This is a genomic window from Coprococcus intestinalis (genome assembly GCF_023656595.1).
GTDB lineage: Bacteria > Bacillota > Clostridia > Lachnospirales > Lachnospiraceae > Coprococcus_A > Coprococcus_A intestinihominis.
In genome coordinates this window covers 1-57,671 of sequence record NZ_JAMOKJ010000005.1, presented here as the reverse complement: position 1 = coordinate 57,671, position 57,671 = coordinate 1, and the positions used below count along the sequence as shown (strand labels likewise).

At 44.4% G+C, this 57,671-nt stretch carries 50 protein-coding genes, 2 tRNA genes and 1 pseudogene; 40 read left to right on the top strand and 13 right to left on the bottom strand.

What is annotated here, in order from left to right:
- The first annotated feature begins 276 nt into the window (after nucleotides 1-276).
- From gltB to NBH03_RS05525, 16 genes are all read left to right on the top strand, one after another.
- Nucleotides 277-4,815 (top strand): glutamate synthase large subunit, encoded by a 4,539-nt coding sequence (gltB, locus tag NBH03_RS05600; RefSeq protein ID WP_250798001.1) that lies wholly within the window; start codon nucleotides 277-279, stop codon nucleotides 4,813-4,815.
- Between the two features lie 12 nt (nucleotides 4,816-4,827).
- Nucleotides 4,828-6,315 (top strand): glutamate synthase subunit beta, encoded by a 1,488-nt coding sequence (locus tag NBH03_RS05595; RefSeq protein WP_250797995.1) that lies wholly within the window; start codon nucleotides 4,828-4,830, stop codon nucleotides 6,313-6,315.
- Between the two features lie 471 nt (nucleotides 6,316-6,786).
- Nucleotides 6,787-7,335: a GNAT family N-acetyltransferase gene (locus NBH03_RS05590; protein WP_227081727.1), complete on the top strand. Its 549-nt coding sequence runs from the start codon at nucleotides 6,787-6,789 to the stop codon at nucleotides 7,333-7,335.
- A 204-nt stretch (nucleotides 7,336-7,539) separates the two neighbouring features.
- A complete protein-coding gene (locus NBH03_RS05585) occupies nucleotides 7,540-9,531 on the top strand; it encodes a sodium-translocating pyrophosphatase (protein ID WP_250797991.1) in 1,992 nt (663 codons plus the stop codon).
- A 205-nt stretch (nucleotides 9,532-9,736) separates the two neighbouring features.
- Entirely contained in the window at nucleotides 9,737-10,258 is a 522-nt protein-coding gene (locus NBH03_RS05580) for a nitroreductase (protein ID WP_117527114.1), read from the top strand.
- 22 nt (nucleotides 10,259-10,280) lie between these two features.
- The gene (pepT, locus tag NBH03_RS05575) at nucleotides 10,281-11,513 is read left to right on the top strand and encodes a peptidase T (RefSeq protein ID WP_215690165.1); all 1,233 of its coding nucleotides are present in this window, start codon (nucleotides 10,281-10,283) and stop codon (nucleotides 11,511-11,513) included.
- A 25-nt stretch (nucleotides 11,514-11,538) separates the two neighbouring features.
- Nucleotides 11,539-11,757 (top strand): hypothetical protein, encoded by a 219-nt coding sequence (locus NBH03_RS05570; protein ID WP_015515332.1) that lies wholly within the window; start codon nucleotides 11,539-11,541, stop codon nucleotides 11,755-11,757.
- Nucleotides 11,758-11,959: 202 nt separating this feature from the next.
- A complete protein-coding gene (locus tag NBH03_RS05565) occupies nucleotides 11,960-12,160 on the top strand; it encodes a cold-shock protein (RefSeq protein WP_015515333.1) in 201 nt (66 codons plus the stop codon).
- A gap of 284 nt (nucleotides 12,161-12,444) precedes the next feature.
- Nucleotides 12,445-13,941 carry a methyltransferase domain-containing protein gene (locus tag NBH03_RS05560; RefSeq protein ID WP_250797989.1) on the top strand — a complete coding sequence of 499 codons (1,497 nt, stop codon included), beginning with the start codon at nucleotides 12,445-12,447 and terminating at the stop codon, nucleotides 13,939-13,941.
- 4 nt (nucleotides 13,942-13,945) lie between these two features.
- Nucleotides 13,946-14,737, top strand: coding sequence for a MerR family transcriptional regulator (locus NBH03_RS05555; protein ID WP_250797984.1), 792 nt, complete (start codon nucleotides 13,946-13,948; stop codon nucleotides 14,735-14,737).
- 62 nt (nucleotides 14,738-14,799) lie between these two features.
- Nucleotides 14,800-16,044, top strand: coding sequence for a glutamyl-tRNA reductase (gene hemA, locus NBH03_RS05550; RefSeq protein WP_250797983.1), 1,245 nt, complete (start codon nucleotides 14,800-14,802; stop codon nucleotides 16,042-16,044).
- Nucleotides 16,037-16,702, top strand: coding sequence for a precorrin-2 dehydrogenase/sirohydrochlorin ferrochelatase family protein (locus NBH03_RS05545; RefSeq protein WP_250797981.1), 666 nt, complete (start codon nucleotides 16,037-16,039; stop codon nucleotides 16,700-16,702). The genes hemA and NBH03_RS05545 overlap by 8 nt, the downstream gene beginning before the upstream one ends.
- On the top strand, nucleotides 16,635-19,058 hold the full coding sequence (gene cobA, locus NBH03_RS05540; protein ID WP_250797976.1) for a uroporphyrinogen-III C-methyltransferase: 2,424 nt from the start codon (nucleotides 16,635-16,637) through the stop codon (nucleotides 19,056-19,058). The genes NBH03_RS05545 and cobA overlap by 68 nt, the downstream gene beginning before the upstream one ends.
- Nucleotides 19,059-19,152: 94 nt before the next feature.
- Nucleotides 19,153-20,139, top strand: a complete 987-nt coding sequence (gene hemB, locus NBH03_RS05535; protein WP_250797972.1) for a porphobilinogen synthase — start codon at nucleotides 19,153-19,155, stop codon at nucleotides 20,137-20,139.
- Complete coding sequence (gene hemL, locus NBH03_RS05530) at nucleotides 20,139-21,428, top strand: glutamate-1-semialdehyde 2,1-aminomutase (protein WP_250797970.1); 1,290 nt, start codon at nucleotides 20,139-20,141, stop codon at nucleotides 21,426-21,428. The genes hemB and hemL overlap by 1 nt, the downstream gene beginning before the upstream one ends.
- A 77-nt stretch (nucleotides 21,429-21,505) precedes the next feature.
- Nucleotides 21,506-22,231 carry a lysophospholipid acyltransferase family protein gene (locus NBH03_RS05525; protein ID WP_227081734.1) on the top strand — a complete coding sequence of 242 codons (726 nt, stop codon included), beginning with the start codon at nucleotides 21,506-21,508 and terminating at the stop codon, nucleotides 22,229-22,231.
- A gap of 120 nt (nucleotides 22,232-22,351) precedes the next feature.
- Here NBH03_RS05525 and NBH03_RS05520 read toward each other — a convergent pair whose 3' ends face one another.
- The gene (locus NBH03_RS05520; RefSeq protein ID WP_250797965.1) at nucleotides 22,352-23,716 is read right to left on the bottom strand and encodes a short-chain fatty acid transporter; all 1,365 of its coding nucleotides are present in this window, start codon (nucleotides 23,714-23,716) and stop codon (nucleotides 22,352-22,354) included.
- A 145-nt stretch (nucleotides 23,717-23,861) separates the two neighbouring features.
- Between NBH03_RS05520 and NBH03_RS05515 the strand changes: the two genes are divergently transcribed.
- Nucleotides 23,862-24,719 (top strand): helix-turn-helix transcriptional regulator, encoded by an 858-nt coding sequence (locus tag NBH03_RS05515; protein ID WP_250797961.1) that lies wholly within the window; start codon nucleotides 23,862-23,864, stop codon nucleotides 24,717-24,719.
- Nucleotides 24,720-24,885: 166 nt separating this feature from the next.
- Entirely contained in the window at nucleotides 24,886-25,176 is a 291-nt protein-coding gene (locus NBH03_RS05510) for a YerC/YecD family TrpR-related protein (protein ID WP_015515344.1), read from the top strand.
- Between the two features lie 35 nt (nucleotides 25,177-25,211).
- On the opposite strand, the gene NBH03_RS05505 is transcribed toward NBH03_RS05510, so the two are convergent.
- Nucleotides 25,212-25,799, bottom strand: coding sequence for a DUF1836 domain-containing protein (locus NBH03_RS05505; RefSeq protein WP_250797955.1), 588 nt, complete (start codon nucleotides 25,797-25,799; stop codon nucleotides 25,212-25,214).
- 206 nt (nucleotides 25,800-26,005) lie between these two features.
- Between NBH03_RS05505 and NBH03_RS05500 the strand changes: the two genes are divergently transcribed.
- From NBH03_RS05500 to NBH03_RS05485, 4 genes are all read left to right on the top strand, one after another.
- Complete coding sequence (locus NBH03_RS05500; protein ID WP_015515346.1) at nucleotides 26,006-26,356, top strand: cupin domain-containing protein; 351 nt, start codon at nucleotides 26,006-26,008, stop codon at nucleotides 26,354-26,356.
- Complete coding sequence (locus tag NBH03_RS05495; protein WP_147322295.1) at nucleotides 26,292-26,960, top strand: hypothetical protein; 669 nt, start codon at nucleotides 26,292-26,294, stop codon at nucleotides 26,958-26,960. The genes NBH03_RS05500 and NBH03_RS05495 overlap by 65 nt, the downstream gene beginning before the upstream one ends.
- Before the next feature lie 259 nt (nucleotides 26,961-27,219).
- Nucleotides 27,220-27,819, top strand: coding sequence for a YczE/YyaS/YitT family protein (locus NBH03_RS05490; protein WP_250797953.1), 600 nt, complete (start codon nucleotides 27,220-27,222; stop codon nucleotides 27,817-27,819).
- 16 nt (nucleotides 27,820-27,835) lie between these two features.
- Nucleotides 27,836-28,534 (top strand): hypothetical protein, encoded by a 699-nt coding sequence (locus NBH03_RS05485; protein ID WP_250797951.1) that lies wholly within the window; start codon nucleotides 27,836-27,838, stop codon nucleotides 28,532-28,534.
- 108 nt (nucleotides 28,535-28,642) lie between these two features.
- On the opposite strand, the gene NBH03_RS05480 is transcribed toward NBH03_RS05485, so the two are convergent.
- Complete coding sequence (locus NBH03_RS05480) at nucleotides 28,643-29,644, bottom strand: ABC transporter substrate-binding protein (RefSeq protein WP_250797948.1); 1,002 nt, start codon at nucleotides 29,642-29,644, stop codon at nucleotides 28,643-28,645.
- Between the two features lie 179 nt (nucleotides 29,645-29,823).
- On the opposite strand from NBH03_RS05480, the pseudogene NBH03_RS05475 reads away from it, so the two are divergent.
- Nucleotides 29,824-30,255 (top strand): annotated as a pseudogene (locus tag NBH03_RS05475) (FKBP-type peptidyl-prolyl cis-trans isomerase); the annotation flags it as partial.
- 150 nt (nucleotides 30,256-30,405) lie between these two features.
- Here the strand turns inward: NBH03_RS05475 and NBH03_RS05470 are convergent.
- Genes NBH03_RS05470 through NBH03_RS05460 form a run of 3 tightly spaced genes read right to left on the bottom strand, consistent with a single transcriptional unit; the run spans nucleotide 30,406 to nucleotide 33,265 of the window.
- Nucleotides 30,406-31,101, bottom strand: coding sequence for a YoaK family protein (locus NBH03_RS05470; RefSeq protein ID WP_250797944.1), 696 nt, complete (start codon nucleotides 31,099-31,101; stop codon nucleotides 30,406-30,408).
- Nucleotides 31,102-31,152: 51 nt separating this feature from the next.
- On the bottom strand, nucleotides 31,153-32,517 hold the full coding sequence (locus NBH03_RS05465) for a threonine/serine exporter family protein (protein ID WP_215690146.1): 1,365 nt from the start codon (nucleotides 32,515-32,517) through the stop codon (nucleotides 31,153-31,155).
- Nucleotides 32,504-33,265 carry a DUF4866 domain-containing protein gene (locus tag NBH03_RS05460; protein ID WP_250797939.1) on the bottom strand — a complete coding sequence of 254 codons (762 nt, stop codon included), beginning with the start codon at nucleotides 33,263-33,265 and terminating at the stop codon, nucleotides 32,504-32,506. The genes NBH03_RS05465 and NBH03_RS05460 overlap by 14 nt, the downstream gene beginning before the upstream one ends.
- Nucleotides 33,266-33,387: 122 nt before the next feature.
- On the opposite strand from NBH03_RS05460, the gene NBH03_RS05455 reads away from it, so the two are divergent.
- Nucleotides 33,388-34,275, top strand: coding sequence for a LysR family transcriptional regulator (locus NBH03_RS05455; RefSeq protein WP_227081742.1), 888 nt, complete (start codon nucleotides 33,388-33,390; stop codon nucleotides 34,273-34,275).
- A 142-nt stretch (nucleotides 34,276-34,417) separates the two neighbouring features.
- On the top strand, nucleotides 34,418-34,948 hold the full coding sequence (lepB, locus tag NBH03_RS05450) for a signal peptidase I (RefSeq protein ID WP_015515356.1): 531 nt from the start codon (nucleotides 34,418-34,420) through the stop codon (nucleotides 34,946-34,948).
- Between the two features lie 118 nt (nucleotides 34,949-35,066).
- Here lepB and NBH03_RS05445 read toward each other — a convergent pair whose 3' ends face one another.
- A complete protein-coding gene (locus NBH03_RS05445) occupies nucleotides 35,067-35,774 on the bottom strand; it encodes a S1 RNA-binding domain-containing protein (protein WP_015515357.1) in 708 nt (235 codons plus the stop codon).
- An 84-nt stretch (nucleotides 35,775-35,858) separates the two neighbouring features.
- Complete coding sequence (locus tag NBH03_RS05440; protein WP_215690137.1) at nucleotides 35,859-36,173, bottom strand: hypothetical protein; 315 nt, start codon at nucleotides 36,171-36,173, stop codon at nucleotides 35,859-35,861.
- A gap of 225 nt (nucleotides 36,174-36,398) precedes the next feature.
- Between NBH03_RS05440 and asd the strand changes: the two genes are divergently transcribed.
- From asd to NBH03_RS05420, 4 genes are all read left to right on the top strand, one after another.
- The gene (gene asd / locus NBH03_RS05435) at nucleotides 36,399-37,484 is read left to right on the top strand and encodes an aspartate-semialdehyde dehydrogenase (protein WP_250797937.1); all 1,086 of its coding nucleotides are present in this window, start codon (nucleotides 36,399-36,401) and stop codon (nucleotides 37,482-37,484) included.
- 339 nt (nucleotides 37,485-37,823) lie between these two features.
- Nucleotides 37,824-39,569: a L,D-transpeptidase gene (locus NBH03_RS05430; protein WP_250797934.1), complete on the top strand. Its 1,746-nt coding sequence runs from the start codon at nucleotides 37,824-37,826 to the stop codon at nucleotides 39,567-39,569.
- A 73-nt stretch (nucleotides 39,570-39,642) separates the two neighbouring features.
- Nucleotides 39,643-40,701 carry a 16S rRNA (cytosine(1402)-N(4))-methyltransferase RsmH gene (gene rsmH, locus NBH03_RS05425; RefSeq protein ID WP_015515361.1) on the top strand — a complete coding sequence of 353 codons (1,059 nt, stop codon included), beginning with the start codon at nucleotides 39,643-39,645 and terminating at the stop codon, nucleotides 40,699-40,701.
- Nucleotides 40,702-40,778: 77 nt separating this feature from the next.
- Nucleotides 40,779-41,666, top strand: a complete 888-nt coding sequence (locus NBH03_RS05420; protein ID WP_117527272.1) for an aldose 1-epimerase family protein — start codon at nucleotides 40,779-40,781, stop codon at nucleotides 41,664-41,666.
- A gap of 114 nt (nucleotides 41,667-41,780) precedes the next feature.
- Here NBH03_RS05420 and NBH03_RS05415 read toward each other — a convergent pair.
- A tRNA-Ser gene (locus NBH03_RS05415) sits at nucleotides 41,781-41,868 on the bottom strand.
- A 156-nt stretch (nucleotides 41,869-42,024) separates the two neighbouring features.
- On the opposite strand from NBH03_RS05415, the gene NBH03_RS05410 reads away from it, so the two are divergent.
- Nucleotides 42,025-44,877, top strand: coding sequence for a translation factor GTPase family protein (locus NBH03_RS05410; protein WP_250797932.1), 2,853 nt, complete (start codon nucleotides 42,025-42,027; stop codon nucleotides 44,875-44,877).
- Here NBH03_RS05410 and NBH03_RS05405 read toward each other — a convergent pair.
- Nucleotides 44,826-46,199, bottom strand: coding sequence for an MATE family efflux transporter (locus NBH03_RS05405; protein ID WP_250797928.1), 1,374 nt, complete (start codon nucleotides 46,197-46,199; stop codon nucleotides 44,826-44,828). The two genes, NBH03_RS05410 and NBH03_RS05405, sit on opposite strands and share 52 nt — an antisense overlap.
- Nucleotides 46,200-46,596: 397 nt before the next feature.
- Here NBH03_RS05405 and NBH03_RS05400 point away from each other — a divergent pair, with 397 nt between their 5' ends.
- The 8 genes from NBH03_RS05400 to rplT all read left to right on the top strand — a co-directional run bounded on the left by NBH03_RS05400 (nucleotide 46,597) and on the right by rplT (nucleotide 54,318).
- Complete coding sequence (locus tag NBH03_RS05400) at nucleotides 46,597-47,628, top strand: D-alanine--D-alanine ligase family protein (protein WP_250797926.1); 1,032 nt, start codon at nucleotides 46,597-46,599, stop codon at nucleotides 47,626-47,628.
- 23 nt (nucleotides 47,629-47,651) lie between these two features.
- The gene (locus tag NBH03_RS05395) at nucleotides 47,652-49,022 is read left to right on the top strand and encodes a UDP-N-acetylmuramoyl-tripeptide--D-alanyl-D-alanine ligase (protein ID WP_117527276.1); all 1,371 of its coding nucleotides are present in this window, start codon (nucleotides 47,652-47,654) and stop codon (nucleotides 49,020-49,022) included.
- 163 nt (nucleotides 49,023-49,185) lie between these two features.
- Entirely contained in the window at nucleotides 49,186-50,172 is a 987-nt protein-coding gene (gene pta, locus NBH03_RS05390; protein ID WP_250798149.1) for a phosphate acetyltransferase, read from the top strand.
- A 360-nt stretch (nucleotides 50,173-50,532) separates the two neighbouring features.
- On the top strand, nucleotides 50,533-51,249 hold the full coding sequence (locus tag NBH03_RS05385) for a GTP pyrophosphokinase (RefSeq protein ID WP_015515368.1): 717 nt from the start codon (nucleotides 50,533-50,535) through the stop codon (nucleotides 51,247-51,249).
- Between the two features lie 15 nt (nucleotides 51,250-51,264).
- Entirely contained in the window at nucleotides 51,265-52,905 is a 1,641-nt protein-coding gene (locus NBH03_RS05380; RefSeq protein ID WP_250797924.1) for a DUF5057 domain-containing protein, read from the top strand.
- 310 nt (nucleotides 52,906-53,215) lie between these two features.
- Nucleotides 53,216-53,713, top strand: coding sequence for a translation initiation factor IF-3 (gene infC, locus NBH03_RS05375; protein ID WP_015515380.1), 498 nt, complete (start codon nucleotides 53,216-53,218; stop codon nucleotides 53,711-53,713).
- Nucleotides 53,714-53,742: 29 nt separating this feature from the next.
- On the top strand, nucleotides 53,743-53,940 hold the full coding sequence (rpmI, locus tag NBH03_RS05370) for a 50S ribosomal protein L35 (protein ID WP_015515381.1): 198 nt from the start codon (nucleotides 53,743-53,745) through the stop codon (nucleotides 53,938-53,940).
- A gap of 21 nt (nucleotides 53,941-53,961) precedes the next feature.
- A complete protein-coding gene (gene rplT / locus NBH03_RS05365) occupies nucleotides 53,962-54,318 on the top strand; it encodes a 50S ribosomal protein L20 (protein WP_015515382.1) in 357 nt (118 codons plus the stop codon).
- Nucleotides 54,319-54,543: 225 nt separating this feature from the next.
- On the opposite strand, the gene NBH03_RS05360 is transcribed toward rplT, so the two are convergent.
- Nucleotides 54,544-55,515, bottom strand: coding sequence for a 3-hydroxyacyl-CoA dehydrogenase family protein (locus NBH03_RS05360; RefSeq protein WP_117538600.1), 972 nt, complete (start codon nucleotides 55,513-55,515; stop codon nucleotides 54,544-54,546).
- Between the two features lie 386 nt (nucleotides 55,516-55,901).
- Between NBH03_RS05360 and NBH03_RS05355 the strand changes: the two genes are divergently transcribed.
- Entirely contained in the window at nucleotides 55,902-56,174 is a 273-nt protein-coding gene (locus NBH03_RS05355; RefSeq protein ID WP_117538599.1) for a hypothetical protein, read from the top strand.
- Nucleotides 56,175-56,286: 112 nt separating this feature from the next.
- Here NBH03_RS05355 and NBH03_RS05350 read toward each other — a convergent pair whose 3' ends face one another.
- Both NBH03_RS05350 and NBH03_RS05345 read right to left on the bottom strand, forming a co-directional pair.
- The gene (locus NBH03_RS05350) at nucleotides 56,287-56,781 is read right to left on the bottom strand and encodes a Gx transporter family protein (protein WP_250797923.1); all 495 of its coding nucleotides are present in this window, start codon (nucleotides 56,779-56,781) and stop codon (nucleotides 56,287-56,289) included.
- A gap of 13 nt (nucleotides 56,782-56,794) precedes the next feature.
- Nucleotides 56,795-57,163, bottom strand: a complete 369-nt coding sequence (locus NBH03_RS05345) for a NusG domain II-containing protein (protein WP_215691044.1) — start codon at nucleotides 57,161-57,163, stop codon at nucleotides 56,795-56,797.
- A 241-nt stretch (nucleotides 57,164-57,404) separates the two neighbouring features.
- Between NBH03_RS05345 and NBH03_RS05340 the strand changes: the two genes are divergently transcribed.
- Nucleotides 57,405-57,489 (top strand) — tRNA-Leu (locus NBH03_RS05340).
- Nucleotides 57,490-57,671: the final 182 nt, after the last annotated feature.

Below are 57,671 nucleotides of genomic sequence, written 5' to 3'. Positions count from 1 at the left end.
GAGACTTGGACATTGAATGATTTTGCGGAGAATCAAGAAACACTTTTTCATATGATGCGGGTATTTTTAAGCGGTATGAATGCATCACCACAAACTCTCAATTAAATAAAAATTACTTGAGAGTTTGCTGAAAAAGCTTGATATTGCCTATAAAATATGCTATCTTTTTTCATAGCAAAGGACAAAGGCGTCTACTACAGGCGTGGTTTGTCCTTTTTTTGTTACCATATTTTGGAAATGATAATTTTATACATAGAAGAAAGGTAGTGAGTGATAATGGAACAGCAGAAGAAACCGGCTTTATATGATCCGTCTTTTGAACATGATGCATGTGGTATCGGTGCAGTTGTGAATATTAAGGGTATCAAGACACATAAGACTGTTGAGAATGCACTGACCATCGTAGAAACACTGGAACATCGTGCAGGTAAGGATGCCGAGGGTAAGACCGGTGATGGTGTTGGTATTATGCTTCAGATTTCTCACAGATTTTTTAAGAAAGTGACTGAGGAACTGGGTTTTGATATTGGTGAAGAACGGGAATACGGTGTTGGTATGTTTTTCTTTCCACATGATGAGCTGAGAAAGAATCAGGCCAAGAAGATGTTTGAGATCATTGTGGCCAAGGAAGGTCTTGAATTTCTCGGATGGCGTACAGTACCGACGAATCCATCCGTACTGGGACAGAAAGCACTGGACAAGATGCCATACATTATGCAGGGCTTTGTGAAGAAACCTGCAGATGTGGCCAAGGGCATTGATTTTGACCGTAAGCTGTACATTGCAAGACGTGTTTTTGAACAGAGTAATGATAATACTTATGTTTGTTCTTTATCCAGCCGTACTATTGTCTATAAAGGTATGTTCCTGGTAGGCGAGCTGAGAAAGTTCTTTGATGATCTTCAGGATGAGGATTATGAATCAGCCATTGCAACGGTACATTCACGTTTCAGTACGAATACGAATCCAAGCTGGATGCGTGCGCATCCAAACCGTTTGATCGTTCATAACGGCGAGATCAATACAATCCGCGGCAATGCAGATACCATGTTGGCCCGTGAGGAAACGATGTCTTCCGGTGCACTGAAGGGTGAGATGCATAAGGTACTGCCGGTGATCAATTCTTCAGGTTCTGATTCCGCGATGCTGGACAATACATTGGAATTTCTGATGATGAGCGGTATGCCGCTGCCGAAGGCTGTCATGATCACAATCCCTGAACCATGGGAGAATGACAAGAGCATGAGCCAGACAAAGAGAGATTTCTATCAGTACTATGCAACGATGCTGGAGCCATGGGATGGCCCTGCTTCTATTGTCTTTTCAGATGGTGATCTTCTTGGTGCGGTGCTTGACCGAAACGGTCTGCGTCCGTCCAGATATTATGTGACAGATGATGATTACATGATTCTGTCTTCAGAAGTTGGTGCACTGCCTGTACCGGAAGAACATATTGTTTTAAAGGATCGTCTGCGTCCGGGAAAGATGCTGCTGGTAGATACTGTTCAGGGCCGTTTGATCTCTGATGATGAGTTGAAGGAAACATATGCCCAGAGCCAGCCTTATGGTGAATGGGTGGATGCCAACCTTGTTAAGCTTGAAGATCTGAAGATCCCAAATGAACGTGTGCCGGAATATACAAGGGATGAACGTATCAGACTGCAGAAGGCATTTGGCTATACATATGAAGAGTTAAAGGATACTATCCTTCCGATGGCAAAGAATGGTGCAGAGCCAATTGCTGCCATGGGTGTGGATACACCGCTTTCTGTTCTGAGCAATCAGCCGAAGCCACTGTTTTCTTATTTTAAACAAATGTTTGCACAGGTAACCAATCCGCCGATTGATGCCATCCGTGAGGAAATTGTGACATCTACAACGGTTTATATCGGACCGGACGGCAATCTTCTGGAAGAAGAAGCAGAAAACTGCAAGATGGTACAGATCCACAATCCGATTCTGACGAACACAGATCTGCTGAAGATCAAATCCATGAATATAGAAGGATTCAAAGTAGCGACAATTCCGATCACTTACTATGTCAATACACCCCTTGAACGTGCATTGGATCATCTGTTTGTGGAAGTAGACAGAGCTTACAGAGACGGTGTAAATATTCTGATCCTTTCCGACAGAGGCATCGATGAGAACCATGTAGCGATTCCTTCCCTGCTGGCTGTATCTGCCCTTGAGCATTATCTTGTCAGAACAAAGAAGAGAACAGCGGTTGCTGTGATCCTTGAGAGTGCAGAGCCAAGAGAAGTGCATCATTTTGCAACGCTGCTGGGTTATGGTGCCTGCGCCATCAACCCATATCTGGCTCAGGAATCCATCAAAGAACTGATCGATCTGCATATGCTTGACAAGGATTATTATGCAGCTGTCAGTGATTACAATTCAGCGGTTCTTCACGGTATTGTCAAGATTGCTTCCAAAATGGGTATTTCAACGATCCAGTCTTATCAGGGCTCTCAGATCTTTGAAGCCATTGGTATCAGCAAAGAAGTCATTGATACATATTTTACGAATACAGTCAGCCGTATCGGCGGCATAACATTAAAAGACATTGAGCGCGATATGAATACATGGCATATGCGTGCATTTGATCCGCTGGGGTTGGATGTGGATCTGTCTCTGGACAGCATCGGTGGTCATAAGATGCGAAGCGGCAAAGAGGAACATCTTTATAATGCAAGAACCATTCATCTGCTTCAGGAATCCACAAAACGCGGAGATTATGAGATGTTTAAAGAGTATTCTCATAATATTAATGAAGAAACACGCCTGATGAACCTGAGAGGTCTTCTGGAGTTCAAGTTTGATGAAGAAGGCGGTATTCCGATTGAAAAAGTAGAGAGTGTGGATGAGATTGTGAAGCGCTTCAAGACAGGTGCCATGTCCTATGGCTCCATTTCTCAGGAAGCTCATGAGACACTGGCTATTGCCATGAATATGATCCACGGTAAATCCAATTCCGGTGAAGGTGGTGAGAGTCTTGAACGTCTTACCATCGGACCGGATGGACTTAACCGGTGTTCTGCTATCAAACAGGTAGCTTCGGGTCGTTTTGGTGTGACTTCCAGATACCTTGTCAGTGCCAACGAGATCCAGATTAAAATGGCTCAGGGTGCAAAACCGGGTGAAGGCGGTCATCTTCCGGGCGGAAAAGTTTATCCGTGGATTGCAAAGACAAGACTTTCCACACCGGGTGTGGCGTTGATCTCACCACCGCCGCATCATGATATTTATTCCATCGAGGATCTGGCACAGTTGATCTACGATTTAAAGAATGCGAATCGTTCGGCAAGAATTTCTGTCAAACTGGTATCTGAGGCTGGTGTCGGTACTGTTGCAGCCGGTGTTGCCAAAGCAGGTGCACAGGTTATCCTGATCTCCGGTTATGACGGCGGCACAGGTGCAGCACCTCGAACATCTATCCACAATGCAGGTCTTCCTTGGGAGATTGGCCTGGCAGAAACACATCAGACACTGATCATGAACGGTCTTCGTTCAAGAGTCCGTCTTGAAACGGATGGTAAGCTGATGACAGGTCGTGATGTAGCAATGGCAGCGATCCTTGGTGCAGAGGAATTTGGTTTTGCTACAGCGCCCCTTGTGACAATGGGATGCGTCATGATGCGTGTATGTAATCTGGATACATGTCCGGTGGGTATTGCTACACAGAACCCTGAACTGCGCAAGCGTTTCAGAGGTAAGCCGGAATATGTGGTCAACTTTATGAAATTTGTTGCCCAGGAACTGCGTGAGATCATGGCAAAACTGGGTGTGCATAACCTGGATGAATTAGTGGGACGTTCTGATCTGATCAAAGTCAGAGAAGATGTGGATCCTCAGATCTACGGTAAACTGGATCTTTCAGCCATTGTTGAGAATCCGTATCTGCATGAAGAAAAACATCTGTTTATGCCGGAGGATGTCTATGATTTTGGTCTTCAGAAGACCATTGATGAGAAAGTCTTCCTGAAAGAATTCAAGTCTGCACTGGCAGGCAAGAAGAAAAAGAAGATTGAGATTAATGTACGCAATATAGATCGTACACTGGGAACAATTTTCGGGTCCGAGATCACCAAGAAGTATGGCGATACATTGCCGGAAGATCAGTACACGGTGAAGTGCAACGGCAGCGGCGGACAGAGCTTTGGTGCCTTCATTCCTAAGGGACTGACACTGGAACTGTGCGGCGACAGCAATGATTATTTCGGCAAAGGTCTTTCAGGGGGCAAACTGGTGCTTTATCCACCAAAGAATATTAAGTTTGAGTCCAATGAAAATATCATCGTCGGTAATGTTGCCCTTTACGGTGCCACAAGCGGCAAGGCTTATATCAGCGGTGTGGCAGGTGAACGTTTCTGCGTTCGTAATTCAGGTGCAACAGCAGTTGTTGAAGGCGTCGGCGATCATGGCTGTGAATATATGACAGGCGGCCGTGTGGTTGTTCTCGGACGCACAGGCAAGAATTTTGCAGCCGGTATGAGCGGCGGTATTGCCTATGTTCTGGATGAAAACAGAGATTTATATAAACGTGTCAATAAAGAATTAGTTTCCATTGATACGGTGACATCCAAATATGATGTTATGGAGCTGAGAGATATGATCCAGGCGCATGTGGATAATACAGGTTCTGCCATTGGCAAAGAGATTCTTGACAACTTCTCTGAATATCTGCCGAAGTTCAAGAAGATCATACCGCATGATTACAGTCATATGCAGACAGCCATTGTCCATATGGAAGAAAAAGGTCTGACATTTGACCAGGCACAGATTGAAGCATTTTACGCAAGCAAGAGAGGATAGGAGGGGATAACAATGGGAAAACCAACCGGATTTTTAGAATATGAGAGAGAAACAGGGGGTGTCATTTCACCTGAGGAACGTATTCAGAATTTTAACGAATTCCATATCCCTCTGAGCAGTGAAATGCAGCAGAAGCAGGGCGCAAGATGTATGGACTGCGGTGTACCGTTTTGTCAGTCTGGTATGATGATCGGCGGTATGGTATCGGGCTGTCCGCTGAATAACCTTGTACCGGAATGGAATGATCTGATTTATAACGGCAACTGGGAACAGGCATGGCGTCGTCTGATGAAGACAAACAGCTTTCCTGAATTCACATCACGTGTCTGCCCGGCTTTGTGCGAGGCAGCGTGTACTTGCAATTTAAACGGAGCCCCGGTTTCTGTTAAGGAAAATGAACATGGTATTATTGAATACGGTTATGAACATGGCTTGATGAAGGCAGATCCACCGAAGGTAAGAACCGGCAAGCGAATCGCAGTTGTGGGTTCCGGCCCTTCCGGACTGGCAGCCGCAGATCAGCTGAACAAACGTGGCCATCAGGTGACAGTTTTCGAGAGAAGTGACCGTGTGGGCGGACTTTTGATGTACGGTATTCCGAATATGAAACTGGACAAAGCGGTCATCGAACGCCGTATTAACATTATGAAAGAAGAAGGCATTGAATTCGTAACAGGTGCGGATATCGGCAATAATTATAAGGCTTCCAGACTGCTCAAAGAATATGACAGCGTGATCCTGGCCTGTGGTGCATCGAATCCGAGAGATATCAATGTGCCGGGGCGTGAAGCAAAAGGTATCTATTTTGCCGTTGACTTCCTGAAGAAGACAACAAAGAGTCTTTTGGATTCAAATTTTGAGGACGGCAATTTCATTTCTGCCAAAGGTAAAAATGTGCTTGTTATCGGCGGCGGTGATACAGGCAATGACTGTGTGGGCACATCTATTCGTCTGGGGGCTCAGAATGTCATTCAGCTGGAAATGATGCCGAAAGCGCCGGATCAGCGTGCAGAGAGCAATCCATGGCCGGAATGGCCGAAAATCTGCAAGACAGATTACGGCCAGGAGGAAGCCATTGCATTATATGGTCATGATCCTCGAATTTATGAGACAACGGTGAAATCCTTTATCGCCAATGATAATGGTGAAGTCTGTGCTGCAGAATTAGTGAAACTGTCATGGCAGAAAGACCCTGAGTCAGGACGTATGGTGATGCATGAAATCGAAGGCAGCAATGAGATTATTCCAGTCGATCTGGTGCTTATTGCAGCAGGTTTCCTTGGCAGTCAGAGTTATGTTACAGATGCTTTTGGTGTAGAGGTGGACGGCAGAACCAATGTCAAAACAGAACCGGGCCATTATCATACAAGCGAAGAGAAAGTCTATGTGGCCGGAGATATGCATAGAGGACAGTCACTGGTTGTATGGGCGATCAGAGAAGGTAGAGAGGCTGCAAAATGTGTGGACATTAATCTGATGGGGTATACAAACCTTGATTAGTCGATACGCAGATTGACGAAAGATTGACGGCGTGCAATCAGATGCATAATAGAGGAACCCTAAACGGGCACATTCATGTACAGGCATACTCGCGTTGCCTGGTCTACGTGCTACTTCGGTCGGTGCTAACGAAAATCCACTGGACTTTCAGCACCGTTGGCAGCGGTACATAAGATGCTAAAGGACAGCATCTAAGTACCGGCCACGTCAGAAGCACCTGTACATGAATGTGCCCGTTTAGGTTCCATTTTGTTGTTTTTTGATGCACGCCTGTTTTATTGGCCGACAAAAAAAGTTTTGACTAAAATCAAATGGTTCGTATGATTTATTTTGAGGTGTAGGGCTGTTTTTATTTAATGATGGCATATTTTTATATATGTGGACATGGATGGCTTTTGGATAAGAGGTATGGTAGAATAATTGATAGTACAGATATTTTGAGGAAGTTGGAGAGAAGATAGGAGTATAGGCATGACTTTTGAAAAAACAGTTACATTAAAGGATGGCAGAAACTGCCTTTTGAGAAATGGCGTTACCAGTGATGGTAAGGCAGTTCTGGATGTTTTTAATCGGACTCATGAGGAGACGGATTATCTGCTGACTTATTCGGATGAGAATTGTTTTACGGCTTCTCAGGAAGCAGATTTTCTGCAGAGGAAAACGGATAGTACGAATACTGTTGAGATTATTGCGATTGTGGATGGTGTTGTTGCTGGGACTGCAGGGATTGATGCTTTGGGAATGCGGGATAAAATCAAGCATCGTGCGGTTTTTGGCATTGCCATTACAAAGGAGTTCTGGGGACTGGGCATCGGAAAGTATCTGATGGAGGCATGCATTGAGTGTGCCAGAGAAGCTGGGTATCTTCAGCTGGAACTGGAAGTTGTTGCTGAGAATGAGAGGGCAGTTGAAATGTACAGGAGAGCAGGATTCATTGAATATGGAAGAAATCCGAAGGCTTTTCGTCTGAGAACAGGGGAATATCAGGAATTGATTGACATGCGTCTGGAATTAAAATAAAACGAATCTTGATATTTCCATGTTAAAAAAGCAACGATATTTGCAAATTTTTAATACTTTTTTATAATAATTTAATGGTAATGGTTGACTTTCCAAAAAAAATCGGATAATATTTAAGGCATGACTAGTATGCAGATTGTATGATTACATCTGCATAATTTATGCTCAAAATTAAACGTTTAAGAAAGAGAAAGGAGTTTAATTATGAATCTCATGTATGTCGCAGTTATCTGCGCACTCATCGGTCTGGTATTCGCTTTTGTTTTGACAAAGAGAGTTAATACCGTTGATGCTGGTACAGACCGTATGAAAGAAATCGCTTCTGCTATCGCAGAAGGTGCAAGAGCATTCCTTTTTGCTGAATACAGAATTCTTGCAATCTTTATCGTAGTGCTCTTCGTTGTTCTTTGCTTCTTAAGAAATCCACTTACAGCAGTTTGCTTCCTTTGCGGTGCTGTTCTTTCTATCATCGCCGGTTATTGTGGTATGACAGTAGCTACTAAGGCGAATGTCAGAACAGCCAATGCAGCAAGAACAAGTGGTATGAACAAAGCACTTAATGTTGCATTCTCCGGTGGTGCCGTTATGGGTATGTGTGTTGCAGGCCTTGGTCTTCTTGGTGTAGCTGGTCTGTATGTAATCACAGGTGATGCAGATGTTCTTTTCGGTTTCTCCCTTGGTGCATCTTCTATCGCTCTTTTTGCCCGTGTTGGTGGTGGTATTTATACAAAAGCTGCTGACGTTGGTGCTGACCTTGTAGGTAAGGTAGAAGCTGGTATCCCTGAGGATGATCCGCGTAACCCTGCTACAATCGCCGATAATGTAGGTGATAACGTAGGTGACGTTGCCGGTATGGGTGCTGACCTTTTTGAGTCTTATGCAGGTTCTCTTATTTCTGCTATCACTCTTGGTCTTGCAGGTTCTTTCGGTGCGATCACACTGGATACAGCGAAAGCTGCAATCTTCCCTGCAATCTTATCTGCTCTGGGTATCGTTGCTTCTGTTATCGGTACATTCATGGTACAGGGTAAAGAAGGCGGTAACCCACAGAAAGCCCTCAACAGAGGTGAATATACAGCTGATGCCATTGTTGTTATCGGTGCCATTGCATTGTCTGTATATTATCTTGGTTCTATCATGCCTGCTGTTGCTATCATCGCTGGTCTGATCGTTGGTCTGATCATCGGTATTATCACAGAGGTTTATACATCCGGTGATTACGGCTCAGTTAAGAAGATTGCTGAACAGTCTGAAACTGGTGCTGCTACAACAATTATTTCCGGTCTTGCTGTAGGTATGCAGTCCACAGCTATTCCGCTTGTACTGATCTGTGTAGGTATCTTTGTTGCTTACAAGTGCTGCGGTCTTTACGGTATCGCACTTGCAGCTGTAGGTATGCTTTCTACAACAGGTATCACAGTTGCTGTTGATGCTTATGGTCCTATCGCTGATAATGCCGGTGGTATCGCAGAAATGTCTTACCTTGATGAGTCCGTTCGTGAAATCACAGACTCCCTTGATGCTGTAGGTAACACAACAGCTGCTATGGGTAAAGGTTTCGCTATCGGTTCTGCTGCACTGACAGCTATGGCACTTTTCATGTCCTACGCTCAGCAGGTTAACCTTTCAGCAATCAACATTCTTTCTTATACAACAATTATCGGTCTTCTGATCGGTGGTATGCTGCCATTCCTTTTCTCAGCTTTCACAATGGAATCTGTATCTAAGGCTGCATATTCTATGATCGAGGAAGTTCGTAGACAGTTCAGAGAGATTCCTGGTATCATGGAAGGTAAGAGCAAACCTGATTATACAAAGTGTGTAGATATTTCTACAAAGGCTGCTCTTCGTGAAATGATTATTCCTGGCGTTATGGCAGTTGTTGCTCCAATCATCATTGGTTTCCTTCTTGGTACAGAAGCTGTAGGCGGTATGCTTGCAGGTTCCCTTGTAACAGGTGTTATGATGGCGATCTTCATGTCCAACGCAGGTGGTGCTTGGGATAATGCTAAGAAATACATTGAGAACGGCAATCACGGCGGCAAGGGTTCTGAAGCTCATAAAGCTGCAGTTGTTGGTGATACAGTCGGTGACCCATTCAAGGATACATCAGGCCCTGCTATCAACATCCTGATCAAACTGATGACAATCGTTGCATTAGTATTCTCTTCAGTATTTATCGGTATTCTTAACTAATTATGAATCATCACTACATAGAATCTATGTAGACAACATAAAAGCGGTATCGTTCATTTGAACGGTATCGCTTTTTTTTGTTTTTTGGTGTATACTTAATAACAGCGGCCCGGAGATTTGGATGAACACTATGTCTGCGGAGCAGACCCGGGTTTCATATGAAAATGCACGGGTAAATCTTGAATTATCATGGAGGTTCTATCAAATGAGCGAAGTTATTAATAATATGAAGACAAGAAGAAGTATCAGAAAATATAAACCGGATATGATTCCGGAGGATGTGCTCAATCGGATTATCGAAGCGGGCACCTATGCAGCAACGGGTATGGGCAAGCAGTCACCTATCATTATTGCGGTGACGAATAAAGAAATCCGTGACAAGTTTTCGAAGATGAATGCAGAGATCATGGGTGTGGATTCTGATCCATTTTATGGTGCACCGGTTGTGCTGATTGTTCTGGCAGATAAAGCAAGACCAACCTATGTTTATGACGGCAGTCTGGTGATGGGCAATCTCATGCTTGCTGCTCATGCAGAAGGCATTGGCAGCTGCTGGATTCACAGAGCCAAAGAGGAATTTGAATCCGCAGAAGGCAAGGCCTTCTTAAAGTCACTTGGTATTGAAGGCGATTATGAAGGTATTGGCCACTGTGTGCTGGGATATACAGATGGAGAAGAGCCAAAAGCCATGCCTAGAAAAGAGAATTACGTTTACTGCGTGAAATAAAAAGGAAGCGGGGAAATAGAGAATGAGAGCTTATGAACGTTTATTAAATTATGTCGTTGTCCACACAGCCAGTGATGAATTCAGTGAGACAACACCAACCACCCAGCGTCAGTTTGATCTGGCGAACATGCTGGTTCCTGAAATGAAGGCACTTGGCATTGAAGATGCACGTGTCAGTGATTTATGCTGTGTGTACGGCACACTGCCGGCAACACTGGGATATGAGGATGCGCCGGCCATCGGTCTGATTGCCCATCTGGATACAGTGCCGGATTTCTGTGGTGAGCATGTGAAGCCGAGAATTATTGAGAATTATGACGGTGGGGACGTCGTACTGGGAGACAGCGGAAGAACACTGAGCCCGGCACAATTTCCACATCTGCCGTCTTTAAAGGGCAGAACACTGATTGTAACAGATGGTACAACAGTGCTTGGTGCGGATGACAAAGCCGGTATTGCGGAGATCATGACAGTTGTTGAACATCTGATCAAAGAAAACATTCCGCACGGCAAGATCTGTATTGCTTTTACACCGGATGAAGAAGTGGGAAGCGGTGCCTCAGCCCTTGATCTGGATGCGTTTGGTGCGGATTATGCCTATACCATCGACGGCGGCGAAGAAGGCGAAATCACCTATGAGAATTTCAATGCCTGTGCAGCAAAATTTGTGATCAACGGTTTCAATGTCCATCCGGGAAGTGCCAAAGATACGATGATCAATGCACTGAACGTGGCATGGGAGCTGCATCAGATGCTGCCGGCAGCGGACAGACCGGAACATACGGAAGACTATGAAGGCTTCTATCATCTGACAGATATGAGCGGTAATGTAGAAAAGGCCGAGATGCAGTATATTGTCAGAGATCATGATCTGGCGGCCTTTGAACTGCGCAAAAAAGAACTGCAGCATATCCAGACTGTCTTAAATGGCCGTTATGGTGAAGGCACTGTGGAACTGACCATTACAGAGCAGTACCGCAATATGTCCGAGAAGATTCTGCCGCATTTCCATCTGATCGAGAATGCGAAAGCAGCTGCTGAGGAAATTGGCCTGAAACCGCTGATCGTGCCTGTCAGAGGCGGTACAGACGGTGCACAGCTCAGTTTCAGGGGACTGCCTTGTCCGGATATCGGTACAGGTGGTTATGCTTATCATGGTCCTTATGAGCATATTACAGCAGAGGGCATGGATCTGTCTGTTGATCTGATTCTCGGCGTTTTGAAGCGCTACGCATCTTTTAAGGCTGGTGAATAAGTTGAAACAGGAAGTTTCATTTCGAATGGAAAGACCGGATCTTCTGAAGGCCGGTGATGAAGTGGAGATGAGCGAATCCAAGCTGAACACTCTGGCAGGCACCATGTATTATTATACAATTGAACCGGCACTGGCCATGAGCGACAATATTCCGGCACTTCGGAGACTGACAAGCCTGCATGCCACAGTCAAGGAAGTCAAGTATGAAAACAGTGTCTATACGGTGGTTGCATATTGTGAGTAGACCGACCGGAATGCTGTTTTGGGAATGTGTCGGACCATTGAAGAAAATGGCGAAAAAAGGGCATTTCTGCGATATTTTTAAGCCTTTTGGTATTCAAGAATATAGGAAATCCTTTGACTTTTGAGGTTAAGTATGGTATGCTGAACATGCTGCAAGAATAACCTGCAGTAAGACCCATTTTTAATTTTTGGAGGACTTTGGAATGAACAAAGGTACAGTAAAGTGGTTCAACAATCAGAAGGGATTCGGTTTTATTTCCGATGAGCAGGGCAATGATGTATTCGTACATTATTCAGGCATCCAGTCCAATGGCTTTAAGTCACTGGAAGAAGGTCAGGAAGTAGAATTCGAAGTCATCGAAGGCCAGAAGGGACCACAGGCAGTGAATGTCGTTAAGTTATAATCCTTCATGCAGTGTGCCTTTTCTAAGATATATTATATTGATTACGAAGTTTGTATTTTTTATTTTAAATGTTAGAATAAGCAGTTGTTTAGAGCGATTATCAGAGAGGGCTATCCGGTTGGATAGCCCTTTTTGTAATGATGCACAGGCAGATTCGCTGAGATGGGCGAAAACATTTGTGCAGCGCAGGGGTGCATCCATTCTGTATTGACTTTTTTTGAAACTCCATATATGATGATAAGAGGAATTTAAGCGATATTTTAAGATGAAAAAGAGAGGATTAAATGTTTAGAAATTATCTTGATAAAATAGAACGTGATGAGGATGTGCGTAAGAATCTGATCGAGCTGCGCAAACTTTTAAAAACAGAACCCGGCAGTGCAGCCTGGCAGCGTGATCGCCAGAGATGCCTGTCTCTGATGCTGAAGCTTTTGAAGCATGAAGATGCCAAAGTCAGGAAGAATGCGGCATTGATTCTTGGCGAGATGGGATGTCAGGATGCATTGGATGCCCTGTTTTATGCTTATGAATGCGAGGAGAAGCTTTTTGTAAAGAGTGCTTATCTGACAGCCATGAGTCAGTTGGATTACAGGACGTATTTAAACGCTTTCAGGGAGCGGATGGAAGAACTGATGCAGATGGAGATGACGCCGGAGAATCAGAAGCATCTGAATGAGGAATTGAAGCTTTTAAGGGATATGCTGTTGATTGTGGAGAAGCCGGTGAAACATACATTTACAGGCTATTCGGTGCCTTCAGAGATGATTTTGCTGACCAGTCCCGGGATGGAGCAGCTGACCATTGATGTGATGCCGAGAAATGTGAGAGATGCGGCCAAGGCAATGAGAGGCGGTGTGCGTATTCTGGCAGAACGTCCGGGAGAACTTTTCGGTATCCGTACAGTGAAGGGCTTTATGTTCCGCTTCTGTGCCAATCCGTTGAAGGCAACAGACTATCAGGCTGTTGCGGCGGCAATTCAGGATGCCGGACTGACGGACTATCTGAAGAAGCGCCATGAAGGTGACGGACCCTTTTATTTCAGAATTGATCTGCGGACGAAGCTGGTTTTGAATGAAAAGAGTCAGTATGTGAAGCGTCTGGGGGCAGAACTGGAACGCTTGTCCGGACATCATCTGCAGAATTCCGCGTCCAATTATGAATGTGAGCTGCGGATCACAGAGAATAAGCAGGGACAGTACAGTGTTTATTTGATTTTACATACGATAGCAGACAGTCGGTTCAGCTATCGCCGCAATGCTATTGCCACATCGATGCACCCGGTGAAAGCAGCGGAAGTTGTTTCAATTGCCTCTGAATATCTGGCGGATGATGCGGATGTGTTGGATCCATTCTGTGGTACGGCGACGCTTTTGATCGAGCGGTATCGTAAGAGGAAGGCTGCACATCTCTATGGTGTGGATATTTTTGGAGAGGCGATTGACGGAGCCAGAGAAAATGCAAGTCTGGCGAATGTACCGTCTTACTTTATTAACAAGGATTTTGCGGAGTTTTCCCATAGTTATACTTTTGATGAGGTATTGACAGAACTGCCGGCGGGAAGTGACAAGATGACGCCGGATGTTCTCTTTACATTATATAAGAACTTTGTCAGAAAGCTGAACACATGGATGACACCAGGGGGATATGTTATCGTTGTCACAACGGAGAAAGAATGGCTTTTATCTCTGGCAGCAAAGTCGGGATATCTCAAAGAAGAGAAAGAGTGGGCACTTTCCGGCAAAAAAACGCAGTACGTGGTTGTTTTAAGATACAGAGGTTAATGTGATGACCCGGCTTTATTCAATTGGTGACGTTCATGAGATGACTGGGCTTTCAGTATCGGCACTGCGCTATTATGCCGATATGAAGGTTGTCTGTCCTGTCAGGATCGATAGACAGACGGGGTACCGCTATTATGATTTTGATGATATCCAGAGACTCAAAACCGTCGGATATCTCAAGAAGGCGGGATTTTCCCTGGCGGAGATCACGGTTGTGATGGAGGCTGCTTCGGAGGAAGAACGACGGTTGCTGATGTCGGAGCGAATGGAACAGACGCAAAAGCAAATGAAGCGTCTGAAAGAACGAATGTCTATGATGGAGTGGTTGACGAGCCAGAACCCGGCACCGGAGGCGGGGCACGAGAGCTACAGGATCCATCAGAAGCAGATGGATTCTCGAAGAGTTTGGATGACAGAAACGGCGAAGCCATGTGATGTAGAGGATTTCTATCGGCAGACAGGTGTGCTGATGACTGAGGAAATGGCAGATTTTCAGAAAATGCGCGGTTACTTATTGGAAGAAACTGCATTTATGGAGGGAAAAAAGCTGGCCATTGAAGGCAGCTTTATCTCAGGCGGAGATTGTGTTTCTGCTGAGAAGAACCAGTCTATCCTGCCGAAGGGCAATTATATCTGTATGACTACGGCCATTTTCAGGGAGGATAAGTGGATTCGCGCCCTTTCACGGTATTTTACGGAAAAGGACATGCGTCCAAGGATCATCCTGGCTGTTTTAAAGCACAAAGATTTTTATAACTGGAGGCATTCTCTGTACGAAGTGCAGATACTGGTATAACAGGCAGCGAATTATTTTTATTTGCGGCATGCCGGGCAGCTTTGTTACAGAGAGATAAATTAATGAATATACAATTAATAGGCATTAGCCACAAAACAGCGCCTGTACAGATACGGGCTCTGTTTGCGTTTACAGATGAAAATAAAAAAGAACTGATGACGCGTATCTGTACGCAGAAGGAAATTCGGGAATGTGTACTGCTCTCAACCTGCAACCGGACAGAGTTGTATACCGTCAGCGAAGAAAATATTTCTGTGCGCAGCGTGATGGCTGCAATGCAGCGGATCATGCTTGATATGGCCGGAATCGGTGATGCAGGCGAGGTGTCGGAGCATTTGCGGTTTTATCAGGGAACACAGGCGGTGCGCCATTTGTTTTATGTGGCGGCGGGGCTGGATTCAATGGTTTTGGGTGAGGATCAGATCCTCGGTCAGGTGAAAGAAGCCCACAGGACAGCTATGGAGGATGGTTTCAGCGGAACATGGTGTAACAGCCTTTTTCGGATGGCAGTGACAGCGGCCAAGAAAGTCAAGACAGAGACGAAGCTTTCAGGCATTTCTGTTTCAACGGCTACATTGGCGGTGAAAGCGGCGGAAATGTATTTTGGAAGCCTGGAGAATAGAAAGATACTGGTTATTGGTGCCACTGGTAAAATCGGACAGATTATGATGAAAAATATTGCTGCGGATCATCATGTACAGCTATATGCTGCTTCCAGACAGCTGAAATCGGGAGAAAAAGCGGTTCTGGGAACGGATACTCTGTCGGATGGCCATGGAACGAGACATCAGCAGACAGAAGAATATGTGCAGATTGCCTATGCAGACCGTTATCGACTGGCCAACGAGATGGATGTGATTATCAGTGCCACAGCCAGTCCGCATTACACATTGACGAAAGAGGGATGGCAGTCTGGCGTTATTCAAAAGCGCAGAAGAATTCTCATTGACATGGCAGTTCCTATGGATATTGAGGCGGGCATTGAAGACGAGGAGAACAGCCTTTGTCATCTGGATGAGCTGACAAGTCTGTCTGAGAAGAATCAGCATCTGCGTTTTGAAGCGGCTGACAGGGCCCGGGAGATGTTGGAGGAGGATATTGATGATTTCAGGCGTTGGGCTTTGTTTCAACAGAATCGGCCTTTGATGGCTGCATTTAGGGAACACTTGCTGGAAGATATGTTGTCAGATCCGGAAAAGGGACTTAACAAATTCTTTTACCGGGCCAGAGAAGCGGCGGAGCCGGAACAGCTGGAAATGTTTTTCGAGGTTTTGAGACGGTCTGAGGAGGAACGGGGAAATGGCTGATTTTCCGTTGTTTATCAAAATGGATGGCCGAAAAGTCATGGTTATCGGCGGCGGTTCGGTGGCGCTTCGGAAGATACGGATTTTAACGGATTACGGTGCAGATATCAGGATTATTTCGGGAGAAGTACGGGATGAATTAAAGATGCTGGCTGAGGCGGGCAGGCTTGAATGGCAGAAAGAAAATCTGACGGAAAAGCACCTGTCTGAGTTGGATGAAGCTTTTCTTGTGATCTGTGCATCGAATGATGAGACGGTGAATGTGATGGCAGCGGATTATTGCCAGATGCGGCATATACTGGTGGATTGTGCCAATCCGGGGGAGGTCTCGGATTGTGTGTTTCCATCGGTGGTCAGACGGGGCAATGTGGTCATTGGTATCAGTACATCCGGCGGTGTGCCTGCACTGACCAGATATTTGCGGGAGAAAATCGAAGCATTGATACCGGAATGGTACGGTGAACTGGAAATAGAGCTTCGCCAGAAGCGCAGAGAGTTGAAAATGTCCGGGCTCGGTCAGTCAGACAGAAAAAAATATCTGAGACAGTGGATTGCAAAAGAAGAGAAAATCAGAGAGGAGGGCAAGGGTCAATATGAAAATCGGAACGAGGAAGAGCCGTCTGGCTATGGTGCAGACGGAAATGGCGGCGGAGGCCATTAAGAAGGTTTTTCCATCCATAGAGATAGAGATTGCCGGATTTGAGACAAAGGGTGATCTGCATCTGGATAAATCCCTGTCAGCTTTCGGCAGCAAAGGAGCTTTTACAAAGGAGCTTGAAGGGGCTATGATGGATGGCCGGATCGATCTGGCCGTTCATAGTGCCAAGGATCTTCCTGTCGAATTGCCGGAAGGACTGACAGTGGGAGCTGTGCTTAAAAGAGGTGACAGCCGGGATGTATGGGTGAGTCTCCGAAAGGAATTTTCTGAAATTGAGGCATGTCGGGGAAAAGTGATTGTGGGAACCGGCAGTCTCAGACGGGCACTTCAGATACGTCAAATGTGTAACGGCGTAGAGATCAGAGACATCCGGGGCAATGTGCCCACCAGGCTGAAAAAGCTGTCAGAGGAGCTGTTTGATGGGATTATTCTGGCTGCAGCCGGTTTAAAACGGCTGGGATACCTGTCGGATGCCTGTAATGAGACAGGTTGTTTTGAGGCGGAAGAACAGACATTTTTTTATGAAATCCTGTCTAAGGAGCAATTTCTTCCGGCAGCAGGTCAGGGAATCATTGCACTTGAAACAAGACAGAAGGACTGTGAGGACTGCATGCAGGCCATTCATGATGAGGATACCTGGCAGATGTTTCTGACAGAGCGCAGCTTTCTGAGAGCCATTGGCGGCGGCTGCAATGAGGCAGCGGCGGTGGATGTCAGGATGGATGGACAGAAGGTATCTGTGCGGGCTAGATATGCAGGGGATGGCCTCCATATGAAAGAAAAGACGGTGACAGGTACACGATGCGGTAATATAGAAGAAGACCGCAAACTGGCAGTTTCACTGGGAGAACAGATAGCGGCAAGGCTTCAGAGCGGCAAGGTTTATCTGATCGGAGCCGGACCGGGGGATACAGGGCTGATCACTATGAAAGGTATAGAAGCACTGAAAGAAGCCGATGTGGTTGTCTATGACCATCTGGCGTCGGCATCTCTTTTAAATGAGACGAAGGATGCAGCTGAGTGGATCGATGCAGGCAAGTTCGCAGGAAACCACAGGATGAAACAGTCAGAAATTGAACAGCTGCTGATCGAAAAAGCGATGGCAGGTCATGTTGTTGCCAGATTGAAGGGCGGAGATCCGTTTATATTTGGCCGGGGCGGTGAAGAAGCACTGGCACTGACGGCAGCAGGCATTGACTATGAAGTGATACCTGGGGTGTCATCGGCCTACAGTGCACCGGCTTATGCGGGCATCCCCATCACCCACCGGGGAAAAGCATCGTCTTTTCATGTGATCACCGGTCATGAGGATCCGACAAAAGAAAATAGTTCGCTGGATTATGAGATTTTGGCCAGAGAGGAAGGCACTCTTGTTTTTCTTATGGGGCTTTCAAAACTGCACCAGATTAGTGAGCGGTTGATAGCCAATGGCAAAGATGCCCATACCCCGGCGGCGGTGATTGCATCGGGAACAACAGCCAGACAGCGCTGTGTAACGGGGGAACTCGGCAGAATTGCTGCGATATCAGAAAAAGCGGACATTCAGCCTCCGGCGATCCTGGTTGTGGGGGATGTGGTCAATCTGAAGGGAGCGGTTGACTGGCAGCAGCCAGGGCCTCTTTCAGGCAGGAAAATCCTTGTAACAGCCACAGAAATCATTGCACGACCGCTGGCAGAGTACATCAGACGGCTTGGCGGAGAACCGGTGGTGATGAGCCTGATCGGTGTCAAGGGGCAGGAGATGAGCAGTATAAAGGCGGTTCTGACCTCTCCGGGAAAACGCTGGCTTGTATTTACCAGCAGAAACGGTGTACGATTCTTTTTTGAGCAGATGAAAAAGGAGCAGGTGGATATCAGAAGTCTTGGAGACAGCAGGATTGCGGTCATGGGTGCCGGAACCCGCAAAGAACTGGAGAATTGGGGCTGTTATGCGGATCTGGTGCCGGAACAGTCATGTAGTGAATCACTGGCAAAAGCCCTGTGTGCGCATGCTGAACCGGATGAAGCCATCTGTCTGTTTAGGGCCGAAGAGGCTTCAGATGTTCTGACAAAGAGGCTGCGGGAAAAACAGTACCGTGTGGTGGACATTCCGACGTACCGCACAGAGATCATGTGGAAAAAGCGGGAACTTTTAAGGGAAATGTTGGAAGATGTGGATGCGGTAACTTTCTGTAGTGCATCAGCGGTCAGTGCCTTTGTACAAATGACAGAGAGACATGACTTGGTGGCAAAGACAATCTGTATCGGACCGGTGACAGCGCAAGCTGCCAAAAAAGCGGGGCTTCATATAGATAAAGTAGCAGAACAATACGATTTGGAAGGATTGACAGAAGCACTTTGTGCTATACTGGCTCAGTAAGCAATAAGCAGACTTTAGCAAGCCGCGGGAATGCAGTTGCGTGTTCGGTGCCTGATAGGTATCGGATAGTGAAATAAAATGAGGTGATTAAAAGATGAATTTAACCAGAAGACCAAGACGTTTAAGAAGAACCGCACAGATTCGTAATCTGGTGCATGATGTAGATGTCAGATGTGATGATCTGATCTATCCTGTTTTTGTGACAGAGGGCGAGAATGTACAGTCACCGATTGAATCTATGCCGGGAATTTACCATTATTCCCTGGACAGACTGGCTATTCATTTGAAAGAAGTGTGGGAGAAAGGTGTGCGTGCCGTTATCTTTTTCGGGGTGCCGGATCATAAGGATGCCTGCGGAAGCGGTGCTTACGACCCGGATGGGATTGTACAGCGTGCCTTGAGAATGACAAAGAAACTTTATCCGGAGATGATCTGTATTGCGGATATCTGCCTTTGCGAATACACCGACCATGGTCACTGCGGCGTCATTAAAGACGGGGAAGTATTGAATGACGAGACCCTGGAACTTTTGTCAAAGGCGGCTGTCAGCTGTGCCGCAGCAGGTGCAGATATTGTGGCACCTTCGGATATGATGGATGGCAGAATCGGTCATATGCGTCATACACTGGATGCGGCCGGTTATGCACATACATTGATCATGGCCTACAGTGTCAAGTATGCGTCTGCTTTTTACGGCCCATTCAGAGAGGCGGCAGATTCTGCACCGGCCTTTGGTGACAGAAAAAGTTACCAGATGGATTTCAGAAACCGCAGGGAGGCCCTTCTGGAGACTGAACTGGACATGGAGGAAGGTGCTGATATTATTATGGTGAAACCGGCACTGGCTTACCTGGATATTGTCCGAACCGTCAGTGAAGCTTTTGATCTGCCGTTATGTACCTACAGTGTCAGCGGTGAATATGCCATGATGAAAGCAGCAGCCATGAATGGCTGGATTGATGAAAAGCGCGTGGTGATGGAGAGCATGATCGCTATGAAACGTGCCGGGGCAAAGATGATTATTACGTATTATGCACCGCAGATTGCAGAGTGGCTGCGGGAAGAAGAGGGACAGAGATAATGAGGAGTCAGAAAATATTTGAAAAAGCCTGTGAACTGATGCCGGGAGGTGTCAACAGTCCTGTGAGAGCCTATAGAGCAGTTGGGATGACGCCGCCCTTTATATTCAGGGCAAAAGGGGCTTATATCTATGATGTGGAAGGTCATCAGTATGTGGATTATGTCGGCTCATGGGGACCGATGATTCTTGGTCATGCCAAGGATGAGGTGGTGAAGGCGGTGACAGCTGCAGCCATCAAAGGCACCAGTTTTGGGGCACCGACTAATGGGGAAGTAGAGCTGGCAGAGCTGATCCGAACCGCAGTCCCTTCCATGGAAATGATGCGTATGGTCAATTCGGGTACAGAGGCGGTGATGAGTGCCATCCGTGCTGCAAGAGGTTATACAGGCAGGGATTATATTGTGAAATTTGAAGGCTGTTATCATGGCCATTCGGATGGCTTGCTAGTGAAAGCCGGTTCAGGGCTTCTGACAGAGAATGTACCGGACAGCGCCGGTGTGCCTAAGGCTTTCACAGATACAACGCTGATCGCCAGATATAATGATCTGGACAGTGTCAGAAAACTATTTGAACAGTACGGGGACAAGATCGCAGCATTGATCGTGGAGCCAGTGGCAGCCAATATGGGTGTTGTACCGCCGGAAAATGGCTTTCTTCAGGGGCTACGTGATATCACAAAGCAATACGGCGCCGTACTGATTTTTGATGAAGTTATTACCGGTTTTCGTCTGGCTCTTGGCGGTGCCCAGTCCTATTACGGTGTCACACCGGATATGACTACCTTCGGTAAGATTGTCGGCGGCGGTATGCCGATGGCTGTTTACGGCGGCCTCAGAGAGATTATGGATTGTGTATCACCGATAGGGACGGTTTATCAGGCCGGCACCCTTTCTGGCAATCCGGTGGCAGTGGCAGCGGGAACAGCGATGTTGAAATTATTGATGGAAGATAGGGCTGTGTATGAGCGCCTGGAAGAAAAATCCGCAGGAATTGAGCATGCTTTTAAGTCTGCTGTGGAAAAATATCATGTAAAGGCTCAGGTCAACAGAGTCGGCTCACTGATGAGCATTTTCTTTACAGATAAACCGGTGAAGAGCTTTGATGATGTCCGGACATCAAATCTGGCACAGTTTACACAGTATTTTAGAGTGATGAAAGCGCAGGGCATGTATATTGCACCGTCTCAGTATGAAGCTTTTTTTGTCAATGATGCTTTGTCAGAAGCGGATTTGCAAAAGACAGAAAGTGCCATTGATGCAGCTTTGTCTCAGTCATTTGATCAATGCTGATTATCAGATAATAAGTGAAATACACGTTAGGTGTGCTTCACTTGTTTGGAGTTCAAAAGAAAGAACAGGTATAATTTATGAAAAGAATATTGTTGATGGTGTTGAAGCTTCTTGGACATGTGCCGGCCTGGTTCTGGCGTATTTGTTCTTTTGCGAAGGATACAGAGGAACAGCGGTACAGCATAGAGGAAAAATATAACTATATCCGAGAAATTGCCATCAAAGCCAACAAAGCAGGAAGAGTGACCATTGTCAGCAGCGGAGAGGAGAATCTGCCGGAAGAAGACGGTTATATTCTCTATCCGAATCATCAGGGAATGTTTGATGTGCTGGCTTTTCTTGAAACGATGAAGCGGCCTTTTTCTCTGGTGTTTAAACAGGAAGTGAAGGATATTATTCTGTTAAAGCAGATTAGAGAGGCACTTCACTATATTCCTATGGATAGAAGTGATATGAAACAGTCCATGAAGGTGATTCTGGAAGCTTCCAACCGGGTGAAAGCAGGAGAGAACTTTTTGATTTTTGCGGAGGGAACGAGGAGCCGGAATGGCAATGAAACCCTTCCTTTTAAGGCGGGCGCCTTTAAGGCGGCCACAAGGGCGAAAGCACCGATTGTTCCGGTGGCACTGCTTGACAGTTATGCACCCTTTGACAGAAGTACCACAGAGCCTGTAACTGTGCAGATCCATTATATGAAACCGATGTATTATGAGGAATATGCCGGTATGAAGACAACGGAGATTGCATTGGAAGTGGAGAAGCGGATCAGAGAAGAAATTCATAAGCGTATGAAGGCAGAGTAGTTGTTCAGAGTCGGACATAAGTGTATACAATGATATCTGGCTCTGAATAAAAAAACAGTGCAGCTAAAAGCTGCACTGTTAAAAAATCAATTTTTAATTGTTGATGAAATTCTGTTCAGATTAGATCAAACCGACAACAACGAATGTTGCACAAACGATGATACCTGATAAGATAAGGTCAACAACACAGAATCCCATGATATCTCTTGCGCCAAGACCTGCGATACCAAGAGCTGGCAGAGCCCAGAATGGCTGAAGAAGGTTTGTCCAAGCATCGCCCCAGGCAATAGCCATACAGGAAACTGCAGGGTCAAGACCCATTTTAACAGTTGCAGGTAATACGATAGGAGCCTGTACTGCCCACTGGCCGCCGCCTGATGGTACGAAGAAGTTAACGATACCGGCGCTCAGGAATGTGAACAGAGGGAATGTGACGTCATTGGAAATAGCAACGAAGAAGTTACTGATAACACCGGCAAGTGAAGGACCGCCTTCTGTAACTGTACCTGTCATGATACCCATGATACCAGCGTAGAATGGGAACTGAAGAACGATACCGCCGGCGCCCTTAACAGCGTCATTAACAGCCTTAACGTAGTTCAGAGGTGTACCATTCAGTAAAACACCGAGTACAAGGAAGATCAGGTTAACGATGTTCAGGTTCAGTGCATTCAGAGGATTGCCTGCTGCTGCGAAATACTGAACAAGGTAAACAACACCGATGATAACAACGAGCCATGATAATGGTTTGCAATCTTCAAGTTTTTCAGCTGGAGTAGAAGCTTTTCTAACTGTGACTTCTTCTTCAACAAGTAACTTAGGATCAACTGCAACAACTTCATTTGCTGCCGGATGCATCTTAGCATTCAGTAAAGGCATAAGAATCAGGATAATCAGGCAGGCAATTAAGTTCCATGGAGAAAGAACTGTTCTGTCCATACCGATGGATTCTGTCAGAGCACCACCTGTAGCAGCTGTAACAGCTTCTGTAACTTCTGTGATTGTCAGAGGAATAGAACCTGACAGACCAGCATGCCATACAACGAAGCCTGAGTATGCAGAAGCGATCAACAGACGGTAGTCAACGCCTTTAACCTTCTTGGCAATAGATTTTGCAAGAAGAGCACCAACAACCAGACCGAAGCCCCAGTTTAACCATGATGCAACAGTACCAACTACAGTTACAAGAACGATAGCTGAGAAAGGTGTCTTAGCAACACCTGCAATCTTGTCAAGGAGTCTCTTGACAGGAGGTGCAGTAGCCATAGCTGTACCAAGTACGAGTACGAGAGCCATCTGCATTGAGAATGCTAACAGACTCCAGATGCTCGTGCCCCAGAAGCCTACAACCTGAAGTGGTGTAGCGCCTGCAGCAGGAATTGCTGCGATGAATACGACGATTGTTAATATGATACAGAAGATAAATGGATCAGGCAAGTATCTCTGTACGATATGTACACAACCATTAGAAATTTTCTTGAGCATAAAAAAGTCCTCCCTTTAATTTGAATTGTGCTCTTTGTTATTTTACAAACAATCTGGTATTATTATAAAACTTTTCTAAACAAATTGAAACTCTAAAAATATATTATATTATAGAAATTTTGAACTAGTATAGGTGCAAAAAGAGATGAAAAATGCGAAATTGACAGACAAGACTGACAATTATAGGATATTGAGTGTATATATTGATAACATTATGCGTAAAACTGAGAACCATGAGCAGCAGACAAGGCTTGTTTTTGATTGTTATACTATTGTCATAGTGCGCAGTGGTAAAATCCACATTGAAGAAAGCGGTCAGCAGATGATTCTCAGGAAGGGCGATGCCATTTTTATTGAAAAAGGCAAGATGGCCATCGGCAAGGCATTGAAAGGGGATGAATGCTGGATCATGATCATACAGTTTGATGGCGAGGGTGTTCCGGGAATGCTCCAATATCTTCATATTCAGGATGGGGAACGCTTTAATGTCAGCGGAAATGTCCTGGCGGCGGAACTGGACAGCATGATTCAGACTTGGGAAGCCGGGGAGTATTTCAGAGCATCCGTTATGCTGCAGTCTTTGTTTTTGACGATACATGATACAAGAGGGACGGATTACCGGAGTCTGGATCTGAACACAATTTATGAATATATTCAGGAACATTACGCAGAGCCATTGGATCTGAACAGTTTGTCACAGCTTTATGGGACAAGCGTCAGCTATTTTTCCAGAGCATTTAAACAACATTTTGGTACGGCCCCTATGACGTTTGTCAATGAAGTGCGCATGCATTATGCACGGCTGTTCCTGACAACAACAGAGATGAAGGTTCAGGAGATTGCAGGACATTGCGGATTTGAGAAAATGGAATATTTCTGTTATGTCTTCAAAAAGGTGGAGGGCTGTACGCCGTCGCAGTATCGCCTGAATCGTTGGCATGCGGACAAAAATCCTTGTACCGCGGACGGAAGATTGGAAATGGAATCAGACGGAAATCTTTAAAATTTAATAATATTTTTATAAATAACTATGGACTTTAATCCTCTAAAATGATAAAATGTGTTTGTGTGTGTCGGACAGTGCATGCTTGCTAAGTAGGAAGTCAGTACTGGACGGCATACGTTCGAATGGCATATTATTATTTATAATGAAGGGGATTTGTGACGACATGAATAAAAAAATTAAAACGCCGGAAGTTGAGCAGTTATTCAAAGGTATGCTTTGTCTGAAGAGCGTGGAAGAGTGCTATGAATTCTTCGAAGATATCTGTACCATCAATGAGCTGCTGTCATTATCACAGCGATTCGAGGTGGCCAGAATGCTTCGCGAGAAGAAGACATACCTTGAGATCGCAGAGAAGACAGGTGCTTCTACTGCAACGATCAGCCGTGTCAATCGTTCACTGAATTATGGTAACGATGGTTATGATATGGTCCTGGATCGCCTGAATGAAGAATAAATTGTTATAAAATAAAGGAATGCACAGGCATTCCTTTATTTTTTGTCCAAAATGGCTTCAATGAGCTGTTTCTTGAGATAAATGTCCAGACTCAGCATACAGATAAATGTAAATTCCCGGAGGGATGCCTGATCAGCCTTCGGAGCATCGGGAAACAGGTCTGCTGACATGTGGAACTGCTTCATAACATTCTCCAGTACTTCCTGAACGAAAGTATCCTCCTTGGAAAAGAGGGTTGTGTAGATGGCCTCCAGATTCAGATCCGCATCCTTATGAAAATACTTGTCCGTCAGAGGCCCCAGAATGGTCTTGATATCGCTGATGGGCAGAAAATTCTTAAAATAGTAAATAAAGATCATCAGAAGAATATGGTCTCTGGAATACTTCTTCTTGTCCGGCGGCGGCAGCAGATGATTCTTCGTGTAGTTGTTGATCATGGTCTTGGTCATGATCTTGTCATCTTCAAAACGGATGGTTTTGGCAAGATGCCGGGTCAGGAATGTTGTAATCTGGTCTACATATAAATCAAGATCCGGCAGCATGGACGCCTTGATATAACTGCCATCGGTATAGCATTTGAAAACTTCTTCGATGACGGAAGGGATATCGTTGCCTTGTTCCATGATCGGGTTCAGTCCTTTCGTTGAAAATTTATCTCCTTATAGTATAGTCTATAAAATAGCAAAAGGTCAATCAAAAATTGCAATATGTAGTAATGAAAACCATGTTGATGAAAGGCTTGCATTCACTGCCTGCAGATGGTATGCTAAGAGACGAAAATATCCGATTTTTTAGTATGGATCGGGAAATGTACAGGAGGTAGACAGCAATGATTAAACGAGCAGAAGATATGGTGAAGTTATACAATGAGCATATGCGAGGCGGAGACGGAACTGTGGAGATTATCCGTTATCTTGAACCTGAGGAGTTTAACGGAAATGCTAAGATGATCGCGAAGCTGGTGCTTAAGCCGGGATGTTCTATCGGCGAGCATACACATGAAGGTGAAGAAGAAATTATTTGTATTGCAAAGGGAAATGCAGAATACAATGACAACGGCACAATGGTGACACTTCATGAAGGGGATTCCTGTGTTTGTTTGGGTGGACAGACACATGGCATCAGAAATGCATCTGATACAGAGAATCTGGAAGCCTTTGCCGTTATTCTTCTGTATTAATCAATGGGTCATTATGAAGAGAATGAAGTTGGACAAAACATGTACAGTGTGTATGATTTTGCTCCTGACGGTGCTGCTTGCAGCATGTGGCAGGGGCAGCAATCAGGAAGCAGCATCTGAAAAGCCGGTAGATATTGTATCCGAAGTCGCGGAGGTCGTCAGCAGTGAGACGGAGACGACTGCGATGGATGAAACGGTTCAAAAGAATTACAAAGTTCTTCTGGATGGAACTTCTGATCAGGAGGCTGTTTATTATCTGATGGATGTGACAGGCAACGGTTCACCGGAACTGATTGTCGGCAAAGAGGCCATGAGTGTTTATTCATGCAATCAGGGAGCAGTGACAACCATTGGTGCAATGGCCATTGATACAGCCTACTTGTCAACGAAGTATGGCTTCTTGGCATTCAACAACCAGAATGATAAGTATGAGCTTGTGCAGTATAAATACGATGGTGAGATGATCACTGAGACGGTGCTTGTGTCTGCGTCTTCTGAAGCTGATTATAAGAGCCAGGCAGATCAGTATCTGGCGGATGCAAGAGAGCTGAAGGCCTATGCACTGGATGACAGAACGCCTTTCGGTGATGAAGCTGCCGAATAGACCGCAGTGCTTGAAGATAATAAACAGAGCATTTGTCAATACAAAAAAGTATTGCCAAATGCTCTGAAGGTATGTATGATAAATTTAAATGAATACGGAGCTTGTCTCGGCAAACGAATAATGAAGGCTATAGATTTCTACTGTTTCTGAACATAACAGTTAAGTCTATAGTTTTTTTTTATGCAGATAATGAGTGCGATTGGTTAAGAGCAGATTGTTTTCGTTTGTTTTAGTATCCATACAGAAAGAGGTTATAGCAATGGGAAGAATAGGATGGATAAAAAAGATAATGATTATTGTGCTGGGATCGATGCTTGCAGCATATGGCATCACGTTGGCCTTGTATGCGGGATTTGGAGGGGCGACCCTCGCAATCGTATGGCAAGGCATGTCAAAAACATTTCATATAAGTATTGGTATGGCTTCTCTGATAGTGGCTTTGATAATGATAGTTTTTGTATTTTTTTATGATCGTTCACAGCTGAATATCGGCACAATCTTGTATCAGTTGGTGTACAGTTTTTGTGTAGATTTATTTGCAGATGCCCATGTATATAGTTCACATTTATGGCTAAATGCAGTCATTATGATATTAGGAGTTATGTTGTTTGCTGTCGGTACCGGATTTTATGCATCAGCGTCTATGGGGCGGGGCTCGTATGAGGCTCTAACTTTTTCGCTTGCCGAGAAGAATCACTGGCAGGTGAAAGGTGTGCGGATGGTACTGGATGTTTTGATGGTGATTGTCGGTGTTGTATTAGGCGGAAAGTTTGGTATATGTGCAATAGCCACTATTCTGTTTTCTGGTCCGGTTATCCAGTTTACAACTGCAAAAACAAAAAAGTTATTAGCAATATAACACGAGGTACTTTAAAGTGAATTTTGAGAAAATAAATAACAGTCAGTGGGATATGAATTATGCGAGTGTATCATTTGTTATTCAGTGGATAAATAGTACAGGACATTTGGATATTGTTGATATGGGGTGGTCGAAAAATCTGATATTACGTCGTTTGACTGCTGTGATAAAAACGCAGTTTATAAGCCCGACAAATCAAATATATGAAAAATATCTTGTAAAAAATACAACGGTAAAAGAAAGAAAAAGATATGTTGAGAAGCTGAACGGAAGATGGTATTCAATAACAGCGCCTTTTAATGGATATATTAAGGGAAAAGGTGAAATTGATGAAGGATTTAAGCTGATTTGGAGACAATTTCTGCAGGAAGAGAAGAGAAAACTTGAAATATCGGATGTCAGACGACAAAGCAGAGTATCCAGGGCGTTTGATGAGATAGGAGAGATGCTTGCAGCAATGACAGAAAATTGCAAAGGCCAGGAGAAGGACAGTCAAAATAGCTGTGATGAGTTTGTAGAAAGGATACGTGCATTCAGTGCAGGAAAATCAGAAGAAGCGTTTGTGGACAGACTGATTTCTTTTTACTGTTATGAAATAGAGAAAGCCTATGCAAACCGAGATATGGCATTACTGGAAGAACTGACTATGGACTGGTGTCCGAATGGGCTGATGCATGATTATGTGTGGCAAAAAATAAAAGTAGCGGGTCAGTAATTTTGGCAGTAAAATAACCTCAAAATCCAAACTCAGTTTTTGAGTAGGATGGATTTTGAGGTTATTGCTGTTTAAAAGAGATATTTATCTCGGAGATTTAGTGTTATTTCATTCTTGAACAGCTTTTTCGGCAAATTCTGTTGTAATAAGAGTGCCATAATCCACCCGCTCAGTCAGTTCTCCGGCCTGGTCAAGGATATTCTGCAGCAAGTTGAAAGCTTCCTCTGTGAAAATACAGTCTTCCTTCCACGTATCCTGTGCAGCGTAACGGTCGATAATGGCAATGAGCTTATCGGTATCAGTCTCTTCAAATTGCGGCTGGATGACATCAGCAATTTCAGCAGGTGTGTGGCTGCCCACGTAATCCAGGCCTTTTTGGATGGCATTGGTAAATGCCTGAATGATATCCGGATGCGCCTGAATATAGCTCTCAAGGGCCGAGAAACAGGTATATGGGACATAGCCGGAGTCTTCGCCGAGAGATGCGATAACATGCCCGTTGCCGTTCATTTCCAGAGAGGTAGCAAATGGTTCAAATTCTACGGTATAGTCGGCGGTGCCGCTGGCAAAGGCTTCGGCCGTCAGTCCGAAATCCACATTCTGGATAATAGTCAGGTCATTTTTCGGGTCAATGTTGTTGAGGGTTAAAACATACTCGAAAATCATTTCAGGCATGCCGCCTTCACGACCGCCCAGAACGGTTTTGCTTTTTAAATCCTGCCATGTGAAATCCGGTTCTTCCTCTCTTGCAACAAGGAAGTTGCCGGCGCGCTGTGTCAGCTGGGCAAAATTGACAGCATAGTTCTGTGCCCCTTGGTTATAGACATAGACAGTGGCTTCGGGCCCCATAAAGCCTATATCTGCGTCGCCGGATATGAGAGATGTCATTACATTATCTGCACCGGAACCGTTCACCAGAGTAATATCCAGACCTTCATCGACAAAGTAGCCATTTTCGATAGCCACATACATGGGAGCATAGAAGATGGAATGGGCAACTTCGCTGAGGGTGACCGGTGTCAGGCCGGAACTTTTTTGGGAACAGCCGGTAAAGATCATGGTAAGACAGCCAAGCAGTGCAGCCGCTGAGAAAAACTTTTTTAAATGCATACGGAAAAATCCTCCGGGGAATTCTACTTTTATCATATGTTTCCGGGGATGAAAAGTGAAAGCTGAAAATTTATAAAAGTTTTACTTGTGAAAAGACGATTGGTAGTGTACTCTTAAAAGAAGACATCATGTCGAATAAAAAACGGATAAACGGAGGATTTTTAATCATGGAAAATACAATGACAGGACGTAATGTCGGCAAGACATGTCGCACCCATTACAGAGGTACTTTTAACGACGGCACACAGTTTGATTCATCCTATGACCGCGGTGAGCCATTGGAATTCGTCTGCGGTGCAGGACAGATGATCAAAGGCTTTGATGCAGCCGTGGCTGATATGGAAGTCGGTGAGATCAAAGAAATTCATCTGATGCCGGAAGAGGCTTATGGCATGCCGGATCCGAATGCGATTATTGAAGTCGAGATCGCACAGCTTCCGGGATCTGAGGAACTGACAGTGGGTCAGCAGGTTTACCTGACCAATCAGTACGGTCAGCCTTTCCTTGTAAAGGTTACGGATAAGGATGAGAAGATGATTACTTTTGATGCCAATCATGAGATGGCAGGCAAGGAATTGAATTTCAAAATCGAACTTGTAGAAGTGAAATAAGAAAGTTAAATAGAATACAGGTTTGAGATTTGTATAAGATACGAATGTGAAAAAGTGCCCTGAAGGTAGATTCAGGACACTTTTTTTTCATAGGTAATATTGCCTATGAGATATAAAGGATAGATAAAAAATGAAAAGAAGAGGGCTTATTTAAAGTGTCATCGGTTCCATATGTTCTGTCTGTTCTTCTTTGATGAACATCATAAGAAATCCAATCAGAAGAAGCATACAGGAAATCCATATGGTTCGCATGCCGAAAATTGTAATGCCGTAACCGCCGATACCTGCACCGATGGCAAAGAGTAAAATGATTCCCCAGTAGCACAGGGATTTGCGCAGAGTGTTTTTATCACGGGTACGGATAAAAGCACATAAGGCATCTGTGCCGCTTCGGATGTTGCCGATGCACATAGTACTGGCAAAGGCGTATCCGTTGACTTTACGAAAACTCTGAACCTGCATGGCACATGAGAATGAAACCATGGCATTGGCCAGCAGATTCAGTCGTGTCGGCAGAAATCCAACAACCAGCAAAAGAAGAATCTCAAGTACGAGAACCAGTTGGCGCCAATGGATATGTTGGATACGCTGAAATTTGACGTGGATACATTCAGCGATGGCGATGCCCAGGGCAAAAAACAAAAGAGGCACAAGGTAATGGATCGCCCGGACAAAGTCTTTATCGATAATGCTTTGGCTCAGCAGGACAATATTGCCTGTCTGGGCATTGGCAAAGACTTTTCCACGAAAAATATAAGTATAAGCGTCCTGTAATCCTCCTGACACTGACAAAAAGGCAGCAGTCAGGAAAGATTCGGACATTTGTTTGTGGTGCTTGAAACTCATTAATGATTCCTCCAGTAAAAATTATCAGTTATTGTCTTAGTACTTGCCGGGTTAAGTACAATAACGGAATGTGCGGTCAGTCAGGATTCTTGCGAAGATCAGGCCAAGGGGGAGAGCGGCTATGATCATAATCGCTGCTGCAAACCACGAAACGGATTCGTTCAGGGACATAATGCCAAGATTATAGATGGCACGATAGAGGTAAAGCCCTGGAACCATGATCACAATGGAAGGAACAGTGATAGATATTCTTGGATAACCATGATTTCGTTTAATAATGGATGCAAGTAAACCTGCTGTCAGTGCACCGATGAAAGCGGCCTCCGCAGATGGCATCTGGGTGAAATCAATGAGTTCAAGTCGTAATGTGTTGGCAGCAGCGCCAATCAGCGCAGCGGTGGCTGCGATAGGAATGGCACTGTTGAACATGATTGAGAAACCGAAAACGCCGCAGAAGCTGGTAATGATCCGAAGAAACATATGTAAGAGGGGATCAATGTTCATGGCAGCAAAATCAACGGGTTTCAATTTCAGTAGTAAAGCCATGATCCATGCAAACATTGTGGCAACAAGCACAATAATGATTGCGTAGGTCAGACGTTCCAGACCGGAACGAAGATCCAGTTTGGCAAGGTCAATGCCGCTTGTAATAAAGGGAAAGCCCGGAATGATAAATAACATGGAACAGATATAGCCTGCTTCATGGAATGAGGAGATGCCGAAGCAGACCTCAGACAACTTCAAAAGCAGTGCATAAACCAGGCAGGCAGCCGATATGGAGGCTGCGATATTTAAAAACAATGTATAGTGGTGTTTAATCAGCTTTGTACGGATAAAATTACCGATACCGGCTGCAATAAAGGCCAGTATCATTTCCACAGGGCCACCGCCAAGTAAAAATGTAAAGGCGCTGCAGGCCAGTGCTGCTGCAAAACCAAGTTTTACAGGTGAATACAGACCGTGGATTTCTTCAATTTCATCCAGTCTTTTATGGATTTCTTCACCGGTAAGTTTGGCTTCCATTGTCGGAAAAGAATCTACGAATTGTTCCATTCGATACAGCTTAGATGTATTGACACCGGTATTGGCGATGCTGAGAGACTGTGAAACGCAGTCTTTGCCGTCAAAGCAGTTGAATGAAATGGACATTAATCCAACATCAACAGTACAGGTCACACCAAGTTCTCTGGACAAACGGTTCATGGAAGTACGGACGCGCCATGCACCGGTGCCGCAGGAAAGCATGATCAGACCTACACGGCCGATGACAGAGGATTTCTCAATCAATCCAGCCTGACTGATGATAACATGGCTGTCAGCATCTGCATAATCATGCCATGGAATTTCCATATGGTTTTTTTCCATGATATCAACATAAGAAGCGGCAGGTGCTGATGCAGTATTATTTTTGCGCATAGATAATCGCCTCGGCTTTTTCAATATGTTTCTCCAGATGTTTCAGAAAATGAGAGTTCGGTAAAAATATGCCGATTTCGTCATATCGTTTATTATGTTCTACCAGTGTGTCCTGTCCATAAAAGACATAGGCCATCGGCAGCTCTTTTTCCAGTGCGATCATGATATCCCAGACAGCAGCATAGGCCTCTGCCTCGGTTTCTTTGAGTTTTACTGTGTCCGGAAGTTCACGGATCAGAAGAATGCCTGTTGTGATCTCAAGAATCTTCTGCTCGATATTCATATGGTTTGGACCGTAATCATGGCTGTAGCGATAGGCTTGAGCCAGAAAAATGTTTCTATCTGATTCAAGATCATGATAAATTTTTTGAAAAGTACTGTATTCTTTCTTATAAAAAGGATTATCATACTCCGGAAGTAAGAGACCTTTTTCATCGGTCATGATAATCGGATTCTGTTTGCCGTCTGCATCGAAACGGTAAGGAATCAGAAAAGAATTCCGAAGAAGGTCAAAAATAGTATTCTGGCAAATGCCCATCAAAAATGCGGACAAATCTCTATTCTTATAGGATTCAAATAAAGCTTTGGAAAATTCTTCAGGTGAAAGGGGATGATCAAATTCATCATTACAAAATAGAAAATCGCAGAATGTTGCCTGAAGTTTTTCACAAGCCCATGGATCATTTAAAATTTTTTGAAATAATATATCTGAATGCTCTTCCCGAGGAAAAATCGTTTTTTCTTCCATTATTTATTACACGTCCTTCCTTGATTTTCATATTCTGTTCGATTATACTATGAATGTAGAAATAAGTAAAAACTATAATTGATATGATATCGATTATGTTTTGATATGTCTGGAGTAAAAGTATGAATGTCAATTTTGAGTATTATCGGATTTTTTATTATGTGGCCAAGTATCGAAATTTTACAAAGGCGGCCAGAGTCCTGGGAAATAGTCAGCCGAATATTACGAGAGCGATGAACTGTCTGGAGCAGCAGGTACATGCGACGTTGTTTATTCGGACAAACAGAGGTGTTCAGCTGACATCGGAGGGAGAGGAACTTTATAATTATGTATCTGCTGCCATGGCTCAGATTTTTGCAGCGGAAGAGGCTCTTTCGGAAAATGATGGCCTGCTGTACGGTAATATTGTGATCGGCACAAGTGAGACGGCGCTGAATATTTTTTTGGTGGATCAATTAAAAAGTTTTCATCAGAGTTACCCGGGAATCCGTTTAAAAATCTATAATTATTCGACACCGCAGGCTCTTGAGGCGGTCAGAAGCGGTAAAGTTGATTTTGCTGTGGTATCGACACCCGTGGAAACAGCGGGACCGCTGAAGGTGACTTCACTGGCCTCTTTTCAGGACATACTTGTGGGCGGCAGAACCTTTGAACATCTGACCAGTCGTGCAGTCAGTTTGTCTGAATTGAAGGAATATTCACTGATGGGACTTGGTCGGGAAACGATGACTTATAAGTTTTACAACCGTTTTTTTATGACACATGGACAGGAATTTGCGCCGGATATCGAAGTAGCCACAACAGATCAGATTCTACTGATGGTTAAGTCTGAACTGGGGCTGGCTTTTGTACCGGAGCCGATGACAAGAGAATCGTTGAAGAAAGAGGAGATTGTGACGATTCAATTGCAGGAAGAAATACCGATAAGAGAAATCTGCCTGGTGTATGATTATCAACATCCGCTGAATTCGGCGGCCAGACAGTTTGTAACAATGTGTAAGAATTGTTAATATTTTCAATAAAACGGGTGTGTTCTTTATATAATAAATGTTTGTCATTTCTCAATGTATATGTTATAATGTAATGCATATTTTATTGCGTTTAATGCTTTAAATGAATGAAGACTTATACAGTGAGGAGACGAGAAAGTTTATGTCTGAGGAGAAGAAAGCCTCCATAAAAGCCGAAGTGTTCAGCTGGGTCAAGGTGATTGTTTCAGCGATTATTATTGCTCTGCTTGTGGACTTTTTTATTATAGCGAATGCGGTTGTACCTACCGGATCGATGGAAACAACGATCCCTGCCGGATCCAGGATCATGGGACTTCGATTGTATTACGATTTTAAAGAACCGGAGAGAGGCGATATCGTTATTTTCAAATACCCGGATGATGAGAGTGTTGATTATCTGAAGCGTATTATCGGCCTGCCGGGAGAAACAGTAGAAATAATCAGTGGTAAGGTCTATATTAATGGTGAATTGCTGGATGAGCCTTATCTGAGTGAGGAGCCGACAGGTGATTTCGGGCCTTATCAGGTGCCGGAGGACAGTTATTTCATGTTGGGAGATAATAGGGCTGTTTCGAAGGATTCCAGGTACTGGCACAATACCTATGTGAAGAAGGATAAGATCATAGCGAAGGCCTTTGTGATGTATTGGCCGTCATTGAAGTGGCTGGGTTAATTGAATATGTGATGAAAGAAGGGCTGCTTTTTGAAAAGCAGCCCTTCTTTCATAATATAAAAATGCCCGAATCAACAATTCTGATGATCCGGGCATTGCATTCCAACGATAATAAAGATTAGTCTAACTTGATGCCTGCAAGTAAGGAAGCAAGGCTTGTTGCTGCCTGACCTTCTTCTTTGTAGTTGAAAGCAGGTTCTCTGTTATCAACGACTTCTGCATCTGCATCAAGAGCAGCTTTCATGCTGAGGCTGATTTTGCCATCTTTCTTGCCGATAACCTTAACCTTAACTTCGTCACCGACTTTGACAACTTCGTTCGGGGATTCGATATGCTTGTTAGCCATCTGAGAGATGTGAACAAGACCGGATAAGTCATCAGCAAAGCCTACAAAAGCGCCGAAAGAAGTGATTCTTTCAACTTTACCGTCGTAGATGTCACCAACATTGACAGCATCCATCTTAGCAGCTCTTTCAGCAGCTGCCTTTTCCTGTTCTACAGCTTTGCCTGAGAGAACAAGACGTTTCTCTTCTGGATCGACAGTAATAACCTTAACTTCGATAGATTTATCAACCCATTCGTTTAAATCTTCGACATAAGCGATGGATAATAAAGAAGCAGGAATAAATCCGCGAACACCCTTTACATAAGAGATGACACCGGCATTGACAGCAGCATTGATCTTAACTGTCAGAACTTCACCGCTTTCCTGCATAGCCTTTAATTCTTCCCATACAGCAGGATCAACCGGCTTACGAGGTTTTCTTGCAGGTTTCTTAGGTGCTTCTGTGGATGTTACTTCTAATTCTTTTTCTTCTGTACTCATTGTTGAAATCTCCTTTATTAAACTGGTGCCGAAGCAGCAGTGTGATTAATATATTCGTCAGTCTGAAAGCTGCCGGGAAAATGATTATTCTTCTTCTGCGGCTTCAGCTCCGGAATGATCGTCTTCCTCTGGCTCGTCTTCAGGTGCATCTTCGGCTGGTTCTGATTCAGCATCTTCTTCCTTCTCGGATGTCGGATGCAGATTGACATATTCACGGGAATCCTTAGAGGATGCGTCTTCTTCGTCATCATCAAAATCATCGAAATCATCATCAAAATCATCATCAAAGTCGTCAGACAGATCTTCCTGATACAGTTTATTCTTGATAAAGTAAACAACTGCGCCGATACCTGCACCAATTGCTGCAGCGGCTGCAATAGCCTTTATTGTCTTCTTCATGAAATAGTCACCCTTTCTAAAAAACAAGTAGACAATCGTCTGATTAGAATATATGATTTATAATACCACAAATACATCAAAATAAAAATAAAATTTTTATATTTTTTCTAAAAACAATACTTGCATTTTGTGAGAAGTTGATGTAGTATACACTAGTGAAAGACAAATGTGTTTCCAATGCGGACATTTTTGAGAGAGAATGAATACGAATAGGAGTCAATTGTTATGAGTGAGAAGTTAAGAGTTGGAATTTTAGGTGCAACAGGTATGGTCGGACAGCGTTTTATCAGTTTGCTGGAGAATCATCCATGGTTTGAAGTAACAGCTGTGGCTGCAAGTCCGCGTTCTGCAGGCAAGAACTATGAAGATGCCGTTGGTGACAGATGGAAGATGGATACACCAATGCCGGAGACTGTGAAGAAGCTTGTTGTGCGAAACGTACTGGAAGTTGAAGAAATGTGCAAGGATGTAGATTTCGTATTCAGTGCAGTTGATATGTCCAAGGATGAGATCAAGAAGATTGAGGAAGCCTATGCGAAATGTGAGACACCTGTTGTTTCCAACAACAGTGCCCATAGATGGACACCGGATGTACCGATGGTCGTTCCGGAGATCAATCCGGAGCATTTTGAAGTTATCAAGGATCAGAAGAAACGTCTGGGAACAACAAGAGGTTTTATTGCCGTTAAACCGAACTGTTCCATTCAGAGTTATGCCCCTGTTCTGACAGCATGGAAGGAATTTGAGCCGACAGAAGTTGTTGTTACAACCTATCAGGCTATTTCCGGTGCCGGCAAGACTTTCAAAGACTGGCCGGAGATGGTTGGCAACATTATCCCTTACATTGGCGGTGAAGAAGAGAAGTCTGAGATGGAGCCTTTAAGACTCTGGGGACATATTGAGAATGGTGAGATTGTGAAGGCAGAGAGCCCGATCATTACATCTCAGTGTATCCGTGTTCCTGTATTGAATGGTCATACAGCGGCTGTCTTTGTTAAATTTGCAAAGAAACCGACAAAGGAACAGTTGATTGAAAAACTGGTGAATTTCTCGGGTGAACCTCAGAAACTGGAGTTGCCAAGCGCGCCGAAGCAGTTTATTCAGTATCTTGAAGAAGACAATCGTCCTCAGGTAAGTCTGGATGTTGACTATGAGCATGGTATGGGTATTTCTGTTGGTCGTCTTCGTGAAGATAAGGTGTATGATTACAAGTTTGTTGGTTTATCCCACAATACAGTCCGCGGTGCAGCAGGCGGTGCTGTTCTTTGTGCGGAATTCCTGACAGCAAAGGGTTATATTACCAGAAAATAACAGATGGGCTGTCATGCCGAAATATAAGATATTTTGACAATTGAAATCGGAATAACAAGAATAAAGCAGTATTTTGTCGAGGGATCGTTGCAGGCACAACGGTCCCTTTTTCAAATCCGTGAAAAGTCATATTATTTTAAGAAAAAAGAATCCGTTTTTTTCCTGAATCTGTGATATAATGAGCGTTAGTGAGCGGGAGCAAGCAATGCTTGTTCATCGCGAACGGCGAATGGCGATCATGATAGCTGCGTATGCAGCGTCAAGCACCAAAGGTGCGAATCATGATATAATAGGCGAATAGTAAGAAATTAAAATAGAATGATTCTACAGGGGGAATAGATGATGAAGAATAAGAAGTTCAGGATATTTGGCATAACTGTGGTGGTAGTGGCTGCTTTGGCAGCTGGTTTCGGCGGCTGGTATTTTATGGCCGGAAGTAATAATTATAAGAATGTTTTTTATCCGGGAACAACATTGAATGATATGAATATTGAAGGAATGTCTGTCAGCGAGTTGGAAGAACAGCTGAAGGAATCTGCGAAGGATTATGAGCTTGTCGTAGATTTTAAGAATGAACAGCTGACCATCAAAGGCAGTGACATTCAGATGGCTTACAACGAAGCGTCAGATCTGCAGGCATTGAAGGATCGGCAGAATGAGCATAAGCTGAAAGAAACCGATCAGAAGGATCTGGCACTGACAGTGAATAATCTTTTTACATATAATGAAGAGCGCGTCAAACAGGAATTGGCGCAGTGCAGTGCAATGGATACAACGAAGATGATCGCACCGGAGAATGCACAGCTGGTTTATGATGCAGGGAAGAATGCTTTTTCATTGCGTAACGGTGAGCAGGGAACAACGCTGGATGAAGGTGAAGTGACAGCAGCGGTTGAAGATGCGATTGAAGAGAATGTATCGAAACTGGATGTTGAGGCCAAGGGCCTGTATAAGAAGCCTGTTTTGAGTGAGGATTCTGAGAATGCCGATGAGATTTTGCAGCAGGCTAATGCCTATCTTCAGGTAGAACTGAAGTATCCATTTAAGAAGAACGGTGAAAAGAAGGAAGAAGTGATCAATCACGAACAGATCAGCCAGTGGGTGTATATTGATGAAGACGGTACGCTTCAGATTGATCATGATAAAGTACAGGAATGGGTGAATGGCATTTCTGAGAAATACAGTTCCAAGAAGATGAATATGGATTTCACAACCACATCGGGAAGTGTGATTTCACTGAATGTACCGGTGAGCGGAGAGACTCTTGATACAAGTGCTTTATTTGAAGATGTTTTACAGTGTCTGACAGATGAAGTTTCAGGCGAGCGTGAAGTGCCTTATACGGAAAGTGCTTCCGGTATCAAGAAGAATTTCGGAGGCAATTATGTGGAAGTGGATCTGACGAATCAGAAGTTGTATTTATATAAGAATAGTGAACTGATCATGTCCTCGAATATTGTATCAGGAAATGTCAGCCAGACCCATATGACACCGACCGGTGTTTATCAGGTATACAGCATGGAGAAGAATACAGTTCTTCGAGGTGCCGATTATGCTTCACCGGTATCATTCTGGATGCCGTTTAACGGCGGTGTTGGTTTCCATGATGCTACGTGGAGAAGCAGTTTTGGCGGAACAATTTATCAGTACAATGGTTCCCATGGATGTATCAATATGCCTTATGAGAAGGCAAAAACACTCTATAATAATATCAGTACAGGTTATTATGTTGTCGTGTACGGCGGTGTCACTTATGTGTCTGGACAGACATCCGGAAGCAGTTCATCTAGCAGCAAGAATACAGAGGCAGAGACGAAGCAAGAGACTGAGACAAAGAAGGAAACAGAGAAAAAGCAGGAAACTGAGACGAAGGCAACAGAAACAAAAGCACCTGAGACAAGTGCGCCAGAGACAAGTGCGCCGGAGACGAACCCACCTGAGACAAGTGCGCCAGAGACAAGTGCACCTGAGACAAGTGCACCGGCAACGAACCCGCCAGAGACAAGTGCGCCGGCAACCAGCGCACCGGAGGAGGCAACACCTGCCGTTGAAGCCGGTGAGGTATCCGGGGCAATGGAACAGTAGAGAATGTGATAACGGGATGAAACGCGCGAAGCGTGTTTTATCCCGTTTGAACGAAGGATGGAAGGAAGATTAAATGGAAAGTAATACAGAAAATCAACCGGTACACAAGAGAAGGGTACGGTACAAAGGAACACATCCGAGACATTACAACGAGAAATACAAGGAGCTGAATCCTGAGAAATACGGTGAAACAGTTGAGAAAGTGATTCGGAAGGGCGGCACACCGGCAGGAATGCATATATCGATCATGGTGCAGGAAATCCTTGATTTTCTGCAGATTCAGCCGGGGCAAAGAGGACTGGATGCTACGTTGGGATATGGCGGGCATACATCCGCTATGTTGAGGTGCCTGAATGGCGAAGGTCATCTGACGGCTCTTGATGTGGATGCCATTGAGATGGCCAAGACAGAAGAGAGGTTGAGAAATCAGGGATTCGGACCGGACATACTGACGGTTCGGAAGATCAACTTTGCCAATATTGATGAGGTAGCCGAAAAAGACGGCAAATTCGATTTTATACTGGCAGACCTGGGGGTTTCTTCCATGCAGATTGATAACCCGGACAGAGGATTTTCTTATAAATATGACGGACCGTTGGATCTGAGACTGGATCAGACAAAGGGAGAGCCTGCATCCGAGCGGTTAAAGCATGTGACAAGGGATGAATTTGAGGGTATGTTGATTGAGAACTCTGATGAACCTTATGCGGCAGAGATTGCGTCAGTTGTGATGCAGGAACTGAAAAAAGGGCATCCGGTGGATACAACATCAAAACTGCGTGAATTAATTGAAAAGGCGTTGGTCAGAGTACCGGCTGCAGATCGGAAAGAGGCAGTGAAGAAATCCTGTGCCAGAACATTTCAGGCGCTGCGTATTGATGTGAACAGTGAATTTGAAGTGTTGGAAGCTTTTCTTCAGAAACTTCCGGATGTGTTGAATCCGGGCGGCAGAGTAGCTGTTTTGACGTTCCATTCAGGAGAAGACAGACTGGTAAAGAAATCTTTCAAGGAAAATGTGAAAGCTGGTATTTACAGTGAAGCCGCGAAGGATGTGATTCGTCCTTCTGCGGAAGAATGCAGATGCAACAGCCGTGCACATTCCACAAAACTCCGATGGGCGGTCAGAAGCTGATACAAGCGGGATATGTTGCTGTTTGATAATAAAAATATACATCAATAGATTGCATAAGAAAGAGAAGGCGAATAGATATGGGAAGATTTAAGATGGAAAATGACCGTCTGGTTGTGACGATCGATGATTTGGGTGCAGAACTTGTCAGCATTTATGACAAAAAATATAGCCGCGAACTGATTTGGCAGGGAGACCCGGCCTGGTGGAAAAGACAGGCACCGATCCTTTTTCCGAATGTAGGCAAGTTTTACGGCGGCGAATACCTGTATCAGGGCAGACATTATGTGCAGGATCAGCATGGTTTTGCCAGAGATTATGTGTTGGAAAGAGTTGAAGAAAGTCCGGCTTCTGTGACCCATCGACTGGTGTCGAATGCAGAAACAAGAAAGGTTTATCCGTTTGATTTTGAATTGATGATCACCCATCGGTTGGATGGAGATAAAGTGGATATACAGTGGCAGGTAAAGAATACAGGTGACCACCCGATGCATTTTACAATTGGCGGACATCCCGGATTTAATGTGCCGGTGCTGCCGGATACGGAATACAGTGATTATGCGCTGAAGTTTGCGGAGGATCAGGATGAATTGCATTTTATCCACATCGACATGAATACGGGAACCGGTTTGCCGGATAAGGTTTACACAATGATGTTGACTGATCACAAATACCAGCTGAGAAAAGACCTTTTTGACCTGGATGCCCTTGTTTTTGACGGCGGACAGATCAGACAGGCAGGAATTGTTATGCCGGATGGCTCGGATTATTTGACCCTGTTATGTGACGGATTTCCGAATTTTGGTATCTGGGCAGCCCCGGGAGCACCTTTTGTGTGCCTGGAACCGTGGTGCGGACGATGCGACAATTTCGGCTATGAAGGTGAATTGCAGGACAAACCGGGTATCAACAGCCTGAATGTGGATGAAACATTTAAAAAGGTGTATAGTATTGTGATTGGCGGTTGAAAACTTTCCTGAAAAAATCCGAAATGGTGGATAATGGACTGGAAATAAGAAAAATTCAGCATTGAAAAAAGAAAAGAGGCTGTTACTCTGAGGTAACAGCCTCAATTTGTATAGCGGAGACGATGGGATTCGAACCCATGTGCCGGTTGCCCGACAACTTGATTTCGAGTCAAGCTCGTTATGGCCACTTCGATACGTCTCCAGTGCCTATCTATTATACTATGGTTTTGATGGAATTTCAAATACTTTTTCATAAATATTTCACAAATACAGAAAAAGGGAATTAGTACTTTGCGGAATTGGGAAAATAGTTTACAATAAAAAAAGCACTGAATGAAAAACAAAGGATTTGATATAGATGAGTAAAACAGTATTAGGTATTCTTGCACATGTGGATGCGGGAAAGACAACGTTATCTGAGAGCATTCTTTATCTGACAGGCAGTATCAGAAAGCTGGGCAGAGTAGATAACAAAGATGCTTTTCTGGATACTTACAGTCTGGAGAGGGAGAGAGGCATCACTATTTTCTCAAAGCAGGCCGAAATTGAGATGCGGGGAAGATCGTATACACTGCTTGACACACCGGGACATGTGGATTTTTCAGCAGAGATGGAGCGAACGCTTCAGGTGCTTGACTATGCGGTGCTGGTGATCAGCGGTGCAGACGGTGTTCAGGGACATACACAGACACTGTGGCGTCTTCTGGCACGGTATGAGGTGCCTACATTTATTTTTGTGAATAAAATGGATCAGAATGGGACAGACAGAAGGGCTTTGATGGAGGAGATCAGACAGCGACTCGGGGACAGTTGTATTGATTTTTCCGAAGAAGCAGATGCACGCAATGAGAATCTGGCGATGTGCGATGAGAAGGTGCTGGAAGCTTATCTGGAAAAGGGAACTGTGACGGATGAACAGGTGCGCAGAATGATCACCGGGAGAAAGGTTTTTCCGTGCTTCTTCGGTTCAGCCCTGAAATTGACAGGGGTGCAGGAGTTGTTGGACGGCATTGCAAAATGGACAGAAGAGAAGCAGTATCCGGAGACATTCGGGGCCAGAGTATTTAAAATCGCAAGGGATGCCCAGGGCGGACGCCTGACTTATATGAAGATTACCGGTGGCAGCCTGAAGGTCAAGGCACAGCTCCGGGGCCCTATACGGAGAAGACAGGAAGCCGGGGGTGAGGCAGAGGATACATTATCCGGGAAAGATACTTCGGCAGGTGAATGGGAAGAAAAGGTTAATCAGATCCGTATATATAATGGAACAAAGTTTGAGACAGTTGATGCAGCTTCAGCAGGTACGGTTTGTGCAGTGACAGGGCTTACACAGACACAGGCCGGAGACGGACTGGGAGCGGAGGCTGAGCAGGTAGTGCCCCTTTTGGAACCTGTACTGACTTACAGGGTTGAACTGCCGGAGGGCAGTGATCTGCACAAGGTACTGCATCAATTGCGTCAGTTGGAAGAAGAAGAGCCGGAACTGCATATTGTATGGGATGATATTTCAGGACAGGTGCTTGTGCAGCTGATGGGTGAGATCCAGACAGAAATATTGCAGCAGATGATCCATGAGCGGTTTGGGCTGGAAGTAAAATTTGGTGCAGGACAGATTGTATATAAGGAAACGATTGCAGCACCGGTGGAAGGTGTGGGTCACTTTGAACCTCTCAGACACTATGCGGAAGTCCACCTTTTAATGGAACCTTTGGAGGCCGGCAGCGGACTTGTCTTCGATACTGTCTGCAGCGAGAATATGCTGGATCGCAACTGGCAGCGTCTGATTCTGACACATCTGGAGGAAAAGGTTCACAGAGGCGTATTGATGGGAGCGCCGATCACGGATATGCGCATCACATTGATTGCGGGAAGAGCACATCAGAAGCATACCGAAGGCGGGGATTTCAGGCAGGCGACATACAGAGCGGTGCGCCAGGGACTGCAGAAAGCAGAAAGTGTTCTGCTGGAACCTTATTACCGCTTCAGGCTGGAATTGCCGCAGCGGCTGGTAGGACATGCCATGACAGATATTGAGAAGATGAGCGGCAGGTTTGAACTTGGAGAAAATGAGGGCGAAACAGCCGTATTAACAGGAATGGCACCCGTTTCAGAAATGCGTGAATATCAGAAGGATGTGGCTGCCTATACCGGAGGCACAGGACGATTGTTCTGTACAATGGCGGGCTATTATCCTTGCCATAATACGGAAGAAGTACTGGTGGCATCAGCCTATGATCCGGAGCGGGATCTGGCAAATCCGACGGGGTCTGTGTTCTGTGCCCATGGTGCAGGATTTGTAGTGCCATGGTATGAAGTGGAAGATTATATGCATCTGGAAGGCGCCGGACTGGATGGAGAGACGGCAGGTGCTGAGGATGAGGATGCGGTGATGACAGCAAAAGCGAAGGCTGCCAGAAGCCGAAGCATTGCACCGTCTCTGGCGGATGATAAAGAACTGGAAGCTATTTTTGTCAGAACATATGGTGAAATTAAGCGACGAAAGCCACAGAAAGAACGTACATTCAGAGGAGCGGATACAAGTTATTCAGAAGTATCAGGCTCTTCAGGGAAACTGACAGGTGGGTTGAGTGATTCATCAGGTAAAGGCAGCTGGCGAGGTGAAAAGAAGCAGCAGGAGAACAGACGACAGGCGACCGCACAGGAAAGCTATCTGCTTGTGGACGGTTATAATATCATTTTTGCCTGGGAAGATCTGCATGAATTGTCGGAACATAGTATGGACGCTGCACGCAACAAGTTGATGGAGACATTGTCCAACTATCAGGGCTATACAAGCCAGAGGGTGATTCTTGTTTTTGATGCCTATAAAGTGGAAGGATTTCCGGGTGAAGTGACAAAGTGGCATAATATTGATGTCGTTTTTACAAAGGAGGCAGAGACGGCAGATCAGTATATCGAAAAGACGGCCCATGCCATCGGAAGAAAGTATAAAGTAACCGTGGCAACATCAGATGGCCTTGAGCAGGTGATTATCCGAAGTCAGGGGTGCCTTCTGATGTCAGCCAGAGAATTGCGGCAGGAAATCGAGCGGATAAAAGTCGAAATCCGCCGTGAGCATCTGGAGAGGAATCAGGAGAGAGGCAATTATCTGCTGAATTATCTTCCGGAAGAAGAGGCCGAGCGGATGGAAGCCATCCGTCAGGGCCTGATATCAGCAGATGAAGCGGATGCGGACAAAAGGCGCCGCTGATAAATAAGATACCATGAGACAAGAACGATTCCTTTCAGTATGCTGGAGATACTGATGCTCCACCAGATGCCTGAAAGGCCAAGGGGTGTTTTTGTCAGAATAAGAAGTAAAGGAATACGCATACATGTCAGCAGGATGCTTTCGCTGGAAGGTGGCAAGGTGTTGCCCAGACCTCCGAAGGCACCTGCTGTTGTAATTTCGGCACACATAAAAAGCTGTGAAAAACCCATGATGCGCAGATAGTCGATACCGATCGGCAAAACAGTATCATCGTTCAGGAAAATTCTGAAAATCGGTTCCGGGAGGAAAACAAGCAGTAATGTGCAGAGACTTCCCCAGACAAGAACAATTTTCATGATGGAACGATAACCGGCTTTGACACGATCCAGCTGTCCGGCACCATAGTTCTGTGAGATAAAGGCATTGATAGCGGCCATAAAACCGTCGGCAGCCATCCAGGACAGGGATTCAACCTGAGTGCCGACTTTCTGCGCAGCTACAGCGCCGTCCCCGTAAACGGCGACAAAGCGGGCAATCAGCATGGAACAGCATGAAAATAGCATATCCTGCAGAGAAAGCGGAAGGCCGATGCGTATAATCTGTGTATAATACTGAAATGGCCTTGGTTCCGCCAGTTTCAGCCCACGGTAAAGGGGGTGTCGTTTCCTGATGGTAAAGATAAACAGGATAAAGACAAACATCTGGGCAAAAACAGTAGCAACAGCGGCACCGGCCACGCCCAGAGCCGGGAAAGGGCCAATGCCGAAGATCAGCAGCGGGTCCGCAATGACATTGCTGACAAGACCGCATGTATTAATGATAAACGGTGTCCGGCTGTCCCCATAGACATTGAAAGATGACGTGAAAATCTGGTTCATAAAGGTAAATATAACCAGGCCGCAGGTAATGCGGAGATACAATACAGCATCATGGATGACTGCCGGACTGCTCAGATGAAAAAAGCCGATCAGTGAGTGTGCCAGAATATTTATACCAATGCCGAAAAACAGGGCAAATACGATGCCAAGCTTCAGGGCAGCGCCGAGATAGCGGCGTGCATCATCGTCGTCACCGGCGCCGAGGCAGTGACCAATCTTCACCTGACCGCCCATCTTGGCCATCATGACCAGTCCATTGGAAAACCAGGTAAACATACCGGCTACGCCGACACCGGCCACTGCGCCGCTGCCAAGACGGCCAATCCAGATCATGTCGATGAAATTGTAGGCCATCTGTATAAAATAAGTCATGACAATGGGCACTGCTAAAATGCAGAGTGAGCGCATGATTTTGCCATGGAGTAAATCAATTGTTTTGGTCATAAATCCTCCTAGATTTCGAATCTGCCAGCAGGATGGCAGATATTGTAGTCTGTCGTAAGTTTAGAGAACAGAAAGGGATATATTTTAAGCATTATCAGTGATTCTCTTAAATCTTAGTCGCCAAATACTATGGTAACATATTTGGAAATTTGTGTAAACTGAGAAAAAGCAAGTATAAAAATTGCTCATGGCAGAAAATTCAGTCAAAGGGTCGCTTTACAAGGCAAGGCTGGCGATGTATAATGTGCAAGAGGCTAACTTAGTTATTAAATGCAAAAAAAATAAATGGATTTTAATAATAATATTGTTGTGATGTACCAGGCAGATGCAAATTTCTCATTTCTCTGAAATATTGAAGAAATTTGCTCATGCCGGTAGATTCAGAAAGGAATTTAAAATGAAAATCGTTGTTTTAGCAGGTGGAATCAGTACGGAACGAGATGTTTCTCTTGTATCGGGAATGGGTATTTATAAAGCATTAAAGAGCAAAGGTCATCAGGTCATGCTTTTGGATGTATTTCTGGGTTATGCGAATGAGGACTGGAAGAATGTGTTTGAAAAGGATGTAGACTGGACAGCTTCTGTAGGCGCTATTAAGGATCAGAATCCGGATATTGATGCAGTGAAGGCTCTTCGTCTGGATTGGAAGAAGAATTTCTTCGGCCCGCATGTCATTGACATCTGTCAGCAGGCGGATGTTGTCTTTATGGCACTGCATGGTGAGAATGGCGAGAACGGAAAGATTCAGGCATGTTTTGATCTGAATGGTATCCGTTATACTGGCACGGATTATGTAAGTTCAGCAATCTGCATGAATAAAGCTATTTCTAAAGATTTGTTTGCAGCAGGCGGTGTGCCGACACCTGTTGGCATTCGATTGAAGAAAGGGGAAACACCGGATGTAAAGGTGCCTTATCCTTGTGTTGTGAAGGCTTGCTGCGGCGGTTCCAGTGTCGGTGTTGTTATGGCGAATAATGATGAAGAATATGCGGCAGCACTTGAAGAAGCGTTTAAATACGATGATGAAGTCGTTATTGAACAGTATATCAAGGGCCGTGAATTTTCTGTAGGTGTTGTAGATGGTAAAGCGTATCCGATCATTGAGATTGCACCGATCCATGGCTTCTATGATTATAAGAATAAGTATCAGGCGGGATCGACGATTGAAACATGTCCGGCAGAACTCAGTGAAGAGAAGACGCTGGCCATGCAGGCGGCAGCAGAGCAGGCTTTCAAGGTACTGCGTCTGAAGAATTACGCACGTATGGATTTTATGATGGATGAAAAGGGAGATTTTTACTGCCTGGAAGCCAATACACTGCCGGGTATGACACCAACGTCACTGCTGCCTCAGGAGGCAAAAGTGCTGGGCATTGAATATGCGGATCTTTGCCAGTTATTGATTGATATTTCCATGAGAGATGAATAACAGGAAGGAAACGGTATAAATTGATGAAAAATATGACTTTAGAGAATATTGCAGCTGCATGCGGCGGCCAGATTTATTATATGCGCGAAGATCTGGCACAGGAAACGGCAAAAGGTGTTGTTATCGATTCAAGGCAGATTGAACCGGGCTATATTTTTGTGGCAACAAAAGGTGAACGCGTGGATGGCCATCGTTTTATTCCCGACGTATTTGCAAAGGGTGCGCTGGCAGTTATCTGTGAAGTATTGCCGGAAGAGGACCTGGGACCGTGTATCCTTGTGGAAGACAGTTTTATGGCTCTGAAGCAGGCTGCTGCTTTTTATCGTCAGCAGCTGAATATCCGGGTGGTGGGTATCACCGGCAGTGTGGGTAAGACCAGTACAAAAGAATTCATTGCAGCCGTTCTTGCTGAGAAGTATAAAGTACATAAAACAGCCGGCAACTATAATAATGAAGTCGGTCTGCCGCTGACGATTTTCGGGATTCAGGATGATGACCAGATTGCGGTTCTTGAGATGGGAATCAATACATTTGGTGAAATGCATCGTCTCAGTGAAGTGGCCAGACCGGATATCTGTGTGATGACGAATATCGGGCAGTGTCATCTGGAAAATCTTATTGACAGAGATGGCATTCTTCGGGCAAAATCCGAGATTTTTGACTTCATGAATCCGGAAGGAACAGTGATTGTCAATGGTGATGATGATAAGCTGGCAACAATTCATGACGTTTACGGCAAAGCACCGATAACTTTTGGTATGAACAAAGATAATGCCATCTGGGCAGATCATATTGAAAATCGTGGATTGCTGGGAAGCCGTGCGGATATTCATATGGGGGATGTGCTGGTGCATGCCAATATCCCTCTGCCGGGTGAGCATATGATCTACAATGCTATGGCAGCAGCGGCAGTGGGAGTTCAGTTTGATATGACGAAGGAAGAAATCACGGCGGGTATCAGCCATGTTGAGGCTGTTGCAGGGCGCAGTCATCTGATTGAGGCCGGAGATAAAGTTGTCATTGATGACTGCTATAATGCAAATCCGGTATCCATGAAAGCAGCGATCGATCTGCTTGCGACGGCACCGGGACGCAAGGTGGCTATTCTCGGTGATATGTTTGAGCTTGGAGAGAATGAGAGGGCCATGCATCGTGAAGTCGGGCAGTATGCGGCCGAGAAGGGTATTGATCTGATTCTCTGTGTGGGTGGACTTTCCTCCGAGATGTATGAGGGGGCTGCTGAAAAAGGCGGAGAGGCCAGACATTTCGAGATAAGAGAAGCTCTTGAAGCGGTTCTTCAGGATCTTCTTCAGCCGGGTGATACTGTCCTTGTAAAGGCTTCTCACAGTATGGCTTTTGAAAATATTGTGCAAAATATACAGGAGAACGAATAAATTTTGTTGGAAGTGTTCATAGTAAGCCTGAGAAATAGTTTGCATGTTTGTTAATTTTTTAATTATCGCGGAATGCATTGCAATCTGAAAAAAAAGTGATAAATTATATATGTGAGATTGTCAAAAGACAAATTTAGGAGGAATATATATCATGAGCAAGAATATGCAGGGTTTCGGTATGATGATTCAGAAACTGAAAGCATCACCGAAGAAAATCGTTTTTACAGAAGGTACAGATGAAAGAATTCTTGAAGCAACATCCCGTCTGCTGGCATCCAGCTTCCTTACACCTATCCTTGTAGGCAAAGAAGATGAAGTTCAGGCAGCAGCAGAAGAATATGGTTACAATATCAGAGGTGCTCAGATCATCGATCCTGAGAACTTCGACAGAATGGATGAGATGATCGCTATGTTCTGTGAACTTCGTAAGAGCAAGAACATTCAGCCGGATGAAGCACGCAAGATCTTATCCGCAGGCAACTACTTCGGTACAATGCTTGTTAAGATGGGTGTTGCAGATGCACTTCTTGGTGGTGCTACATACTCAACAGCAGATACAGTTCGTCCAGCCCTTCAGCTGATCAAGACAAAACCAGGCAGCAAGATCGTATCTTCATGCTTCATCATGGTTCGTCCATCTGCTACAGGCGAGAACGAAGTATTAGCTATGGGTGACTGTGCAATCAACATCAAGCCAACAGCAGAAGAACTGGTAGAAATCGCTATCGAATCTGCTGAATGCGGCCGTATTTTCGGTATCGATCCGAAGGTTGCTTTTCTTAGCTACTCAACACTGGGTTCAGGTAAAGGTGAAGATGTTGACAAGATGCGTACAGCAGCTGCTATGGCGAAAGAAAAAGCGCCTAGCCTTCCAATCGAAGGTGAGTTACAGTTTGATGCTGCCGTTTCTCCACGTGTTGCTCGTACAAAATGCCCAGGCAACCCAGTTGCTGGTCATGCGAACGTATTTGTATTTCCTGACATCAACGCTGGTAACATCGGTTACAAGATTGCTCAGCGTCTTGGTAACTTCGATGCATACGGCCCAATCCTGTTAGGTCTGAATGCACCAATCAACGACCTGTCTCGTGGATGTAACGCAGAAGAAGTTTATTCCATGGCTATCATTACAGCAGCATTAGCTGAATAATTGTAAGCGTGAGAACAGAATAGAATGACATAAGAGAGGATATCCCATACGGACATCCTCTCTTTTTTTTGTAAACAGGATTCCTCTTTAATATAATTTGAGTTTGACTGTTTACATTTTATATTTAATTTCATCATTTGCATTTTGTGTTCATTTCAATCGCTTAAGTAAAGGAAAAAATCAGTTGAAAAAAAGGAATATTCCTCATATAATATATGTATAAGTCGTATGATATTGTTACTGGGAATCAACATACATTCGGAGAGGAAGATGAATAACTGCTTCTCTCCGAATTTTCATGTGGGAAATGTTTGGATGTTATGATAATGGGGAATTAATAAAGAACAGGAGATAAGGGGTATGGATGAGAATACAGTCGCAGTGGGGAAAGATATTGATCTGGAGACGGTCATTTTGCAAAATGTGGATTTGGTGGAGAACATCGGTGCTTTCAAAGAAGTGGCAGAGCAGTTTCAGCAGCTGATGATGATGTACAGTTGTGCCATCAGGGAGGTGCGGACGAAGTTAGAGGTGCTCAATGATGAGTTTCAGGTGCAGCGCAGTCATAACCCTATTTCTTATATTAAGTATCGCGTGAAGAAACCGGGAAGCATTTTGGAGAAGCTGAAACGAAGAGGCTATCCGGTGACGCTGCAGTCTGTGGAGGAGAATCTTCATGATGTGGCCGGTATCCGTGTCATCTGCAGCTATGTGCAGGATATTTATATGGTGGCGGATATGCTGACTTCCCAGAATGATATTACATTATTGGAAGTGAAGGATTATATTGCCAATCCGAAGCCAAATGGTTACAGAAGTTTACATCTGGTTGTACAGATTCCGGTATTTTTTTCTGATGGATGCAAGCTGTTGAAGGTAGAAGTTCAGATCAGGACAATAGCCATGGATTTTTGGGCCAGTCTGGAACATCAGCTGAAATACAAGACGGAAGGAGATGTGCCGGATAGTATTGCAGCGGAATTGAAGGATTGTTCGGATGTGATCGCCAATACGGATCAGAGAATGCAGAATATATACAATACATTAAAGAAGGATCGTCCGGAGAAAGAAAATTAGTAGCAGGAGATCAATGTGCTCCAGCTTCTCCCGCAAAGATCGGACAATGTAAATGGCAACTGGAATCTGGCAACAGATTCGAAATTTCAGAGCATGATAAAAAATATTGATGATTTTGAGATTAAGATTGAGACAAAAACACTTACTGAAATCAACAATATGAACAAAGGCGAAATGAAGAAACTGTTGTCCGAAAAGCAGATGCTGGTTATCGGTTTTGATGATGTTTATCAGGATATTTCAGATAAGAATGGACAGGTACAGGATATTCTGGATTTTATTAAATCAGGTAAGAGTGTTATTTTTTCACATGATACGACATCTTATATTAATTATGACAAGAATGATATGTATGAAAAAATAGCGGACAGTGATTATGAACTCGGCAATAATAATGAACACACTTCAATTTATAATGATAACTGGCTTTTTAGCAGAAATCGAACCTGGGGATTATCATTAAATACTATTTTGCGTTCTGTAGTTGGTATGGACAGATATGGGATTACATCAACTGAGCAGATAAATGGTGAGACTGTTTCAGCATTATTGAAGCACGGAAAGGCATTAAACAGTCAGAGTGTTGATTTTGGTACATTGATGACACTTGCAGGTGATATTGCATGGCAGACAAATGGAAGCCGGGAGAGCAGTTATGCACAGACCCAGGCATATACCAACAATATGCTGCAGACAGGTTCAATCGGAGATAAGGAAACAACAACGGCTACGAAGATTAATGATGGTGCGATTACCCAGTATCCGTATGTAATTGGCAATAATATTCAGGTAGCAAAGACACATGGCCAGTATTATCAGCTGGCGCTGGAGCAGGACAGAGATATCAATGGACGAAGCGATGGCACTTCAGATGTGGTTGTGTGGTATTGTCTGTCGGGATCGGTGTATTCGGATTCGCCGAATGATGCAAGAAATAACTACTATTTCTACAGTAAAGGTAATGTGATTTACACCGGTGCCGGCCATAGAAAGGTTGACGGCGACGAAGAAATCCAGCTGTTTATTAATGCCATGGTCGCTGCTGCCAATGTTACGGCAGTGAAACCGGAGGTTGACTTTGTGGATACGCTGAATCCGGATGCGGATATTGAAGGTGCCCGTTATTATGCCACAGACCAGTCCTCATGGAAAGTGGGGGAGAATAATATCCTTGAAAAGGATATGACCTTCAATATCAATGTCAAGGACTATAATATGGTCAGTGCGGATCTGAACCAGGAAGACCTTGACAAGCAGAAGATGGAGATTTCATTCTTTATAAATAATGACAAGGGCAGTACGCTGGAATCAAGCGATGAAGCGGGAAGTTCGTCTGATGGTGCATCGTCGGAGAGTGAAAAAGTAACCAATATTACAAACCAAATCGGAACTTTAAAGAGCTATGACGGCAAAACAATTGAGGAAAGCGGTGATACTTTTGACATTACAGAAAATAATGCCTTCAGCCTGAATGTGGCTGATATTGAGCAATATTTGAGAGATACCGGCAGTTCAGATAATCTGAATGGCTACAAGAAGAGCTGCAAACTTTATGTCAGAGTGAAGAGTACCGTTTATCTCTATGGGAAGGAAAACTCCAATATTTCATGGGCCAGCATTGACTTGAAACAGCGCCAGTTGTTTGAACTGAATTAAATGTCAGCAGATATTTTTAACGAAACTTAAAACATAACTTAAAACAAAATAAAATCAAAATTCCAAAAAGTCTATTGACATTGAAATGCAAAGGTGGTAAAATATATGAAGTTGTGTGATAGACACAACATCCGTACGAGAAAGCAGAGTACTCACTCTCACCTTAGCATTTCAGATGACTTGGGTTCATATTTAAGTATTTTACACATTACGTGTCTTAAATGGTGAGTAGTTTTCTGCTCACCATTTTTCAGTTTAATGTTATGAATAAAAGTCATGAGACATGGAGGTGTCAATTATTAGCGAATTAATGATTAATGAGCAGATCAGAGATCGGGAGATCCGACTGATTGGGGAAGACGGCGAACAGTTAGGTATCATGTCAGCCAGAGATGCAATGAAATTAGCCAGAGAGGCGAATCTGGATCTGGTGAAGATCGCTCCGACAGCCAAACCACCTGTATGCAAGATTATCGACTACGGCAAGTACAGATATGAGCAGGCGCGCAGAGAGAAGGAAGCACGCAAGAAACAGAAGACCATCGAAGTGAAAGAGATTCGTTTGTCACCGAACATCGATACGAATGACCTGAATACAAAGGTGAATCAGGCAAGAAAGTTTGTATCAGGCGGCAATAAGGTCAAAGTTGCTGTTCGTTTCAGAGGACGAGAGCTGGCCCATACAGCAGTCGGCAAGACGATTCTGGAAGATTTTGCTCAGAAGTTATCAGACATTGCGGTAATTGATAAACCTGCCAAGCTGGAAGGTAAGAGCATGGTTATGTTTTTAGTTGAAAAACGTAATTAGACCATTTTCATATTAAGGAGGACATTAAAATGCCAAAGGTAAAAACAAGTAGAGCAGCTGCAAAGCGTTTCAAAAAAACAGGTACTGGTCAGTTAAAGAGAATGAAAGCTTATAAGAGCCACATCTTAACAAAGAAATCTGCAAAGAGAAAGAGAAATCTCAGACATGCAGCTATGACAGATTCAACTAACGCAAAGGTAATGAAGAAGATTTTACCTTACCTGTAATAGAAACGGAGGAACGACAAAATGGCAAGAATTAAAGGCGGCTTAAACGCTAAGAAGAAACATAACAGAGTTTTAAAACTGGCTAAAGGTTACAGAGGTGCCAGATCTAAACAGTATAGAGTAGCAAAACAGTCCGTAATGAGAGCTTTAACAAGTTCTTATGCAGGCAGAAAACAGAGAAAACGTCAGTTCAGACAGCTTTGGATCGCAAGAATCAACGCAGCTGCAAGAATGAACGGTTTATCTTACAGCAAACTGATGCATGGTCTTAAGCTTGCAGGTGTTGAAGTCAACAGAAAGATGCTTTCTGAAATGGCTATCAGCGATGCAGCAGCTTTCACAGCATTATGTGAAACAGCAAAGGCTAAACTTGCTTAATCAGAATTAAGAATACGATAGAAGAGCATTCCGATAGATGTCGGGATGCTCTTTTTTTAAGACAGAAGTTACCCAGAAAATGTATGTGCTGAAACAGGCAGTGAAAAGCAGATAGAGTGAAAACATAGAAATAGAACTCCCAGAGGAATGCCAACGGGCATTTCCTCCGGGAGTTCCAGAGATTAACTATATCTTATAGATCAAATAATCTATAAACTCGAAATATTAGTTCTCGTAGCCGTGTGCTTCACCAACACCTGTTGGGTTGCATTTAGCCATTGCAAGGTACATAGCGTCACGAGCTTCGATAGCCTTATCAGCCTTGTCACCGCTGTAATCATAGAAGCCTTTGCCTGTCTTAACACCGTAGTTGCCAGCCTGGTAAATTGCTTCGAATTCACCTGATGGATACTTAGCGTCTGAAAGGTCTTCCCAAAGATATGTAGCGATGTGATGATGAACATCAAGACCACCCTGGTCAACAACTTCGCAAGGTCCAAGGCAGGCATAACGGAAGCCAAGGCCGTACTTCATAGCGCCATCAACGTCTTTGTAGTCACCGATACCCTGTTCAACGATGTAAACAGCTTCACGAAGGATAGCAGCCTGAATTCTGTTGCCGATGAAGCCAAGAGCATCTTTCTTAACGTAGATAGGTTTCTTGCCAATCTTTAAGGACAGCTGGTAAACTGTATCAGCGATTTCCTGCTTTGTCTCATCGTTGTTGATAACTTCGATCAGAGGAACGATGTGAGGTGGGTTGAACCAATGCATACCGCAAGCTCTTGTCTTATCTTTGCAGTTAGCGAAAATCTTGTTGATAGAAAGACCGGATGTGTTAGTAGCAAGGATACAGTCAGGGGATACAACAGCTTCTGCCTTTACCCAGAAATCCTGTTTAACGTCAAGTCTTTCAAGAACGGATTCAACGATGATATCGCAGTCTTTAAGACCATTGATATCGCCTGTAAAGCTGAGCTTTGTCTTGATCTCAGCAGACTGCTCTGCTGTGATATCACCAGCTTCAACTAAGCTTGCCTGGTTGATCTCTACAAGATGTTTACCTCTTTCAAGACCTGCTTCAAATGCATCATAAATGATAACTGTGTAACCATACTGTGCGAAAATCTGAGCCATGGAAGCGCCCATTGTACCTGCACCAGCAATACCAACTACTTTAATTTCGTCGAGTGTCATAATTAAGTCTCCCTTCATATATTTAATATATGTTTTCCACCTATTATTATAGTAAACTGTACCAATAATGTCAAATGTTGATTTCAAAGTGCTGTAAATTTTTATCAAACATGATATAATGAGCGTTAGCGAGCGGGAGCAAGCAATGCTTGTTCATCGCGAGCGGCGAATGGCGATCATGATAGCTGCGTATGCAGCGTCAAGCACCAAAGGTGCGAATCATGATATAATGAGCGTTAGCGAGCGGGAGCAAGCAATGCTTGTTCATCGCGAGCGGCGAATGGCGATCATGATAGCTGCGTATGCAGCGTCAAGCACCAAAGGTGCGAATCATGATATACTAGGCATATAAAAAACAAATGATTAAGAAAACAGGAGGAGCAGTGATGTATAAAGTAGAAATTCATGTTCAGGAAAAGGGCAGTAAAGAGAAGAAGGAGACTTTTGTGATCGGAGATATTGATTCCTCTGCCTATCATGATGAGATGAATGCGGTTTCAGATTATCTGTACGGACTTGATATTCCCTTCGATGTGGATGCGGACGGCGATATGATGATTGATGATATTTTGATCAGTTTGTCGGAAGAGGAAGATTTTGAACAGTCTTTTACAGCAGGAAAGACGACATATCTTGTTCAGGGAAAGAAAGAGGATTAGCATGGAGGCGTTTTATGCAGCAATGTATCATAAGCTAAGTGCATATACGGCAAAAAGCTTCATATATCGGGGAATGAACACCTGATATATGAAGCTTTTGTGCGCTTAATGATTAAAGCTGCAGTGCCTTTCTGACAGAAGGAATGATCAGACCGGCCACAAGGCCGATAAGCAAACCTGTAATGATGCCGGCGATCATAAGTACCGGGAGATAGAAAAGCAGATTCAGGTTCTTGACAACGAATACAGCCACCAGAATCTGGCCAATGTTGTGGCTGATGCCGCCGGCAACACTGACACTTATCGTGGAGAGACCTTTGATCCTGCGGCAGAGAACCATCACTGCGAAGCTCAGAAGTCCCCCGGTGATACTGTAGAGCAGAGCGGCCATATTGCCGAATGTAAAGGATACAAGCAGAATACGTACAACGGAAATCATCAGTGCCTGTCTGGCATTCAGCAGATACAGGGCCACAACGACCACCAGATTGGCCAGTCCGAGCTTGATGCCGGGAATGCCGAAGTTAAATGGAATCAGTACTTCTACATAGCTGAGAATCATTGCCAATGCAACCAGAAGTGCTGAAATAGTCAGTTTTTTTGTCATAATGAAAAACTCCTTACTGTGTCACAACATCGACGTCAGATACTTCGCCGCCGGTAATCTCAACCACCAGCTCATGAGGCAGACAGATGATCGTTTCATGGCCGGCATGAATGGCTGCGTGCTGGACACAGTATTGATCCGGACAATCGGCATCCGCCATGTGGACGCTGCCATTCTCAATGACCACTTTGTTGTAGCCTTTAGCGTCATTGATCTCAATGGTACGGGACTGATCCAGGGGATAAGTGCCGTAGATCTCACCGCCAATTGTGATGGTGACGGATGCTCCGGTCTGATGCTGAAGAAACTGTGTCACACCCAGGCCGATCAGGGCAATAACGAGTAAAACGCCGATCAGGATAAAATCTTTCTTTTTAGGCATGGGAAATCTCCAATTCTTTTTTTGCTTCTTATATTATAGGTGATGGCAAAAGATATGTCAAAGATAAGTCATCGGTATTAATGAGAAATAACGTTCAGTAAGTACCAAAAGGGAATGTTTTGTAAAAACAATATACAATTTAAAAAATTTAAAAAAATACGAAAAATATTGTTGACAGAAGATGAAACAAATGATATGATATTACTTGTGAGCGGCACAGACGCTTGCGATTATCTAAAACGCAGTTGTGGCGGAATTGGCATACGCGCTAGACTAAGGATCTAGTCTGGGTTAACTGGGTACGGGTTCAAGTCCCGTCAACTGCATGAAAGCGGTTTCCATATGGAAGCCGCTTTTTGAATAGAAGGTGAATAGAATAAATATAGGTGAGTTGCAAAAGTAACTTCTACTTTGCAGAAGTAAATTCTACTTTGCAGGGTTAAATTCTATACAAAATAGAAAAATAATGACTTAGATATATGAAATCCCTGAAAACGGAGTTAAAATA

Excerpts from the sequence above, each read along its gene's own strand:
- gltB (WP_250798001.1), top strand. The coding sequence starts at position 277 with ATGGAACAGCAGAAGAAACCGGCTTTATATGATCCGTCTTTTGAACAT.
- NBH03_RS05595 (WP_250797995.1), top strand. The coding sequence starts at position 4,828 with ATGGGAAAACCAACCGGATTTTTAGAATATGAGAGAGAAACAGGGGGT.
- NBH03_RS05590 (WP_227081727.1), top strand. The coding sequence starts at position 6,787 with ATGACTTTTGAAAAAACAGTTACATTAAAGGATGGCAGAAACTGCCTT.
- NBH03_RS05585 (WP_250797991.1), top strand. The coding sequence starts at position 7,540 with ATGAATCTCATGTATGTCGCAGTTATCTGCGCACTCATCGGTCTGGTA.
- NBH03_RS05580 (WP_117527114.1), top strand. The coding sequence starts at position 9,737 with ATGAGCGAAGTTATTAATAATATGAAGACAAGAAGAAGTATCAGAAAA.
- pepT (WP_215690165.1), top strand. The coding sequence starts at position 10,281 with ATGAGAGCTTATGAACGTTTATTAAATTATGTCGTTGTCCACACAGCC.
- NBH03_RS05570 (WP_015515332.1), top strand. The coding sequence starts at position 11,539 with ATGGAAAGACCGGATCTTCTGAAGGCCGGTGATGAAGTGGAGATGAGC.
- NBH03_RS05565 (WP_015515333.1), top strand. The coding sequence starts at position 11,960 with ATGAACAAAGGTACAGTAAAGTGGTTCAACAATCAGAAGGGATTCGGT.
- NBH03_RS05560 (WP_250797989.1), top strand. The coding sequence starts at position 12,445 with ATGTTTAGAAATTATCTTGATAAAATAGAACGTGATGAGGATGTGCGT.
- NBH03_RS05555 (WP_250797984.1), top strand. The coding sequence starts at position 13,946 with ATGACCCGGCTTTATTCAATTGGTGACGTTCATGAGATGACTGGGCTT.
- hemA (WP_250797983.1), top strand. The coding sequence starts at position 14,800 with ATGAATATACAATTAATAGGCATTAGCCACAAAACAGCGCCTGTACAG.
- NBH03_RS05545 (WP_250797981.1), top strand. The coding sequence starts at position 16,037 with ATGGCTGATTTTCCGTTGTTTATCAAAATGGATGGCCGAAAAGTCATG.
- cobA (WP_250797976.1), top strand. The coding sequence starts at position 16,635 with ATGAAAATCGGAACGAGGAAGAGCCGTCTGGCTATGGTGCAGACGGAA.
- hemB (WP_250797972.1), top strand. The coding sequence starts at position 19,153 with ATGAATTTAACCAGAAGACCAAGACGTTTAAGAAGAACCGCACAGATT.
- hemL (WP_250797970.1), top strand. The coding sequence starts at position 20,139 with ATGAGGAGTCAGAAAATATTTGAAAAAGCCTGTGAACTGATGCCGGGA.
- NBH03_RS05525 (WP_227081734.1), top strand. The coding sequence starts at position 21,506 with ATGAAAAGAATATTGTTGATGGTGTTGAAGCTTCTTGGACATGTGCCG.
- NBH03_RS05520 (WP_250797965.1), bottom strand. The coding sequence starts at position 23,716 with ATGCTCAAGAAAATTTCTAATGGTTGTGTACATATCGTACAGAGATAC.
- NBH03_RS05515 (WP_250797961.1), top strand. The coding sequence starts at position 23,862 with ATGAAAAATGCGAAATTGACAGACAAGACTGACAATTATAGGATATTG.
- NBH03_RS05510 (WP_015515344.1), top strand. The coding sequence starts at position 24,886 with ATGAATAAAAAAATTAAAACGCCGGAAGTTGAGCAGTTATTCAAAGGT.
- NBH03_RS05505 (WP_250797955.1), bottom strand. The coding sequence starts at position 25,799 with ATGGAACAAGGCAACGATATCCCTTCCGTCATCGAAGAAGTTTTCAAA.
- NBH03_RS05500 (WP_015515346.1), top strand. The coding sequence starts at position 26,006 with ATGATTAAACGAGCAGAAGATATGGTGAAGTTATACAATGAGCATATG.
- NBH03_RS05495 (WP_147322295.1), top strand. The coding sequence starts at position 26,292 with ATGGCATCAGAAATGCATCTGATACAGAGAATCTGGAAGCCTTTGCCG.
- NBH03_RS05490 (WP_250797953.1), top strand. The coding sequence starts at position 27,220 with ATGGGAAGAATAGGATGGATAAAAAAGATAATGATTATTGTGCTGGGA.
- NBH03_RS05480 (WP_250797948.1), bottom strand. The coding sequence starts at position 29,644 with ATGCATTTAAAAAAGTTTTTCTCAGCGGCTGCACTGCTTGGCTGTCTT.
- NBH03_RS05470 (WP_250797944.1), bottom strand. The coding sequence starts at position 31,101 with ATGAGTTTCAAGCACCACAAACAAATGTCCGAATCTTTCCTGACTGCT.
- NBH03_RS05465 (WP_215690146.1), bottom strand. The coding sequence starts at position 32,517 with ATGCGCAAAAATAATACTGCATCAGCACCTGCCGCTTCTTATGTTGAT.
- NBH03_RS05460 (WP_250797939.1), bottom strand. The coding sequence starts at position 33,265 with ATGGAAGAAAAAACGATTTTTCCTCGGGAAGAGCATTCAGATATATTA.
- NBH03_RS05455 (WP_227081742.1), top strand. The coding sequence starts at position 33,388 with ATGAATGTCAATTTTGAGTATTATCGGATTTTTTATTATGTGGCCAAG.
- lepB (WP_015515356.1), top strand. The coding sequence starts at position 34,418 with ATGTCTGAGGAGAAGAAAGCCTCCATAAAAGCCGAAGTGTTCAGCTGG.
- NBH03_RS05445 (WP_015515357.1), bottom strand. The coding sequence starts at position 35,774 with ATGAGTACAGAAGAAAAAGAATTAGAAGTAACATCCACAGAAGCACCT.
- NBH03_RS05440 (WP_215690137.1), bottom strand. The coding sequence starts at position 36,173 with ATGAAGAAGACAATAAAGGCTATTGCAGCCGCTGCAGCAATTGGTGCA.
- asd (WP_250797937.1), top strand. The coding sequence starts at position 36,399 with ATGAGTGAGAAGTTAAGAGTTGGAATTTTAGGTGCAACAGGTATGGTC.
- NBH03_RS05430 (WP_250797934.1), top strand. The coding sequence starts at position 37,824 with ATGATGAAGAATAAGAAGTTCAGGATATTTGGCATAACTGTGGTGGTA.
- rsmH (WP_015515361.1), top strand. The coding sequence starts at position 39,643 with ATGGAAAGTAATACAGAAAATCAACCGGTACACAAGAGAAGGGTACGG.
- NBH03_RS05420 (WP_117527272.1), top strand. The coding sequence starts at position 40,779 with ATGGGAAGATTTAAGATGGAAAATGACCGTCTGGTTGTGACGATCGAT.
- NBH03_RS05410 (WP_250797932.1), top strand. The coding sequence starts at position 42,025 with ATGAGTAAAACAGTATTAGGTATTCTTGCACATGTGGATGCGGGAAAG.
- NBH03_RS05405 (WP_250797928.1), bottom strand. The coding sequence starts at position 46,199 with ATGACCAAAACAATTGATTTACTCCATGGCAAAATCATGCGCTCACTC.
- NBH03_RS05400 (WP_250797926.1), top strand. The coding sequence starts at position 46,597 with ATGAAAATCGTTGTTTTAGCAGGTGGAATCAGTACGGAACGAGATGTT.
- NBH03_RS05395 (WP_117527276.1), top strand. The coding sequence starts at position 47,652 with ATGAAAAATATGACTTTAGAGAATATTGCAGCTGCATGCGGCGGCCAG.
- pta (WP_250798149.1), top strand. The coding sequence starts at position 49,186 with ATGCAGGGTTTCGGTATGATGATTCAGAAACTGAAAGCATCACCGAAG.
- NBH03_RS05385 (WP_015515368.1), top strand. The coding sequence starts at position 50,533 with ATGGATGAGAATACAGTCGCAGTGGGGAAAGATATTGATCTGGAGACG.
- infC (WP_015515380.1), top strand. The coding sequence starts at position 53,216 with ATGATTAATGAGCAGATCAGAGATCGGGAGATCCGACTGATTGGGGAA.
- rpmI (WP_015515381.1), top strand. The coding sequence starts at position 53,743 with ATGCCAAAGGTAAAAACAAGTAGAGCAGCTGCAAAGCGTTTCAAAAAA.
- rplT (WP_015515382.1), top strand. The coding sequence starts at position 53,962 with ATGGCAAGAATTAAAGGCGGCTTAAACGCTAAGAAGAAACATAACAGA.
- NBH03_RS05360 (WP_117538600.1), bottom strand. The coding sequence starts at position 55,515 with ATGACACTCGACGAAATTAAAGTAGTTGGTATTGCTGGTGCAGGTACA.
- NBH03_RS05355 (WP_117538599.1), top strand. The coding sequence starts at position 55,902 with ATGTATAAAGTAGAAATTCATGTTCAGGAAAAGGGCAGTAAAGAGAAG.
- NBH03_RS05350 (WP_250797923.1), bottom strand. The coding sequence starts at position 56,781 with ATGACAAAAAAACTGACTATTTCAGCACTTCTGGTTGCATTGGCAATG.
- NBH03_RS05345 (WP_215691044.1), bottom strand. The coding sequence starts at position 57,163 with ATGCCTAAAAAGAAAGATTTTATCCTGATCGGCGTTTTACTCGTTATT.